Below are 56841 nucleotides of genomic sequence, written 5' to 3' on the forward strand. Positions count from 1 at the left end.
CCCGAGATCGTCTGGCGTTCGCGGCTTAGCGTGGCGGAAGGCGACTAGCGCATCGACGCGAAGCTTCGCTCCGACTATGCTGAGGATCTGCGCGCCCGTAAATCTTGTCACGCGCGCTTGCGCTCACGAGCAGCATCCGCGAGGAAGCGAGATGCTCAGGTGCTTGATCTCCCCACTCCTCGCAGTTGTGCTTACGTTGGCGAGTATCTCGATCCATCCGGTCTCCGACGAGGAGGCGCTGTATGGCCATGAAGGTGCGCTCGAGCGCTACTATCTACCGCGAGAAGTCGCAGGGTGGCCGGCCCCTTTCCTCGCCGATGATCCCGGAACGTCAGTTCCGCACAAGATCGGGATGGAGGACGTGCTGCGGCCAGGATCGCTCGTGGCGACCTGGTGCTTCTGGTTCGTCGTCGTGATCGGCTTGCGGAAGCTTCTGAAGCTACTGACGTCCGGCCGGCGGGAAGTCCGGCCTGCCTCGGAATGAAATCGTGCCACACTGCTCCTAGCAACGTTAGAACCTAGCTCCAAAGGCGGCTCCGGTAAGCATCGAAGCATCGAGCGCCGCATCGAAGCCGGATCAACGCACCTTCTGCCATGGCCCAAGCCCGACGCGGGTCCGCTTCCACGGCAGGCATAATCGCCTCACGGTTCCAATCCTCGCTGTGCCTGATGTCGAGCACTGCGTGCAGCGTAAAGTATCTGGCTTCCTTCGGCGTAAGCCCCACGCGCTTGAGCCCTTCGGCGACCATCGCAGAGCGACCCGGCGCAGTCAGTTCAATGATTCCAAGGGCCCCGACTGAATGCCAGGCGTAACGCCGATTGGTTGCCATGGCAGTCATAGCATTGGCAAGGCAGAGGCTTTCCCAAACTGTGTTTTCGATGGCGGGAGTGACACATAGCGTCTCGACAAGGCCATCGAGCATAGGACCATGCATGCCTTTTTGCGTGCCGTGGCCCATTTCGTCCCAATAGTTCCTCGCAAGTTCAAGCTTCGGCCGGGTTGGAAGCTTCACCTGCGTAAGAGCCACGAGATCTTCAAAACCGGCTTCCCCTGCCGCCTCCTGCTCGAAGAACCATCGCAGCTCGTCGCGCGTAGCCTCAGCAGCTAGCCACGGAAATAGAGGATCTCCCTGGCCCGGGCCCATCTCCCTCAGGCCTTCGAACCAGGCGATGAATTCACGTGCTTCGGTCGGAACCGTGGCTGCCTCCTCAGCCACTTCGGCCCGAAGCTCTTCGAGGAACTCGCCCTCCAGCCGGCGCATCCGAACCTCGTCCTCGAACCTGGGTCGCCACGCCTTGCAGACGAAACTCGGCTCCAGCCTTTCTCGGTTCCAATGTGCGAGCTCGCGCTGGAAGGCGTCCGCCAAGAAATGTGACGATTGACTCGCGCGAATGCAGTTTGAAGCTGCGGTCATGGCGCTGACTCCCCTTTTCGCCGCAAACTCGCGCGTCATTGGGAAGTTCCTTGGTCGGAACGGTAGCGTCCATGAGCGTGGCACTGGTACAACGGAGGGAAAGTGCGCGATTCAAACAGTCGCCTATCAGCGGCGCTACGTGCCCCAACGAGACGGTTGAATTCGTCCTGCAAATGTCTGTTACTGGTTGTATGAAACATGGAGCACATCCAGCCGATATCCAGCCGACGATCCTGCGGTTGTCCAAACTCATGGCCTTGGGGGAGGGGGATATAGAGACCCTCCGCATCGCGAGCGGAATGGCTTTCGCGCTGCCAGCTGGCCGGGCGCTGAGCAAGCTTGACCAGGAAGCCTCCAACCCAGCGGCCGTTCTGGGCGGCTGGCTTGCTCGTGTTCGTCAGGGCCGGGATGGAAAGAGGCAAATCCTAGACATCTATCTTCCGGGCGACATCATCACTCCAAACCCGAAGATCAAACCTTACGTGGCTGGTGCGATCGTTGCAGTGCATGATGTCCATCTTTGCCAACTTCCGGCCTCGTTGAGCGATACGCTGAGCACGGCCCTGCTGCTTAGCCGGCAGCTGGATGAGGAACGGCTTCTGAGGCAGATCTATCGCGTCGGGCGAATGACCGCATCGGAGCGCATTTACGACTGGATGATCGAAACCGGAGACCGACTGCGCGTTGCAGGCCTGGCGGGCGAAAATGAGTTCATGCTTCCATTGAGGCAGGATCTCGTCGCTGACATTTTGGCGCTGACCGCGGTACACCTCAATCGAACGCTGAAGGACCTACGTCTTTCCGGTAAGCTGACGTGGCGCCTGGGGAAGGTTCGCATTTCGCCTGACCAAACTGTACGATCAAGACACAGCCCATTCGACATTACTCATTCACCTGAAGCCCACCGCTCAGACTATGGCTGAACGGCGGCGTCATGAACGCTCGCGCTGATCCGCTTACGGCTTTTCGTCTGTCGAAAGAAGGCCCTCCGGAGCATCGGATCCGCGCATGATGGCGGAGCAGAACGACTCTTGAAGAAGAAGGTAGTCGTATACCGCTTCCTGCAGGCTCCTGACGGAGAGCCGGTAAGCAGGCCAAAACGTTTGAAGCGCCACCTCCTTCCAAGCATCTAGGTGCCGTTCCACACTCGCTATCAGTTGAGCAGTACGCGCACGATGAAGCGTTGTCTCTTCCGGCCACTGTGACGCAAGGGCGGGCAGGGAGCAGAAGGCGAGTGCGCTCCTAAGAGCGTGGAGCACCTCCGTCTCCGCAACGCCAAGGGCTTGATGACGTTCATCAAGGGAGTTTGGCTCCGACGTTTCGACAACGTTCTCGAGCGCATTCAGCGCCTGCCACGCGAGCGGATACACGGCATCTTTGAACGCTCCGGCGGGCATCAGCGTCGGTCCTTCCAAGCGGGATCGCGCTACGAGAACTCGATTATGACGCCAGTGTTGCGGCGCAGCGGTAATGCGCCTCGAAATCAGGTTGGAGCGGGGGAGGGGGGGCTGGTGTTTGGGCGGCGGCGGCAGCGCAGATGAAGAGGTGTTCGGACTGGGTCTGCGGCGCTGCGCCGGGGCATCGCGCGCGCTTCCGCAAACTGCCAAGACCCGATGAACAGACGCCGTGATATGGCGGGTCAGAGTGCCTCCCTGGCGGACAGTATATCGCTCAGAGGGCCGCCGGCGCGAAACAACCCTCAATGGCTGGCGAGAGCCAGGAAAAACTGGCCCTCGCCCCCTCGCGATCGGCTCACAAATTCAATACAGCGCTTCGCCCGCAGCCGCCTGTCCGGCGCCTGCGGAACCGCGCGTCACTCTGCTTCAGCGGCTTCCGCATCAGCCTTCGTCTTGTGGCTGACGCCTTCTTCCTCCGCAGGGGGAGAGTATACCGTGAACAGCTTCAAGGGTTCTTCACCCTTGTTGATGATGTTGTGCTTGGCACCCTTGGGGATGACGATCATGTGATTGGCGGACACCTTGGTGCGGCTGCCGTCGACGACCGCCTGCCCCTCGCCAGATACGAAGAAGGTGGTCTGGTCGGCGTCATGCGTCTCCTCGCCAATGTCGTCACCGGGTTCGATGCTCATGAGCACGATCTGGCAGTTTTCGTCGTAGTAGACCTCCTTCTGGAAGTTCTTGTTCTTGTTCGCAGCCTCGATGATATCCTTGTTGAAGATCGCCATGACAATTTTCTCCGGGAACAGGTGATGCTCACAAACGAGCGGCGCTCGCGAGGAGGGCGGGAGGGCAACGCTGCCGCCGAGCTAATGATCCGCGATCGTTATTCCAGTCAGCGCATTGCACGTGCTTCTGTGGAGATCGGTCGATCACCGCGAAGGGTCGCTCCACGCTGCACCGTCATCGTGCAGCCGCGTTGCCGCCTATCCGGTTCTGCTCGCCTGCAATTGCACAAGCTGCGTCAGCTGATCGGCCCGATAAGGTTTTGGGAGGTAGATGCCGTGATCAGGGAGATCCTCGGAGCCTAGCCAATGGCGACCAGACGTGACTATCACCTTGATGTGTGGATAGCGAACGGCCACGATATCCGCGAGTTGAAGACCGTCGATCTCTCCTGGCATGTTGATGTCAGTGAAGAGGACCGCTACCCTGTGCGCTGCTAGCTGCTCCAGAGCCTGCATCGCGTCTGCTGCCTCCAGCACTGCGAAACCGCTCTCTTCGAGCGCGTCCGCAGCTATCATCCTGACGAACATCTCGTCCTCGACGACTAGAACCGTCGACGTGCAGTCTTCGCTCATAAGCCTCTCCTGAGGCTCCAGCGGACAGGGAGAAAGTAAGTTCCCTTCATCCCGCCGTTTTCGCGAGTCGTAGAAGATCGGTTACTTGAGTGGCGGAGCCTTTTCTGCTTGAGTGCGTCTTGGGCCATGTGCGGCGCAGTTAGCATGCCCCGCGTTTACGCACTCGTGACACTTGCGTTTCAATTTGCGATGTCGGGAGCGTGTCGTACGCGGCGGTGCTTAGAGCATAATCGCAATCAAACTGAACGAGGTTCGTGGGTTTGGTTTGTGACGACACGGTTTACATCAGGTTGCTATGACAATCTCGGTTCGGGAGATCGCTCATGCACTATCGGTGCTATTCGCTAGATCGACATGCGAGGATCCTTGCCGGCGTCGACCTGGAGGCTGCAGACGATACGGACGCTATCGGGCAAGCCAGCGAGATGCCGGCGGAGCGGTGGGAGCTGTGGTGCGGCGCGCGGAGAGTGGCTCAGGCTTTCGGCGAAGCTGATGTTCCACTCGGTGCGAACGCGGCGTACACATTGCGGCAATCTGAAGGCTCGCAGGAAACCGTTGGTCCCGCATCTGCACCGTTGTTACAGAACTTGTGAAGGCTTACGCGACGGCAGCGCATCCAACTGATTACTAAAGGAGCCAGCTCGGCAATTCAGCTAGCTGCTCGATAAGGGGCTTGCCATAGAGATATCCCTGTTGATACCTGACGCCTAGATCGAGAAGCGCGTTCGCTTCATCGTGCGTTTCCACGCCCTCGGCGATCAGGACTGTTTGAAGCTCATCGCACATTCGTGCGACCGCTCGAACGATGGCCTGGCGTCGCCGATCGGCCGCTATGCCTCGAATGAGCTCCATATCGAGTTTCACTTCGTCCGGTTCGAAGTTCGCGAACATGTCCAACCCGGAGTGGCCTGCGCCAAAGTCGTCAATCGCGACTTTGAAGCCGATGTTCTTGTAGGTTTCGATGATCTCCATCACGTGCTTGGTGGACGTCATCATCTCGGTTTCGGTGAACTCGAATATGATTCGATCGATCGGCAGCAACGCGCTGGCGGCAGCCGCAAGTGTCAGCTGGATGCAGGCCCAGGGCGAGTAGACGGCGTTGGGAAGAAAGTTAATCGAGAGCATAGCATCCGATTCGACCAGCCCAGCGGACATCGCGGAACCGATGGCTTTGACGCGGCACGCTTGGTCGAATGCGTAGCGGTTCTCGTCGGTCACAGAAGACAGGATTGAAGCAGCGCCTGCTCCATCAGTGCCTCGGACCAGAGCCTCGTAGGCGAACACGATGCCAGCATGAACATCGACTATGGGCTGAAACGCCATCGCGAAAGGAACTTCGAAACCAGTTCCGTTACGGCATCCACTGCAAATCCGTTTCATTTCCATGATTTACCATCTTAGGGCGCTTAACCTAAACAACGGTAAATTCCTGAGCTCGCACGAAAACCGAAGTTAATGCCTCCTGGCAGGCGTGATGGCGTGGTCAAGTTGATCAGCCGCCTGAGACGCATCCCGCGAGCTGCAGCCGTCCGAGCGTCGCGACCTGCTTCCGGCGAAGTCACCCCAGGTTGTTCTTAGATCCGCGCTCCTGAAGAACCTCCTCGGCTGCATCCCCTGTCCGGCGAAGTGCCTCAAGTTCCTCGGTCGTCTTGCTTTCGATGCCGGCCACCTCGTTGCGGGCTCCCTTGATCGCGTAGACCAGCTCGTCGATCTTGAGGTGGAGCGCCTGCTCGCTGCGACGCTGCCCATTGAGGACCATCTGGGTGAGCGATATCGAAGCGACGGACAAGATGAGCGTGAGGCTGTTCTCTCCCGCTTCGCCGGCCTCGACGAACCAGCCCGCGCAGAACAAGGCCACGAGGATGATGGCTATGGGAGCGCCGGCCAGATCGGCAGTTCTGCCCGCCAAGCGGCTTCCCGCCTCGTTCATCTTCTTCCACATCGCTATCAACCCTGCACAGTTGGGGGCGGGAGTTCTGCCGCCCTTCAAAAGGTCGTCGAACGGACTGGCAGCGGCGCGTACGAGAGGCTTCCGGGCCATTCTCGCTGCGTGCGGCAGCCAACCCCTCGCAGACGCTGGACTAGCGGCCGTTTAGCAATCCCGCAACGGAACGCGCTGAATGGCCGCGATCGCGTGTATGCACCTTCCACGCGGCTGCGGCTTTGGATAATGGCGGCACGGCGCCGCTACCCCCTATGCGAGCGCGAGGCGAACACTGATGAGCAACCCCGAAGGTGCATTCGGCGAACTGATGATGATTACCTCGCTCAGCGAAATGGCCACACTGATCGAAGAACGGGACTGGTCGGGTACCGCGCTGGGCGCGCGCGCGCAGTGGCCTGCCGCACTTCGCACGCTGGTAGACCTCATGCTCGGATCGAATCAGCCCATGTTCATCTGCTGGGGCGAAGATCGAACTCTGCTGTACAACGATCAGTATGCCGCGCTCCTGGAGAAGAAACACCCTGCAGCGCTCGGTAAGGACATCCTGTACGTCTGGGATGAAATTGCAGACGAACTGCGGCCGATCGTTGATCGTGCGTACGGCGGCGAGTCGGTCCACATGAGCGACATCTCCTTCCTGATCAACAGGACCGGCGATCTCGAGGAGGCGCATTTCAGCTTTTCCTACACTCCGATCCGCCTGGACGCTGACGTGGCAGGCTTCTTCTGCGCCTGCACGGAGACAACGAGGCAGGTTCTGGCCGAACGGGAGCTAGCTTCGGAGGCGGATCGTCAGCACAAGCTGTTCGCGCAGGCGCCCGGCTTCATCACCATCCTGAACGGCGCCGATCATCGCTTCGAGTTCGTCAATGCGGCCTATGAGAGGCTGTTTGGGCCCCGCGAATTCATAGGGCGTCCGGTGCGCGACGTATTTCCCGAGCTGGAAGGGCAGGATTTCTTCAGGTGGCTCGACCAGGTCTACCGCACTGGTGAGCAGCTAGTCGCTGAAAACCTGCCCATCACTCTGCAGGGCCGGGAGGGCACCTCGCAGCAGTTGTACCTGACCTTCATCTACCAGCCGGTGACGGATCCGCAGGGAAGAACGACGGGCATATTCTGCGAGGGTTTCGACGTCACTGAAGCCTATCGTGCGAAAGAAGCCGCGCAGCGCAGCGAAGAGAGGCTTAGAGAAAGCGAGGAGCGCCTTCGACTCGCCACCGAGCTGACGGAAGTCGGTCTATGGGATGCCGATCTCCAGCGTCAGACCCGGTCATGGTCGCCCCAGATGAGAGCCATGTTCGGCGTCTCTGTGGACGCCCCTGTGGCGATGGACGACTTTCTGGAAGGGCTCCATCCCGAGGATCGACCATTCGTCGAGCAGGCATATATGGATGCCGTCGACCCCGAGAAGCGTGCCTTCTATGATGTCGAATATCGCACCATCGGGCGCGACGACGGCCTGATAAGATGGGTCGCCGCGAAGGGGCGGGGCATCTTCGACGACAGTGGCGTGTGCGTTCGCGTCCTTGGTACCGCGCTCGACATCACTCGTCGCAGGCAGGCTGAAGCGGCGCAGCGCGCGCAAAGCGAAGAGTTCGCTGCCGTGTTCGACGCAGTGCCGGCCGGCATCTGGATCGCGCGTGATCCGAGCTGCCGTGACATCGTGGGCAATCAAGTCGCGCATGCGCTCACCCGCATGCCGGTCGGCTCCAACATGTCCAAGAGTGCTCCTGCGGACGAAGCTCCTACGCACTTCAGGGTGTTGGGTGCCGATGGGGCTGAGCTGACGCCGGAAGAGATGCCCGTTCAGAAAGCTGCACGAGGCGATCTCGTCCGCAATTTCGAAGAGCAGATCGTCTTCGATGACGGCACGGTCACCCATCTGCTTGGCAATGCCACGCCGCTTCATGACGAGCGTGGCAACGTTCGGGGCGCCGTCGCGGCATTCGTGGACATCAGCGATCGTAAGGCTGTCGAGACGTCTCTCCGGGAGAGTGAGGAGCGCTTTCGTCAGCTTGCCGAAACGCTTGACCAGGTGTTTTACGTGACGGAGCTGAAGGAGCGTCGTCTCTCCTATCTGAGTCCTGCGTACGAAAAAGTTTGGGGGCGGCCCGTAGCAGAACTAGTCGGGGACCTGTCCTCATTTTTCAACACGATCCATCCGGACGATCGTGAACAGGTCGCTTCCGTTCTCCCCTCCCAGATGGCCGGCCTGTCGGCCGAACTCGAGTATCGCATCATCAGGGGTGACGGCGCGGTCCGGTGGATCAGGGATCGCTTCTTTCCCATTCGCTCGCCCGATGGCGAGCTCGTGCGCGCGGTGGGTCTTGCCGAAGACATCACGGAGAGCAGGCAGCTCCAGGATCAGCTACTGTCGCTCAACGAGACGCTGGAACAGCGTGTTCTGGAACGCACGAAGGAGCTTCAGCATGCGGAGGAGGCGCTTCGGCAGAGCCAGAAGCTGGAGGCGATGGGCCAGCTGACTGGAGGCGTCGCTCACGACTTCAACAATCTTCTCACGCCCATCATCGGCAGCCTCGACATGCTTCAACGCCGAGGATTTGGCGACGAACGCGCACGCCGACAGATCGACGGCGCTCTTCAATCTGCAGAGAGGGCAAAGACGCTCGTTCAGCGGCTGCTTGCGTTTGCGCGGCGACAGCCCCTGCAAGCCACTGCCGTCGACATGGAGGCGCTCGTCGGCGGCATTTCCGAGCTGATTTCGAGTACTCTCGGCCCACAGATTGAGCTGGTCACCGACATAGAACGCGATCTCCCCTGCGCGCGTGCCGATGCTAACCAGGTCGAGATGGCGATACTGAACCTCGCTGTGAACGCTCGCGACGCGATGCCAAGTGGCGGCAAGCTCACGATCAGCTGCAACAGCGTGGTCGTGAGCGGCGCGCATCCGGCGAAACTTGGGCCCGGCAGATATCTTCGGCTGGCCGTTACCGACACGGGCGCAGGCATGGACGAAGCTACCATAAAGCGCGCCATCGAGCCGTTCTTCAGCACCAAGGGCGTGGGGAAAGGCACAGGCCTTGGCCTGTCCATGGTACATGGTCTCGCCTCCCAGCTGGGCGGCGCACTCACCATCACCAGTCGGCTGCAACACGGAACCAGCGTCGAACTTTGGCTCCCTTCCGCGGCCGGTGGCAGCCAAAGCGACGGTATCGAAGCAGCGAAGCTAAAGCCCCACGGCGTGGGCACCGTTCTACTGGTGGATGACGATCAGCTCGTCAGATCAAGCACCGCCGATATGCTCACCGACATGGGATACGAGGTCGAGGAAGCGATCTCGGCGGAACACGCGGTGCAACTGCTGAAGGGCGGGATCGTCTTCGACCTCCTGATTACGGATCACTTGATGCCGGGCATGACCGGAACGGACCTCGTCAGCGAAGTGCGGGGTCGTCGACCCGATGTGCCCGTTCTCGTTATCAGCGGCTATGCCGAGGATAAGGGCATCGATCCGGATCTTCCGCGCCTCATCAAGCCCTTCCGTCAACATGAACTCGAGGCGATGCTGACCAGCCTTACTGCCGCATAGGCGCATGTAGATCAGCTCAGCCTGAGAAGGACCCGATTGCCGATCGGCAGCATGAGGCCGACGGTGGGTCGTAAATGCTCCTCCGCTAGGCGAGCGCGGGAGTGGGTAGCTTGCGCGGCTGCGGCACAATGCAGGGAACGGGCGATATCAAATTGGCGGCCCGCACCACACGAGTGGCTCGCTCAGCGTCCTCCGCCCCCGGCCCTCAGCCGCCGCCGTTGCCGGAGCCGGTTTGTGCCGGATGTTGAGCCAGATTAAGGAGGGATGCGGCGACTGTGCTATCGCTCGCAGCGAGGGGGACGCAAGTGACGCGCTTGATGTGTTTCGGTATCGCTGCGTTTCTGCAGGCACTCGCCAGCGTCGCGGGGGTAGTGTCAGGGGAAATTCCTGTCTTCCAGAGCCATCGAACGCTGAGCCGCGACCGGCCCGCTGCTGTTTTTGGGTACTGGTTGCTGCCTTGATCGGCTTTACCGTGAGCATCACCTGGGTAGCAGTAAATGCGTTTAGTAGCGCCGTGATGGATCGCGTCGGCGGGTTTGGTTGACGGGCACGAAATATTTGCAGCGTTGTCTTTGAAGCGTCGTTAGGCCTTTTGGTCGTTGCCTCCTTCGACATCAGCGTCGGACGGGACATGTCGCAGAATTGTTGTACCGAGGGGCGAGCAAGTGGTTGAAGAGCGTAACGAGCTGCCGCTTGATCACGGCCAGGCCTATTGGCGGGCACCTGCGGTCATATCGCACATTGCGGCTTCTACTGACGCCTTGGCGGTCGCCAGTGATTTCGCTGCATTAGCTGAATATCTGCCAACCTTGTGCTGGATCGCACGAGGCGATGGCTACATCGTGTGGTACAACCGCCGATGGCACGACTATTGTGGAACCACGGCGGAGCAGATGGAGGGCTGGGGCTGGACCAGCGTCCACGACCCGGACCGTCTCCCCGAGGTCATGCAGCGGTGGGAGGCGGCCATTGCAACTGGTGCACCATTCGAGATGGTTTTTCCGCTCAGAGGCGCTGACGGGCTGTTCCGCCCATTCCTCACGCGCATCGTGCCTGTTCGCAACGAGAAATCGGAAATCGTTCGTTGGCTGGGGGTGAACACCGAAATTGGTGCACAGATCCAGGCTGAGGCAGCTCTGGCTGCCAGCGAAGCAAAGTATGAAGTGCTCACGGATGCCATGCCGCAGATGGTGTGGTCCACGCTACCCGATGGCTACCACGACTATTACAATGCGCAGTGGTATCGGTTCACCGGGATGCCGGCGGGTTCCACCGATGGCGACGCTTGGAACGGCGTATTTCATCCCGAGGACCAGCCTAGGGCATGGGACAGATGGCGCTCCAGTCTTGCAAGCGGAGAGCCGTACGAGATCGAGTATCGGCTGCGGCACCACAGTGGCGAATACCGCTGGGTACTTGGCCGAGCACTGCCGGTTCGTAGCGGCGACGGCAAGATCATCCGCTGGATCGGCACCTGCACGGACATCCACGACGCCAAGCTGACTGCGGAGCGGAATGAGCTGCTGAGTCGAGAGCTCAGCCACCGGATCAAGAATATCTTCGCCGTCATATCGGGGCTGGTGAACCTGACAGGGCGCCGAGCAGGCGAGTTGCGTCCGCTGATGAACGAGCTTCTAGGGCGTATCGCCGCCCTAGGGCGCGCCCACGAATTCGCTCGTCCGCATAGCCCGGAATCGAAGCCGGATCTCGGACAGAGCTCGCTGCTTGGGTTGCTGGCCGAGCTGCTCAAGCCATATGACGCCGATGGTCGCATCCGGATTCACGGTGTGGATACAGTTATCGACGACAAGGGCGCGACGCCCATTGCGCTCGTCGTTCATGAGCTGGCAACCAATGCCGCTAAATACGGCGCACTCTCTACGCCCTCTGGAAGCCTGGACGTGGCGGTCGACCGAACGGTCGACGCAATTTCCATCACCTGGCAAGAAGCTGGTGGCCCTCCTGTAGAAGGGGAGCCGCGCAGGCAGGGGTTCGGCACCCAACTATCCGAACTAAGCGTTCAGCGGCAGCTCGGAGGAGTGATCACGAAGGATTGGCGCGCGGAAGGCCTCTGCGTCGTCATTCTAGTGAAGGCAACGCAGCTCCATCGGGGCGGTTAACCCTGATCCACGCTTCGAAGGTCTTCCACTGTCTGCGCAAGTTGCGCCTCGGTCCAGGGCTTGCTGACCACCCCAAGAAGGCCTTCGAAAGGATCGCCGGCCTGAGCCGGATTTGCCGTGAGGATGAGAACCTTCGTACGATACCGGTTCGCCAGATCGCGCGCGATCTGGGGCCCGGTGAGACCGTCCCGCAGGTTCAGATCCACAAGCGCCAGATCGGGCTGTCCGTTGGCGAGCTCCATTGCCGTGGGTGTATCAGGTGCTATGCCCAAAACCTCGCACCCCAAGTCCTCAATCGCTGCCTCTAGGTGCAGAGCTGCGAAAATCTCGTCTTCGACAATTAAGACTTTCATGACCGTTCCTGAAGTCGATTGCAGCGAGCAACGCGCAGCTCTCCACCAATATCCGTGGCGGTGGCAGATTTCCAAGCCTTGGTCGATTGAGCCTGCTGGCGAAACCTGGCTGATGACCGCAACGCGCTACTCCACAGCATTCGTGCTATCAGCATGTTTACTCGTGCAAAGTTCGCCACATTCGCCCCTATGAGGCACTAGGCAGTAGGTACGTATTTCGAATAATCGTCACCTAGTGGCTTGCGAACGCATCTGGAACAGCATCAATGGGCGTTCGTTTGGCAGTCTTGGTAGTGAATAGTGCCTCTAGCCAGTCGTTCCTGGGTGGTCTGCCTCCGCTGATGGATTTCGGCTTTGCGCGTTGCGCCAATGCGGGAGACCGTATGCGGCAGAATGACCCAATGTGACGTGCTCCCCTTTTCTCCTCCACTCATAAGTAGAGTCCGGGGCTGCCTGAGGGTCCCCCGGTTTCTCATCCAGCTTGGGCGTGAGTATCCGGTGTTCATTCGGCGGCCATCTTGGCCGCGACGGCAGCATATTCGACCGGCGTCAGCCAGCCAAGCGATGTGTGAGGGCGGCTCTCGTTATAGTCCCGGCGCCAGGCCTCGATCTTGGCCCGGGCATCGGCCAGCGACAGAAACCAGTGCGCGTTCAGGCACTCGTCGCGCAAGCGACCGTTAAACGATTCCACGAAGGCGTTGTCGGTGGGTTTGCCCGGCCGGCTGAAGTCCAGCGTGACGCCGTTCTCGTACGCCCAGCGGTCGAGTGCCTTCGAAATGAACTCCGGCCCGTTGTCCACCCGAATGGTCCGTGGGGCGCCGCGGATCGAGGAGATCCGCGCCATCGTCGCAACCACCTGCTCGCCCTTGATGCCCTGGTCCACATCGACCGCCAGCGCTTCGCGCGTGAACGCGTCGACCACCGTCAACGCCCGCAAGCGCCGGCCGTCGAACAGGGCGTCGGACACGAAGTCCATCGACCACATCTCGTTGGCAGCCGATGCCGCGGGTTGCCGCACCCGGTTGGCGGCGCTGACGTTCCGCCGGGGCTTCTTGAGCCGAAGGCTCAGTCCATCCTCCCGATAGAGCCGATACACACGCTTGTGGTTCACGACCCATCCTTCCCTGCGGAGCAGGATGTAGATGCGGAAATAGCCGTAACGCGTTCGCGCCGCCGCCAGATCGCGGATGCGCATCACCAGCGGCGTCTGGTCCGGCCGGTGCGAGATGTACCGCACCGACGAACGTTCGATGCCCAATGCCGAACAACTGCGCCGCTCGCTGACACCGTGGGACGCCTGGACGTGCGCGACAATCTCGCGCCGCCGTCCAGGCGTCAGAGCTTTTTTGCCAGCACATCCTGCAGGATATGCTTGTCGAGACTCAGGTCAGCGACCAGCTGTTTCAGCTTCCGGTTCTCCTCCTCGAGCTGCTTCACCCGCCGTAGCTCGCCCACGCCCAGCCCGCCGTACACCTTCTTCCAGCGGTAGAAGGTCTGCTCCGATATCCCCATCCGGCGGATCACCTCGGCAACCGGCGTGCCCGTCTCCGCCTGCTTCAGCGCAAACGCAATCTGCTCTTCCGTGTACCGCGATTTCTTCATGTCCCAGCTCCTTGCCAAAAGGCTTCAAAGGGCCGGAAAACTCTCGCTCAAAACGGGCCAAAAAACAGGGGGGACGTCAAATGGTGCGACTAGGTTTGGTCATGATCGTCATGCTGGCGCTTCTGGTCATCGTGATCATTTTCAGATCATTTCTGCATCACCATGGATGAAGCTTTACCTTTTCCAAGCCGCTTCTCCTTCCGGCAGGCAACATGCACGTGCGAAGCTATACCTCTTCCTCCTAGAAGCACCTTCGCAATCTCCTTCCACGATCGACATTCTGGTTGGCGCCGCGACGGGATCAAGTGCTCTGGGCGACGTAGCGGCGTCGATGTTGAACTTTGAAGTGAGCGACGGCGCTCATCCGTACGATTTTATCGGCGGGAACGGTAGAAGCCGCATATGCACTACCGGTCCCGTCCAGCTCCCGTTGCTGACCCCGAGACGCCGAACTCGCGTTCTCCTTCTGAGCTTAGGTCGGCCCCGGGCAGGGCGCGGCTTGCCAGGGCAAGGCGACACTATTCAGTCTCACAGCGGAAGCAGGTGACACCTCGCTCGACTGCTCAGAGTGCTCTTTCCTTCAGACGAGTGCGCAACGTTCTCCGCTCACGCTCTATCTGCTCGCGCATCATGCCTCGGATCACTCCGGATGCCTCGCGGTATCCACCCCAGTTCTGCTGGATGGTCCAGGAGCTCCATGCTGCAACGTGCTTGCTGGAAGCGGCGCGCTTGGCACTGAACGCCTCGAGCATCTGAGACAACTCTCCACGCAGAGAGGCGTCGGCCTGCCCTAGGAGCTTGGGAACGACCGATTCTCGAACGAACCTTGATCGCTCCGTGCTTGCTCGACTCAGCTTCACTCGGATGGCGGCCAGCTCCGCAAGATTCGGCAAATCGCGGCTGCAGTGCGCTTCGACCTCCGCGATGCCGGCCTCGATTGCGGCATGGTGTTGATCTAGCTCGTGGAGCAATGTCGTGACAGCAGTGGCCATTCTTCGAACCTGCCTAACCTTCAGGCGCGGCATAGCAGAACATGCCTACCTGTTCGTTAAGCGGTTCTGCAGCGCGAAGGCTCGTCTTCACACGCGCGTCGGGCCCGTCGTGGGAGCTGCAGCCGGCACGCTGCCATCTCGTAGCATGCGAGAAGCCTGAGCTTCATACCTGCGCTATCGCCGTGGCTGGTGGCGCGGCAGCTTGGCGGTTCAGTAGACAGCTTCATGCCTCATGAACCACGAGCGGGTCGAAGAATGCATCTGCCTTTGACTGCTTCGATATCAGGCGGCGAGCGCGTACCGCCTGCAGTGCTCAAGATATCCCATCTCGTGATGCCCGGCGAGGGACACGACACTCTCCCAAAGCCAGGATGGCGCATCCAGGTCGCCGCGACGTGCGGCGCCTAGGGTTTCGAGCCACGCCGCTCGCGCCTCCGTGTTGAGCTGCCGTGCATGTGCTCTACCGACGACGAACGCCAGATAGCGCGCCGATTTAACCGCCTCGGATCGATTGAACTGATCGAGTTCGACTTTCAGATCCTGCGGTGCAAGTTCTCTCGCGAAGAGTGAGCGCCCATTCATGCGAACGGCTGCCATCCGCATTCCCAGATGGGGAGACAACGCGCGAGCCGCCGCTACGACGCGATCGGCAGCGTCGAGCGGCATCTGGGCGCCTGGTGCTGCAGGCGCGACCGGTGCGACTGCCTCCTTCAAGTCGACGAGCGCGTAGTCCATTCTTCCCTTTTGGTCGGGCAGAGCTACGATCGCTGCGTATCGCAGCAGCCCCAGCGAGCTGCACCCCTTCATCCAGTAGGCGGCATCCACCAGGTGGACGTCTAGAGCCCGATCGTCGTCTTCGAGCGCGAGCACGGTCGCAAGCACCCCCGGCTCGTGGAGTGCAGCTTCAAGGTCTACGCGCTCTTTCCTGGCGATAGGCCAAAATCGCTTGCCCAAGGGGATCTGAGGCTCGACCGCTTCCAACCTCTCCTTCGCAAGATGCCGCCACCGGCGACCCAGCGCCCGTCGCTTGACGCTCTGTACGACATCCGGCTCGACACCTGGGTCGCCGCTGGTAGGATCATGGGTCGCGGCGGCATAGCCTTCCACCATCTCCTCCATCATCCGCGCGGTTACGACACCGGGTAGGTCTGCTCCTCTTGCGGCGGTTGCGAGCGACAGGCCAAGGCGAATGAGATCGTGCGCAGGGTTGCCGATGACAGCTTGGTCCATGTCTCGGATCTGAACCTCTACCCGGCCGTCTCCGTTGGCGATCGGACCCAGGTTCCCGACATGGCAGTCGCCGCAGATCCAGATGGAAGGTCCATGCGGCACCCTCCCGGAGGCGGGGGAGGCTCCTAGCCAGTCATAGAACTTGGCTGTGTTTCCTCGCACATACGCATGTGCAGACCGCGCCGTCTTCAGGTTGCGGCTGGCGGTCAGAACGGCGTTGCGGTTGGATGGGGAAGGGAATGAGGGGACTTCTTTTTTCGGCATGGCGGTCACAACACGCGAGGTCGGGAAAGGTAACGAAGTGTTGCTGTTGCACCCAAGATGCGAACCGTTGTCAATCTGGCCCGTGGCTCTGCCTTTACCCTCTCCCTCACGCGTCCTCCGAACCTCGGCCCGGCGGCGGTGGCGATCAGCTTGGGGGGCTAATCGAGTACCCCGCAGGCGTGCAGATCCTGATGGAGAAGTTCGACGGAGGTCTACGTAGCGACGGCCGAAGATCTGTGTGCCATTCGATCGATCAGGAGGTGGTGCCCATGACAGGACTCGGGAAGGCCCGGAACTGCAGCGTTGCGTTGCTCGACCTCGACGATCAGGCGCGTCGTGCGACGCACCTCTTCCTGGCGAGCGCTGGGTGCAATGTACACTCGTTCCGCTCACCAGAGGCGGTCCTGCGAAGTCGCCAGAAGAGTAGTGCTGATGTTTTGCTGGCCGCAGTATCGGCGCCGTGGTCCGAGGAGCTGTTCGACCTGCTGCCGGCGCTGAAGCATTCCGGATGGGAGGGAACTGGCATCTTGATGGTCAGGGACGACAATGCTGAGATGCTGCCTTGTTTCCTTGAAGGGGGATACTCGGCGGTGATTTCGCCACTCAAGGGGTGGTACCGACCGCTGTCGATCGAAGTCAGCCTCGAAGATCTACTATGCGTCCGACCGGCCAATCTCATCGACTAGCGACGGTGATGGGCTGAGCCGATACCGCCGCGCTCGAAGCAGGCCGCATCGTGCTTCATCACAAACCGCAGAGTCTCCGTAAAGAGTTCACATCAAAGACCGCGCGCCGGTTTGGTCTAGCGCGCGGTCCTCAAGTTGCTGATCAGCAGGCCAGGTCTGCTTGCTTCCAGATTTTAGGAAGCCTTCTTCCAGATGGGTTCAAGCGCCACATGAGGCGGGCATTCCGCGACGGCACCGGTCGGGAGGCCGGCGAGCTCGTTGGCGAAGCCGTGGTTCACGTCACGGTGGTGCGCTTCGTCTGCACGAACCACCAGCACGACATCACGAAGCGTCGCGTCGTCAGGCAGGTTCCAGTACCGCTTTGCGATCTCCGGCGCCGCCACGTTTTCACTCCTGCCCTCGTCGATTTCGGCGAGGTAGTGGGTGTAGCTGATCACCGCCTCCTCCTCGAAGTACCCGACCACCCGGTGCGCCGTCTTCGAGCTGACGAGATAGAGAGCGAAGAAGAAGAGATAGAAGACCCACTGAACGCCGATGATCACGGCTCGCTCAAACCAGGTGGGCTTGGAGATCTCGATGAACGTCATCAGGTGCATGCGCTCATTCTCGGCCTCGTCCATCAGCGTCCGGATCCAGCCCTTGTCGTCGCAGATGCGTCGCAGGCAGGCGAGATGGGTGATAGTCGCGCCGACCATACCGGGCACGGCCGCCACGGTCTCGAGCACCACTGCGCGATGTCCGTAACGCTCGGCGAAGAAGGTGTCCGCCGTCCAACGCAGCAGCTTGGTGAACCCGAACGCGATACGGTCGGAGAACCCCTTCGGCTGGTGATGAACGCTCAGGTCGATGAAAGGCGATTTCATGATGCTTCTCCGCTATGCAGGATCTCTGTGTGTTGCCTCCTTCTATGCCGGGTAGAGATGGTGGAAAATTTGGATGTTGTCCCTACTGCGTATACCCTAAGGAACCTTCCGGAGGCAGCACCACTGCCTTGCAGCTGAAGGTACCCTGTGATCAGCCGGCGTCCGCTTCTCCAGCATCACTACCTTCCGAGCTTGTCCATGCCGGCCGCCCTGGCGCTGGCGGCAGCAGCGATCGGGCTCGGCGCGGGCGTTCGCATCTGGTTTGCTGTCGAGCTTGGGCAGCGCGCAACCTTCATCTTCTTCGTTCCTGCTGTGGTTCTGGCGAGCGCTTTCTCCGGCATCAGCGCTGGCCTCATGGCGAGCGTCGCTGGTGCAGGCGTGGGCCTTCTATGCGACAGCATGGCCGGGCCTATCGGTGCCGGTAGTGAAATTGCAGCTCTCGCCTTCATCATCATCGGCGGCGCAGTCGCTCTGGGTGGCGAATGGTTTCAACGTGCTCGCGCCGAAGCCGACCAGGTGACGGAGGGGCTGGCTCGCAGGGAAGCACATCTTCGATCTCTGCTCGACACGGTGCCGGACGCAATCGTGGTAATCGACGAGGAGGGGCTGATCCGAGACTTCAGCCCGGCCGCTGAAATCATGTTCGGCTGGGACGCGGAGGATGTGCGTGGCCAGAACGTCAGCCGTTTGATGCCCTCCCCGTATAGGGCGGCACACGACAGCTATCTGAAGCGCTACTACGAGACCGGTGAACGCCGGATCATCGGCAAGGGAAGGGTAGTAGTGGGGCAGCGCAGGGATGGCTCGACGTTCCCAGTGGAGCTGGCCGTCGGCGAGATGCACGTAGCAGGTCAGCGGCACTTCACCGGTTTCATTCGGGACCTTACCGAACGCCAGAAGACTGAAGCGCGCGTGCAGGAGCTACAGGGGGAGCTGATACGTGTGTCGAGGCTCACCGCGCTTGGAGAACTGGCTTCTGCTCTAGCGCACGAGCTGAACCAGCCGCTGTCGGCTATAGCGAACTATCTGCAAGGCAGCCGGCGCCTTCTTGCACGAGAGGAACCTCCGCTCGATCGTGTAGCCGATGCCCTTGACAGGACCTCCGCTCAGGCGCTGCGCGCCGGCGACATCATCAGACGCCTTCGGGAGTTCGTCTCTCGTGGAGAGACCGAGCGAACCGTGGAGAGCCTGCCCAAGCTCGTCGAGGAAGCCAGCGCTCTTGCTCTACTTGGCGCCAAGGAACACGAGATCAGCGTGCGCTACGACTTCGCAGACGATCTCCGCCCAGTCGTTGCGGACAGGGTGCAGATCCAGCAGGTTGTGCTCAACCTCGTGAGGAATGCCGTCGACTCCATGGTTGCAGGGCCCGGGAGTTCTCGGGATCTCATCATCAAGCTCAAGCTTGCCGATGGCGATCTCGCCGAGGTTTGCGTCGAAGATACAGGCCCCGGTATCGACCCGGAGGTGGCAGAGCAGCTCTTCAAACCCTTTGTCACTACAAAGCGCTCAGGCATGGGCGTAGGCCTCTCCATTTCGCGAACGATCGTCGAGGCGCACGGCGGCCGGATATGGGCAGCGCCTCGGGACGGCGGCGGAGCGCGCTTCTGCTTCACGGTGCCTATGGTTGACGAACAGGAGTTGAAGGGTGGCCAGTGATCCCATCGTCTATGTGATCGACGACGATGACGGTGCGCGCGATGCGCTTGAATTCCTGCTCGACACCGCGTCCATCCGCGTACGTTCCTTCGCTTCCGCCGACAGGTTTCTGGCCGCCGCGCCACCGCTGCACGGGGCATGCATCGTGACGGACGTTCGCATGCCCGGGATGAACGGCATCGAACTTGTCGAAGAGCTGAAGAAGCGCGGAGCGAACGTGCCCGTCATCGTCGTGACCGGTCATGCCGACGTCCCCTTGGCGATCCAAGCCCTCCACGCAGGTGTCGCGGACTTCATCGAGAAGCCCTTCCACGACGAGTTGATGCTCGACGCCATTCGCAAGGCGATTGCGGATCGCGACGTCGTCGAGCAGGTTGAAGCGGAGCGCGCTGAGGTGCGTAGCAGGATCGAAGCTCTCAGCGGGCGGGAGCGCGAAGTCATGGATGGTCTGGTAGCGGGCAAGGCAAACAAGGCCATCGCCTTCGACCTCGGCATCAGTGCGCGGACCGTTGAAGTATATCGGGCGAACGTCATGATGAAGTTGAAGGCCAAGACCCTGTCCGACCTCGTGCGGATGGTCACGAACGCTCATAACGCCCGATGAATCGCGCGGCGGCCCGCGTATTGCCGCTCTCCACAACTGGCTCGGCCCGTCACCCAATCGCGACTGTTCTCGCGATCGTTCACCTTGAGGAAAATCGAGCCTTCGCCGCGTCGGTAGTGGGCGTGAAGAGGCTAACCAGAGTCCCTTCCGGATCGCGGAACTGAGCCGAGCGGTTTCCCCAAGGCAGAAGCTTCACCTCGCGCACCAGCATTGCGCTCCCCTTCATCCGCTCGACCGCTGCGTCGACGTCATCGACCATGAACTCCAAGATCGCCGTCCGGTTCGCGCTGGGCTCGGCGCTGCCACTTGCGAAGAGCTCGACGGTTTCAGCGGATCCTATCGCCAACGTCGCGGCGGGCGTCACGATTTCGGCGAACTGAGGGGCCAGCCATTCGGCGGAATGGCCCGTCAGGCGCTCATAGAAGGCAACCATCGTGTGCATGTCCGCGGCGATGAGGCGAGTGGAGGCGAACTTCATTCGTGCAATCCCAGGAGAAGAGGTCACTTGTGTGCGTGGCGCTTGTGACACATCCCTGCTGACACCGTTCTGTCAGCAGGAGTCATGGACGTGCGACGTGCCGATCGCCTCTTTCAGATCCTTCAGATCCTTCGAAGGGCGCAAACCCCGGTAACCGGAGCCGCACTTGCCGCCGAACTCGAGGTCAGCGTTCGCACCGTCTACCGAGACGTGGCGGATCTGGTGGCGCAGCGAGTGCCCATCACCGGCGAGGCAGGTTTCGGCTATTTGCTTTCAGCAGAATACGACATGCCACCGCTCATGCTGACGCATGTGGAACTGGAGGCGATTGCGCTCGGCGCCCAGTGGGTTGCGGAGCGCGGCGATCCTCTTCTCTCCCCCGCGGCCATCGACGTCCTCGCCAAGATTGCCGCAGCTGCGCCCGCCAATTTGAAGACGGTCATAGCTGAACCAAGCACCGCGGCCGAGCCGCGCCTTGGTGAGATCGTTGAGGTCATCGACCTGGGGCAGCTACGGGACGCGATACGACACCGAACCAAGTTGCGCCTTACCTATCACGCCGAGGGAGGCGAGCGGACGGAACGCACAGTTTGGCCGATCGTCCTGGGCTACTCCGACGCAAGGCGCGTTCTCATCTCATGGTGCGAGCGTCGAGGGAGCTTCCGACACTTTCGCACTGACCGGATCGCAGCGGTGGAGCGAGTCGACCAACGCGTGCCGGAAGCACGCAACGCATTGATGCGCAAATGGAGAGCATGGCGAGCAGCCGAACTAGCGAAAGCCAGATGATCGTCGCTGCGGCCTCTTACTTGCCGGCGCATCCACCCATGCGCCATGACCGCGGGGGCACGCCGGGGCAACTGTCCACGCAGGCTGGCTCTACGCTGCAAGCCGCTCGGCGACGACTGCTCGATTGCGCCCTTGGCGCTTCGCCCGATAGAGAGCCTCGTCCGCGAGCTCGATGAGATCGGCTCCCCGGGTGATCGCCGGAGTATAGCCCGCGATACCGAACGACATGCTGACGCTCGGCAGTTCTACGCTTCCGGTCCGGACCTTAAGGTTCGTGATCGCCGCTCGCAGGCCCTCCACGCGGGCTGCGATCGCCTCCGCGGAGGCTCCTGGGGCTATGATGGTGAACTCCTCGCCGCCATATCGGCAGACGACATCCCCGTCGCGAAAATGCTTCTGCATCTCAGCTGCCACGGATCGGAGCACGGCGTCGCCGGCGTCATGTCCATGCTCGTCGTTGAAGCGCTTGAAGTGATCGACGTCGCACATGATCAGCGCCATCGGCGCTCCGCCCCGGGCCGCTCGCGCGAGCTCCATCGTCAGCGTCTCGTCAAGGTAGCGGCGGTTGAAGAGCGACGTGAGCGGATCGCGGATCGTCTGCTCGCGCAGGTCACGTTGAAGCATGTGGTTCACCAGGGCTGAGCCGACCTCTCGGCTAAGCATGGTCATCCGGAAGCGCTCAGCCGCGGGCAGAATGTCGGCGAGGTGGATCATCCCGATCACTTCGCCCCCGGCCAGCAATGGCTCACAGTGCGACTTCGAGCCTATCGGAACGTGGCTGCACGTCAGGTCCGTGCCCTGCGATTCAACAACGTGGGTGCGGACCAGACGAAGGCCCCAGCAGGCGTGGGGTTCGAACCACTCCGGCAAATCGTCTGCGTCACCCCATTTCGCGATCCGAACCAGCTGATTTCGGCTGTTGCTGTGCGCATAGACGCCGCCCGTCGACCCCGTCAGTACCTGGGGTACGAAGCACTCGATCACCTTGGCAAACTCCGCATCGGAGCGAGACGCCAGCAATCGAAGCGACATCGCATCCAATCGATCTACCACGGCGCTTCGGGTCTCGAGAGCCGATGATCTCTCCTCGAGCGCCAAGTTCGCCAGGTGCAGGTGATCCTCGCTCACTCGCTGCTGCTCCATCGCAGCACCTAGTCGCTCGGCCATCTGATTGTACCCATTGGCGATCGAGGAGAATTCAGCAGCCCCGATCTTGTGGTCGTGCATGCGGGCGGACAGGTCGCCCCTCCCGAATGCGTTCATCGTGTTCAACATCTCGGCCGTCGGCCGCCGTATGGCGCGGACCATGTAGATCTTGGATCCGACGATCAGCAGGATGATGAGGGGAACGCCGAACGCAACCGAACGACGATTATACCGGAATAGCGACTCCGCGCGCGAGGTACGGGCATCCAGGAGTGCGCGCTCGGCCTGCAGCATCTCGTTCTTGCTGTTCTCGACCTGGGCCATCAGCGCTTCTGCCTGTCGGCTGCGCTCCTGCATATCGGCCTTGCTCAACTGGGCGTATTTGCCTGCGCTCAGCTGCGAGAGCCCAAATTGCATGAAGCCGACCCGTTTGCGGACCGCATCGCGAAGCTTCTGAGCTCGGTCATTTTGACGCGAGTTGTCCGCGGTGATGCGGACCAGCTCGTCCAAGTCCCTTGACGCGTCACGAAGAAGAGCAGGGGTGTCCGAGGAGAACGAGGGATCATCGCTGATGATGGAGGCGCGGAGTTCGGACTCCGCGCGGCGGACGAGGTCGACGGGCCGGGAGGTGAGTTCAAGAACGCGCTGCGTATGCTGCACCCAGCGATACCCGCTCTCCATCTCGGATGAGGACAGCATGAGCAAGGATGCCAGTGCGGCCAGCGCCAGGGTCATGACCACCCCTACGGCATAGATCTTCCCCGACAAGGATTTAAGCATTGTCGTTCCCCCGGCAGGCAAGTCGAACGATCGAGCTCGCATCCGACGTCCCGAATGGTCCTACTTGAACCTTGAGCCGGTCCTCGAGCGCTCGAACGACCCCGGACGCCAGCTCGCGCAGCTGATCGATTCGCTCCGACGGCACTTCGGGAAGGGGGGCGTCGTTCAAGACGCACAGCGCGCCGACTGCGGCACCCGATACCATCAGGCGTATGCCGACGTACGAACGAATCTCTGAGGCGCCGAGAACGAGAGGATTACCGGCAAACCGCTCGTCCACGCGGGCATCCTTGACGATCATCGGCGTATCGGCATGTATGGTGTGCCCACAGAACGCCACCGCTCGCGACGTGAAGTCGACATCCAGACCGTGTCGGGCCGGCAGCCACTGGCGAGCGTCGTCAAGCAGCGTCATAGCGGCATAGCGCACCCGGAAGAGGTCCGCTGCGGCATCCACAGCCGTTTGGAGCGGGCCCAAGGGCAGGCTCCGCTCGAGCAGCCTCTGGACGACCTGCTGGCGGTACGCCTCATCCTCGGGATAAGGGGCCGGACTATAGAAATTTGATCTCACCTGCGGACACTTAGCGCCAGCAGCTTGCAGGTTTGCCGCCAGCAGCATCGGGATTTCTACGGATGTGCCAGGTGAAGTGCCCCAGTTTGCTCTCGGCTAGCTGAGCAACTGGCGCACTAGATTGCCTGAAGCAAACGATACTGGCGTCTCAACGCGTCGTTCACGTTCCGCAGGTTGCCCGGTGGCGGTAGCAATCACGCCGCCGCGCTGAGCTCCGCACGGAGGCTCATCTTCGCCCGGAGACTGTCGCGATGCGCATCCCTGCGCTCTGCTCCTTGCCAATCATGATCGACGAGTCAGTGCGTCGAGGCATCAGCTCTTCTGGCGGCTGACGATCTTCTCGCTCTCACATAACGCACAGGTGCCGCGGCGTCGCTCGATGCCGCACGTTCCGCTGAGCTGCCGAACGGCCTGCTCGACAACCACATCAGGGGCGAGTCCTAGGCGCTCGACGATGCATTGGTCACATATGGCTTCCGGTTGCAAACGGGAGATCAGGGCACGTATGTTGTCGAGCGCATGCACGCGTGCACCATAAAAGATTTCAGCCTGCGCGGAAGAGCCCCCGCGCTCCTCATAGCGAAGGAAGTCCGGTAGCAATGTCACCCCTGAGGGTGCGAGGCATGGTTGCCACCCCGGAATTGTCAGGGGAACTTCCGGGGCGGCGGAGCCTGTATAGGATCGGATGCTTAACGACTCCCTCTCGGTCGGTCATATGATCGACGAGTGCAGCCGCACCTCCCAAACCTCTGATCATGCACTCGAGTTGCGCGATGCGCCACTGACGGCGGTACCGTTCGCCCGCAATTCCCTGAGTTTCCGACCCCCGAGAGAGGTGAGGCGAGAGATTGGTCAACGGCTCAGGTGCTCGCGAACGTCCTCAGCTCGATCACCCACGGCATGTAGTGCCTCCGCGAGCTTTTCCTTGGAGACGCCAAAGGACGCCATCCAGTCCTGGACCTCGTAATCCTCGTGGAGGGAGATCCGATTACGATCCTGGGCGCCTGCCTTCAGTCGATCGCCTGCGATTTTCCTCTTGATCCGACGATCGCTCAAACCATCTCTCGGATCAATGCAGTGATGTGGCATGGCAGCCATCTTAGGCTGCCTGTTCGCTCACCGGCCAAAGCCCACTCGGCGACGATTCCAGATCGAACTCCTCCTCGATTGCCCAGGCCGCATCCGAGAGCCTTTCGCCCAGCATCCAGTGTTCGTCGCGCTCCAGACCCGGGGGCAGCTTCTCGGCGATCGCCTTCTCCCGCTCCTCTGCTTCGTGAAGGACGCGAGCACGCACTTCTGCCAGCTCTCGTGGATCCAACATCGATACTCTCCTCGGCGACAACGTTGCGTCCGCTGAGCAGGAAACGGCTATTTCAGGCAGAGAGTTGCCGGCAATGTACCCGGTCCCAATCGCAGAATCGCCTTCAGTCTGCCGGCTACAACCTCAGCCAAGGGTTAAGGCACATCATCGAGGTTAAATTGTAAGAATGTCGGCTAGGCGTTCTTCTGCGGCACAGAGATGCGCGCCATCGAGCTCTTCGGGCAGTGGTCCGTCACAATCCTCGAGTTGAAGAAGATCGAATCAGGGATCGGCTAGCGGTCGGCTCGCGCTGCAGCTGCTACTTCGCCACTGAATCGAAGTGGCGGCTGAGGACGGAGTTCCTTGCGGCCATGCGTTCCCACATCTGCGCGCTCTCACTATGCTTTCGCCGCACGTTCTCGAGCTGCGTTGCATCCGCAGCTTCGCGGTGCTCGCGGGCTCGCTCCAGACAGTAGGTCGGGCTCTCACTCGTTCCGCTATCCTTTTTCGAGAGCGTAGAACGTGATGATCCGCGGATCGTTGCAGCTCAAGTTCTTAACCTCGATTTATTAAGGCCCGGCGAAAGCCGAGTATCCTTCCATGATGGCGCGACCTGCGGCGGTCGTCGTGACCATCATGCTCGCGGAAACTGGTCACAGGCATATGGATGCCCATGATCGCAGAGCCTTGCATGTTCCAAGAGGTGTTCATAATGTGCGCCTATGAGGGATGATCTACTCGACTTCACGATCCGGGCTTCTGCATTCCTAAAGATTCTTGCTGGGCGGACGCGCAGTATGTTGATCTGGGAGCTTCTAGACGGCGAGAAGTCAGTCACGGCACTGGCCGACGCGGTTGGTGCCAGCGCAACAGCTGTTTCCCAGCAGCTCGCGATCCTGAAAGGGGAGGGTCTCGTATCATCGCGACGGAGCGGTCAGAAGGTATTCTACTCGCTCACGAGCGAGGAGGCGAGGCGCTTCGTATCATCCATTCTGGAGATACTTCGGCATAATGCGAGCACCGCGGACATCGAGTTGGCGCAGCCCCAGGCAGCCTAGGCCTTTCCAGTTGATTTCCCTTGTGCCAGCCGAGAAGTAGCCGCGCGCTCTTCATCTACTTGCCGCGTACAATAAGTTGGCTGGGAGCGCCCGGTGGTGGAGGGGCTTCATTGACGCTATTTCTGCCCGTCAGGGTCCGTCTTGCATGAACCGGGCGATAGTGAGCGAACACTCTATCATCAACGTGGAAGCTGCTGATGAGTAAACTCGATCTCAAGAAGGAACGAAAGGCGTTGTTCAGTGCGACGTTGAACACATTCGAGCTCATTGAAGCGCCAGCGGTTCGCTACCTAATGGCGGACGGGCACGGCGATCCGAACTCGGTCGCAGCCTACAGAGAGGCAGTGGAGAGTCTCTATGCAACGGCCTACGCCATCAAGTTCATGTGCAAGCAGGAGCGGCGGGACTTCGTCGTTGCGCCGCTTGAAGGGCTCTGGTCAGCCCCGGATCCGGAGACCTTCACTCGTCGGCAGAAGGACGATTGGGACTGGACGATGATGATCATGGTCCCAGACTTCGTCGATGAGGATCATCTCGCGCAAGGGAAAGCCAAGAGTGCACGTAAACTGCAACACCTGGCAGAAACACTGAGACTGCAGACGTTGGCGGAGGGGCTCTGCCTGCAGGCGCTCCATGTCGGGTCCTATGACGAAGAAGGGCCGCTCCTGGCGAAATTGCACGACGACATCATGCCAGAGCGCGGCTACACCTTCAACGGACGGCATCACGAAGTCTATCTGGGGGATCCAAGAAAGACTTTGCCTGCAAAGCTGAAAACGATCATCCGTCAGCCCGTCCGAGAGGGGCCTTAAGCGGCCGAACCCGGCCTGTCCGGCCGCCGCGGAATGCCTGCGCATGACCGCTATCTGGCTTCCACATCGTCGACTCCTATCCCCAGCTCAGAGTCGAAGCGTCTGGGGGGGGGTCAGCGGCGGCTGGCGCAGCGGCGTCGTTCTCCTAGGCTTGAATTGAGACCGCTGATCTTAGTGAACAGCATCAATCGAAGGTGCCCCGAAACTTCGCTTCCGCGTCGGCGCGGGTATTGAACTCGATCATGACGCCGCCAGGTGCGCGGAGAAAAAATCTGGATCCTCGCTCATGGTGGAACACATCCGTCTCCGCCACGAACCCGTCACGCTCCAGTCGATGATGCATAGCCTGAACGTCTGCCGTAAGCGTGTTCAGCAGGCCGCCTTGCGGCATCGTCGATAGGCGGGATGCTTGCCGCCTTTGACGAGGGCGGTGCTGGTGCAGGAAGTTTCGGGTTCTACGGCCAGTCCTACGAGCACTCGTATGACTGGCCGCATGGAAATAGTCGGCCGCGTGTCGGGTCGGCGGCGATGGTCGGACGCGGAGAAGCTGGAAATCCTGGCGGAGGCATTCCGGCCTGGGGCCAGGGTCTGCGATGTGATCGCCCGGCGCGAGGTGTCGAGCAGCCTGATCTATACGTGGCGCAAGCAGTTGCGGGTCGGCAAGCTGGCCGGGACTGCAGCGTCGCTGCCGGTGTTCGCCGAGGTTCGGCTCGCGGAGCCGATCGTGCCGGCGTCACCGCCGGTGCCGTGTTCGTCGGGGCGCATCGATATCGCGTTGCCCGGCGGCGTGCGGATCAGCGTCGACGGCGGGGTGGATGCGGATGCGCTGGCACGGGTGTTGTCGGTGCTGCGGTGAGCCCGGCGCCGTTGCCGACGCGGGTTTATCTGGCGTGCGGCGTGACCGACATGCGCAAGGGCTTCGACGGTCTGGCGGTGCTGGTGCAGCAGGTGCTGGCGGAAAACCCGCATTCCGGCGCGCTGTTCGCGTTTCGGGGCAAGCGCGGGCATCTGGTCAAGCTGCTGTGGTTCGACGGGCAAGGCCTTTGCCTGTTTTCCAAGCGGCTCGACCGGGGCCGTTTCGTCTGGCCGGTGACGGCGAGCGGCACGGTGGTGCTGACGCCGGCGCAATTGTCGATGCTGCTGGAGGGCATCGACTGGCGCCGGCCCGAGAGGACCTGCACGCCGACGCTGGCGGGCTGAAACCGGCTGTTTTGCGTCGGTTTTGCTCGCCTGAAGCGCTGCGATCTGCTAGCAAATCCGGGTGTCGGAAGCGCCCGTTTCCCCTATTGATGCCACCGCGCGGATCGCCGCGCTGGAGGCGTCGCTCGCCCGGGCCAATGCCGCGCTCGCCGCCCGCGATCTGCTCATCGACAGCTTGCGCGGGCAGATCGCCCGGCTGCGGCGGATGAAGTTCGGCGCCTCCTCCGAGAAGCTGGGCCGCGAGATCGAGCAGCTCGAACTGGCGCTGGAAGAGCTGGAAGCCGAGCGCGACGCGGCGCCGGTAGAGGCGCGCCCGTCGGAGGCGACGGCGCGGCCGGCACCGGTCCGCAGCCTCCCGGCGCATCTGCCGCGCGAGGACGTTGTCCACGAACCGGCCTCGGGCACCTGCACCTGCCCGGATTGCGGCGGCGCGTTGCGCCGGCTGGGCGTGGATGCCCATGAGATTCTCGACGTGGTGCCGGTGCGCTGGCGGGTGGTGCGCAACGTCCGCCCAAAATATAGCTGCCGGGTCTGCGAGAAGATCGTCCAGGCGCCCGCGCCGGCCAGCGCCGTCGCGCGCGGCAAGGCCAGCTTCGCGACGCTCGCGCATGTCGTGGTTTCCAAGTTCGATCATCACCTGCCGCTGTACCGCCAGGCCGAGATGATGGCGGCGCAAGGGCTCGATATCGACCGCTCGACGCTGGCCGGCTGGGCCGGACAGGCCGCAGCCTTGCTCGATCCGGTCGTCGCTCGCATCCGTGACGAAGTTCTACACGCCGACAAGATCCATGCCGACGACACCCCGGTGCCGGTGCTCGATCCCGGCCGCGGCAAGACCGCAACCGGGCGGCTATGGGTGTACGCGGCCGACGACCAGGCCTCGGGCAGCGCGGCGCCGCGCGCGACCTGGTATCGCTTCACGCCGGACCGCACCGCGGCGCACCCGCTGGCGCATCTCGCCGGCTTTCGCGGCTTCCTCCAGGCCGATGCCTATGCCGGCTATGACGGGCTCTACCGGGGCGGTGTGACCGAGGTGGCCTGCTGGGCGCATTTCAGGCGCAAGATCTTCGACCTGCATGAGCGCACCGCCACGCCGCTGACCACCGACATTCTGGAGCGGATCGGCGCGCTCTACGCCGTCGAGGCCGAGGTGCGCGGCCAGCCGCCGGATATTCGGCAGCGGGCACGGCAGGAGCGCAGCAAGCCGCTGGTCGGCGCCTTGCGCGACGTGCTCGATGTCGCACTGCGTCGTCTGTCGCCCAAATCCGACATGGCGAAGGCCATCGCCTATGGCACCAAGCGCTGGCCGGCACTGTCGCGCTTCCTGGGCGATGGCCGGCTGGAGATCGACAACAACATCGCGGAACGCGCGCTGCGCGGCATCGCCATCGGCCGCCGCAACTGGCTGTTCGCCGGCTCCCGCGTGGGCGGTGAACGTGCCGCCGCCATCTACACCGTCATCCAGACCTGCAAGGCCAACGGTGTCGACCCGCAGGCCTATATCGCCGACGTCATCGCGAAGATCGCCGATAACTGGCCTGCTAGCCGCTGGGACGAACTCCTGCCGCGGAACTGGGCACCGCCAGCAGATCAACCAACTGCGCAAGCCGCATAATCTGCGGCCTGCTGACTACGCTTACCGTCTGCCACGTCTTCGAGCTCTAGACCGATATGGAATGAGATGGGCCAAATGGCGCGGTTCGGATCGTCTGCTACGTTGTGCGAGAACGGCCGGCCCGGCTTTGCCGCCCCAACCGTCCGAATGGTTGGGGCATCAGCCCGCGCGGATTCGATGACGACATCAAGGCCTGGCCGCTTCAAGATGGCGAAGCGGGCTTCGCGCATCGAGATCGAGAAACCGAGATATCGCTCGAAGAATTTCGAGGTGGCGCTCACGTCGTCGCTGGGGAAGCTCATGTGATTGAGCTCTCCCGATGGTACGAGTGGCACCGTAGGCTCTGGCATAGCAAGTTCCTTCATCCAGCAGGTCGAGCTATGATGCGAGCGTGATCCAACTCCTGCAATTCGCATTCACGGAGTTGAGTTCGTGATGGCCCCCATGCTGGTAACATGTTGCAACCAGCCAGAAACCTGCCTTAGCCCCGCGGTCGAGCCCCCCGTGCTCAATCGGGGCAGTCGCATTAGGGGCAACTGCCATCAAAAAGTGCAGTGCGCTACACCGTCGAGACGCCTCTTCACGGCAAACAGGTTCGGGGCCGCAGAAGGTCGCCCGCAACCACGCCGTTCCCATCCCCCGCAGCTACAATGATGCGAATCTTATGGAAAGAGCGGCTGTCCCGCTGACCGGGCGCGAGATGAAGGGTACGGATCGATCTGCCCTACGCGCTCAGCTAAGATCTTGCCCTCCACTTCGTCCACCAAGGCAATGTTTCCGCCAACATGCCAGGGCAGCGAAGCAGCTCTTCCAATGTCCACTCTAGATGCGCGATGACCTGTTCGAGCACGGGCGCGTCTCCGGAGTCGTCCATGTCGGCGCGGAGCTGTGACAACGCAGCGATATCGGAGGCGAGCTGTTCCAGTTCGGCAAGCATGTGAGCCGAGTACTTGGATTGCAGACCTTCCCCGCTCACTGGGCCTTCAGCTCCACTGCTGCCTTGTCCTTTCACAAGCCATTCTCGCCCTAGAGGTTGAGATGACGTGTCACCGAGCATCGGTTCAAGTCCGAACGAAGTAGCTCGCCATATGGCCACGGACCATCCTCAAATTTTCTTCCACCATCCGATCGTCTACTCGGGCAAGTGTCGGTTCATACAGCGGATCCCGCAAGCGACCGGCTGCAAGTTCGATATTCAGGAACCGCAACGCCGTTGGCGTGTATTCCAATGTCATACATCGTCTTCGGAGGTCGAATGCTGCGTCGGCAGACACGTACCATTTCGCTCAATCAGGTACTTTCACGCTTTGTAAACGACGACGTGTCGGTCCGGCATCGCTTCAGCGCCAGCGGCGTCGTTCGCACCGGCCTGCGCGCGCTCACCGAGCGCCTGGCAGGCCGCCGAGCCGTGTGCGATGAAGCAGCTTGCGGATGATCGATGGGGGACTGGCGCAACAGATCGTCGAAAGCTCGACCGACTTTGCCATCATCAGCTTCGATCGAGACGGGATCATCACGAGCTGGAACCCAGGGGCCAGCTCGATCCTCGGCTGGTCGTCGCAGGAAGCGACCGGGCAGCATGGTCGCATCATCTTCACGGAGGAGGACCAGGCCGCTGGCTCTCCGGAACATGAGATGGAGCGGGCATGGAAGGATGGCCGAGCGATCGACGAGCGTTTTCACCTGAGGAACGATGGCAGCCGGTTCTGGGGATCCGGACTGATGATGCCGCTCAGCGACGGCGCGGGCTTCGTGAAGATCGTCCGCGATCGGACTAGGGAGCGCGAGACCGAGCATCGCCTGGCGGCATTGACCGATGCGCTGCCTGGGTTCGTGTTCGAGGCCGACGCCGATGGTCACTATGTTCAGACGAACGCGCGCTTCAAGACCTACACCGGGCGCGAAGATGCAGGCCTTCTCGGAGACAAGTGGCTGGAGACGATCCATCCTAAACACCGCGACCGAGCGCGAGAGGCCTGGGGCGAAGCAGTTCGCACGGGCAAGACCTTCGAACAGACCTTCATGGTCGCTCGCTCTGATGGCGAATACCGCTGCTTCGCCTGTCGCGGCATTCCTCAGGCCGATGAACAGGGCCGGGTGCTCCGCTGGATTGGAACGTGCATCGATGTGGAAAACGATGCGCAGGCAAAGGCGCTCCTCGAGGACCTCAATCTCTCGCTCGAACACGCCGTCACCGACCAGGTCGCAGCCCTGGAGGAGTCACAGCGGACCTTGGTTGCAGAGGTCGCCGAGCGCGAGCGCATCGAGGAGGCGCTGCGTCAGAGCCAGAAGATGGAGGCGATTGGTCAGCTCACCGGCGGCGTCGCACACGACTTCAACAATCTTCTGACCGTAATCCTTGGCAGCATCAATCTGCTCGAGCGGCCTGACCTCACCGAGGAGAAACGCGAACGATACATCAGTTCGATCAAGGAAACGGCGGAGCGGGCTGCCAAGCTCACGAACCAGCTCCTAGCGTTCGCGCGCCGGCAGCCACTTCAGGCCCAGCATTTCGACGTCGTCGAACGCATCCAGCGGGGAATGGACGTGCTCCGAACGGTGTCGGGGTCTCGCGTCGAGATCAGCCTGCAGATCAACTGCGAGCCCTGCATCGTTGACGCCGATCCGAACCAATTCGAGACTGCTATCCTCAATATGGCCGTCAACGCGCGTGATGCGATGGACGGTGAAGGGCGGCTGACGATCCTCGTGGAGGAGCGCGACGGCATCCCGGCAACCCGCGGTCACGCCGCGGCCGAGGGGCAGTTCGTTTCCATCGCAGTCAGCGACACCGGCACTGGGATCAGCGAGGAGAATCTTGCGAAGGTCTTCGAGCCCTTCTTCACCACCAAGGATGTGGGCAAGGGAACCGGCCTCGGGCTCAGCCAGGTGTTTGGATTCGCGAAGCAGTCAGGCGGCGAGATCGTCATCGACGGCGGTGCTGGCAACGGCGCCACGTTCACGCTATATCTGCCGCGCGCTGACGATCGCGAGAATCGTGGGGATCCCGACATCGCGCCTCCGACTGCGGATGCTCCGCACTCCGGTGGAGGGTGCGTGCTGCTGGTGGAGGACAATCAGCATGTCGGCGAGTTCGCGGCGCACCTTATCGGGGATCTCGGCTACGGCAATATGTGGGTGCCGAGCGGGCATGAAGCTCTGGCACTGATTGAGGCCAACCCGGACAACTTCGACATCGTGTTCACTGACGTGGTCATGCCGGGCATGTCCGGCATCGAACTCGCGGAAACGCTGCGCAGTCGCTTCCCGAACCTGCCGGTGGTGCTGACGAGTGGATACAGTCATGTGCTAGCTGCCGAAGGCTCCCACGGTTTCGAACTGCTACAAAAGCCCTATACCGCGGACGGCCTAGCCCGGGTGCTGCGAAGCGCGACTGGAAGATAACTGGATAGCATGACCGACATGAACGATCCGGAAGCGCGTCGGCTTGCCGCGCTGGCCCGCTACGGCGCGATGGACACGCCGCGAGAACCGGCATTCGACGAGGTGGCGGCACTCGCGGCCAAGCTATGCGACGCACCGATCGCCGTGGTGAACCTCATCGGCGATGGTCGACAGTTCTTCAAGGCAGAGGTCGGTCTCGGTGTCCGCGAGACGCCACTGGAAGGCTCCTTCTGCGCAAAGGCGATCCTCGCGGAAGACTTCCTGCTCGTCCCAGACGCCACGCAGGATCCTCGCTTCGACTGCAATCCTCTCGTCGTGGGCGAGCCGCATCTGCGCTTCTACGCCGGCGCCCTGCTGAAGACGGAGGACGGGCTACCAATCGGCACGCTCTGCGTGCTCGATCATCGCCCCAGGGAGCTCACCGATCTGCAGCAGGAAGCACTACGCGTCTTGGCTCGGCAGGTGATGGCGCAGCTCGAGCTCCGGCGTGCGTTGAACGAGAAGAGCAGGGAGCTAGGGGTGGCAGAGGCGGCCGAGAAGCGGCTCCGTCAGACCCAGGCGGAGCTGGCGGATAGCGAGGCGCGCTTTCGCAACATGGCCGACAACACGCCGGTGATGATGTGGGTCACCGATCCAGATGGATCCTGCACCTACCTCAATCGGGTGTGGTACGACTTCACCGGCCAGAGCGAGGAAGAGGCGCTCGGCTACGGTTGGCTCGATGCCACGCATCCGGATGACAGGGCATCGGCAGAACAGGCGTTCGTCGAGGCCAACGCTGCGCGACGGCCATATCGCGGGGAGTTTCGGCTCCGCCGATCTAACGGAACGTATCGTTGGGCGATCGACGCGGCGACGCCGCGCTTCGGCAACAACGGCGAATATCTTGGATATGTCGGCTCTGTCATTGACATCGACGAGCGCCGAGAGGCTGAAGACGCGCTCCGCAGCGCCAAGAACCTGCTGGAAGCCGTCATGCAGGCCGTCCCGGGCGTGGTGTACGCCAAGGACCGCCATGGCAGGATGCTTGCCGCGAACCGCGGCACCGTAGAGCTGGTCGGCAAGCCGCTCTCCGCGATCCTGGGTCGTACCGATCGCGAGTTCCTCGACGATCCGGAGCAGGGCGAAGCGGTGATGGCGAACGACTCCCGAGTGATGGCCGAGAATCGGACCGAAGCCATAGAGGAGGAGGTGACCTACCCTGATGGACGCTGCGCCACCTGGCTGTCCACCAAGGCCCCCTTCCGTGACGCAGACGGCGTGGTGGTCGGACTCGTAGGCTCGTCCATAGACATAACCGAGCGCAAACGTTCCGAAGAGCGCCTTCGACATAGTGAGGCGCAGTTCCGGCTCATGGCCGACGCGGTGCCGCAGATCGTCTGGATCACCGACGCCCAAGGCAGGATGGAGTTCTTCAACAAGCAGTGGGCGGATTACGTTGGCGTGCCCAACGTTCCGCCGACCGCCGCCGACGTTTCGGCAAGCTATGTTCACCCCGACGACGACGCGCGCACCATGGCAGCGTTTGATCAGGCGCGGCGTTCGGGGGAGGTCGTCCAGGTCGAACACCGTATCCGGCGGGCCGATGGGGTATATCGCTGGTTCCTCGTTCGCGCGGAGCCGTACCGGGACGAGGGGACGGGCGAGATCCTTCGGTGGTTCGGCGCGTCGATGGACATTCAGGACCGGAAGACGGCCGAGGAGGCGCTGGTGGAGCTGAACGACACGCTGGAACGGCGCGTCGAGGCTGCGATGGCGGACCGCGATCGCACGTGGAACAACGCTCGCGACCTTCTGCTCGTAGTCGGAACCGATGGCTTCTTCCGCGCCGTCAATCCGGCTTGGACGCAGATCCTTGGCTGGCGTCCGGAGGAACTCGTCGGGCGATCGTACCTCGACCTCATTCACCCCGAAGATCACCCCTCGAGCCAAGGAGCGCTGGCCACGGCCTCGACACGGGAGTTGCCGGTCTATGAGAACCGCTACCGTCACAAGGACGGCAGCTTCCGCTGGATTTCGTGGGTTGCCGCACCCGAAGCGGACCTGATCTACGCGTCCGGACGGGACGTAACGGCCGACAAGGAGCGCCAAGCCCAGCTTGAGGCCGCGCAGGAACAGCTTCGGCAGGCGCAGAAGATGGAGGCGGTCGGCCAGCTCACCGGTGGTATCGCGCACGACTTCAACAATCTGCTCACCGGCGTGATCGGCTCGCTGGACATGATGCAGCGTCAGTTTGCTAAGGGCGACCTGAGCAAGATGGAGCGATACACGACGACGGCGATCACGTCTGCCAACCGTGCAGCTGCGCTCACCCATCGCCTGCTCGCATTCTCCCGCCGCCAGCCGCTCGACCCCAAGCCCGTCAATGCGAACCGCCTTGTAACGGGAATGGAAGAGCTGCTGCGTAGGACCATCGGCGAAGCAGTGCGACTCGAGATCGTGACTGCTGGAGGCCTGTGGCAGACGCTTTGCGACCCGCACCAGCTGGAGAGTGCGGTCCTCAATCTGGCAATCAACGCGCGCGATGCGATGCCCACCGGGGGCACCTTGACCATCGAGACGTGCAACGCGCATCTCGACGACGCCTACGCGGCTCGGCAACGTGAGGTGAAGCCTGGGCAGTATGTGTGCATCTGCGTGACGGACACCGGCGTTGGCATGTCGGCTGACACGATCAGCAAGGCCTTCGAGCCCTTCTTCACCACCAAGCCGATTGGGCAGGGTACCGGCTTGGGGCTCTCGATGATCTATGGCTTCGCGCGGCAGTCAGAAGGCTATGCAAAGATCTACTCGGAGGTGGAGAAGGGGACCACGTTCAAGCTCTACCTGCCGCGGCATTACGGCGACGGCGAGGAGGAGGATGTCCATGGCGTAGAGCTGGGCGACGAGCTGCGCGCGGAGCGCGGCGAGGTCGTTCTGGTCGTGGAAGACGAGACCGCCGTCCGATCGCTGGTCGTCGATGTTCTGGAGGAGCTGGGGTACCGTGCAATAGAGGCCGTTGACGGTCCGTCCGGTCTGAAGGTGCTGCAGTCCAGACGGCGCATCGACCTGCTCGTCACCGACATCGGCCTGCCCGGCCTGAACGGGCGCCAGCTCGCCGACGCGGCGCGCGAGCGGCGTCCAGAGCTCAAGATCCTGTTCATGACCGGCTATGCCGAGAACGCCACCATCGCCAACGGCTTTCTCGATCCCGGCATGTCGATGATGACGAAGCCGTTTGCGATCGATGCGCTTGCAACGCGCATCCGCAGCATCATCGAGGCGAACTGAGCAGCATGGTCGAGGCAGCGCACGCGCGGCAAGTATGGCGCTGCTGCAAGTCGTAGTACAGCTACCTGGGAACGGGTGCATTCCGTCGCTGTTTCCGCTGAACCCAGGCGACGCATGGCGGCTGCCGCGCGACGCGTATTTGGACGATCCGCCTGCATGACCGACCTCCTCAAGCTGCCGCACCGTCTCGATGCCGAAACGCATACTTGTCGCGCGATCATCGAGACGCCGCGAGGACATCGCTCGAAGTTCGACTACGATGCGGAGAGCGGTCTCTTCGAGCTTGCCGGCGTTCTGCCGGCCGGCATGGCCTTTCCCCTGGCGTTCGGGTTCATACCCGCGACGAAGGCGGAGGACGGGGATCCCGTCGACATTCTCGTGCTCGCCGACGAAGATCTGCCTGTCGGCTGCATGGTGACGGTTCGCCTGCTGGGCGTGATCGAAGCCGAACAGACCGAAGAGGGAAAGACGTGCCGCAATGACCGGCTGATCGGCAAGGTCGCGAAATCCCACACGTATCGCGATGTCGCAAGCCTGCAGGTCCTGGGCTCGGCGTTCACCGACGACCTCGCCCTGTTCTTCCAGACGTACAACCAGCTTCGCGGACGCGAGTTCAAGGTATTGGCGGTCGGAGACGCGCATAGAGCGGTCGAACTGATCCGCGAAGCTCAGCGCTGATGGATCGGCGCAGACGAGAGAGGCGATGGGAGTAGTTCGCGCGCTGATTACGCCTCCGACTCATCACTGCAGGCCTTGATGTCTGAAAATTGGCGATAAACATATTGAAAACACGGCCGTATGCGTCGTCATCGTCTCGCGTGACGAGCTCTTGTATCACGGTGTTGAAACCATTGATCGAGATGAAAGGTTATTCTGATCGCCTGATGTACGACTGGCGGCTAGTAATCCTCAAACAGCACATTCCGGCTTATCTCGGCGTGAGGCACTCGGAGACCGCGCTGGATGCAGCAGTCGGCGATCTATCGATGTTCGATCTGGATCCGCGGGAGGCCTGCCGCTGGTTATGGAGTGGCGATCGCTCTCGCTCTGGTAGGCCTTCTCGTTCGCCTCGCGCTTGGCCCCACCTTTCTCGGTTTTCCCTTCATCACGTTCACGCCCGCGGTACTCGCCGCAGGCTATGTGGCCGGCGCTCGGGCGGGCTTAGCCTGCGCCGCTACGTCTGCAGCCTTAGCTTGGTTCTTCCTTGTGGTTCCGTTCGAGAAATCGGGGGTGACCTCGCCTCATGGCCTCATCGCCATTGGGGTATTCCTCACCAACGCCGTTCTGATCGTGCTCGTCGTCAGTGGAATGAACAGGGCATATGCTCGAGCGGTGTTCATCGAGGAGGAGCGAGCGCGATCGAACGTTCAGCTCGAGCAGCGTGTCGCGGAGCGTACGCGCCAGCTGTCCGAAGCCAATCAGGCTCGGCTGGCCGAAGTGGATGCGCGGCGCGAGGCCGAGGCGCGCGCCGCACAGGCTGACCGGCTAGACGCGGTCGGGCGCCTAACGGGGGGCGTCGCGCACGACTTCAACAACATGCTCGCGGTCATCATCGGGAATCTGGAACTGACGGAGGCAAAGCTCAATCGCGGCGACGTGGATGTGATACGTCACATAGATGGAGCGATGGACGGAGCGCGTCGGAGCGCGACGCTGACTCGCCGACTGCTTGCATTCGCGCGCCTTCAGCCCCTTGACCCAGTGGTCACGCAGATCAACGAACTGATAAAGGGCATCGAGGAACTGCTCATCCGAACCCTTGGCGAGCGCGTCTCGATCGAGTGTAAGCTTGATCCTGATTTGTGGCACGCCTACGTGGATCCGGGGCAACTCGAAGGCGCTCTCGTAAACCTGGCGGTAAATGCGCGAGACGCGATGCCGGATGGCGGATGCCTCCAGATCCGAACCTGCAACGTGAGGGGTTTGCAGGCGAACGACAGCCCGCCAAATCTCGTCGGCCACGATCATGTCGTCATCGAGGTAACTGACACCGGCACCGGCATGTCCGAGGAGGTGCAGGCGCGGGCATTCGAACCCTTCTTCACGACTAAGGAACCGGGTAGAGGTACAGGTCTCGGGCTCAGCCAGCTCTACGGGTTCATGAGGCAGTCTGGCGGCGGCGCGAAAATCCGCTCGAGCCTTGGGAGCGGAACGACCATTTCCCTATTCCTCCCTCGCTGCGAAGCTCCACCCGCGACTCTACAGGCAATACCAGAGGAGAAGGCGGAGACGGCTCCGCGCGCTGAAGGCGGCGAGACAATTCTCGTCGTCGAGGACGAGGACAGGGTGCGCAAGGCGGCTTCCGAGACACTTCAGGAACTTGGCTATCGGATTCTTGAGGCGAGCGACGGAACGCAGGCGCTCGAGCTGCTCTCCAGAGGCATATTGGTTGATCTCGTGTTGAGCGATATCGTCATGCCCGGAATGAGCGGCAGCGAGCTTGCTGACATCGTGCGAAGGCAGCGCCCGGAGATGCTCTTCCTGTTCATGAGCGGCTACTCAGCGGATCAGTTCGGTGAGCGAAACCAAGGAGGCGGCGATCGCATCGACCTGCTCACGAAACCGTTCACGAGAGACAGGCTCGCACGACATGTCCGGAAGCTACTGGATAGCTCCACATGAAAATCGCGATGCTATGCGACGCTCGTCCTGCACCCAGGTGGGGAAGCCTCGGTGCTCCATATGGAGGTCAGCGCCTTGAAGAACGTTTGCGCATGCTTTCGGTGCTGAACCAACCTGATCTGAGTTGGTTCAGAGCACATGCAGCTGGCATATCCTATTTTTGAAGAGCGGCTGGTCATGCGGCTTGCCGCGTTGGCAGAACTGTCTCTCTCGGACCGCGTCAAGGTGCGGGAAGCGGCGCAATCATCCTTTGTCATTTCTGAAGAGAAGCAACTGAAGCTGAGCGGCCCATCCGGTCGAAGCCGACTTCTGGTACTGGATGGGTGGCTTGCGCGGTCGACGTCTCATCGGGATGGTCGGCGGCAGATCATCGGCTTCTACGTGCCGGGCGATGTGATCACTCCCGGTACTGCGCTGAACTTTGCGATCACGACGGATCTCACTTCCGTGGGGCAGGCCACGCTGTGCCCGGCTCCCGAAGGGCAGTCCCTCGCCAGTGCGTATGTAGCGGCAGCAGCGGTCGAACAGGCGTATCTGCATCGGCAGGTGGTGCGCCTTGGGCGCATGAACGCGTTTGAGCGGGTGGAGGACTGGATGTGGGAAATGCGTGATCGGCTCTTGCTCTCAGGAATGGCGCAGCCTGAAGCGTTTCAGCTTCCGATCACGCAGGACATCCTCGCAGACGTTCTCGGCCTCACGCCGGTGCATGTGAATCGAACCTTGAAGCTTCTAAGGGAAGTGGGGGTGCTTACCTGGCGATCGGGATATGTCCGCTTCGCTCATGAAGGAGCCCCTTCGCAAATGGCTTGCGAGGAGCTTGGCCGCCGGACCAGTCGCACGAGGAACGGCACACCATTTGCGGGGCAGGCATGACCTGAGTGAGAACATCTCTCGAGCACTGTTCGGGAGCATGTTCCATGCGTTAGCTCTCGGAAAATCGAGAGGTCCGTGGGTGACTGTAGATCCCGATCGCCGACATGCGGCGGTCGAAAGTTGGCCGCTGGCAGTGGCCGGCAACACTCGGCAGGTGTCTCCCGCTCGCATCGAGGAAGCCAGCATATAGTCTTTGTACCTAGTTGCGGAGCCGTTCACGCCACGGCAGAAAGTGCGACCGGAAGCACGTCCCTTGAGGATGGCCGGGTCGCACTGGCGCCGCAGCTTGCCGTTTTGGCTGCGCGCGACGGCATGAAGAGCCCGTACGTCCCGCGTGCGGGCTCTTCTAGCTTCTGGCCTGCGTAGGGACCGGTGACGGCCGGTGGCAGGCCGACCTGCCGCTCGGGATGACTAGTCGAGATTGGGCTTGCGCCCATGGCCAAGTCACTGGTCCATCTCATGTGCGGGTGTTCACAGGCAAGCGACGACCGCCGACGTACCACCTACCTGCGCGTCGGCAGCGCTCCGTGGCGACAGACGGTCCGATGCTCAATCGAACGTCGCCACGTTGAGCACGTCTCGCACCCAGACAGGCATGTTCCAGCGGTTGCGACCGGCTCCATCGTGCGCGATCAGATACGGGACCGTGCTTCCTGCGTAGATCGCGATTACTGTGTCTGCGGACCAGCGGAGCGGGTCCCGCCCGGCACGTTCTCTGCCGACCGCGGAAGTAGCTGTGGCCTTGCCCTTCATCCTCTCGCCAACCGTCGCCGTCCAGACTTCCCCATCATGCCTGAACGTGATCGAGTAGATGCGCTCTTCCGCCGGCAGGGGAGTGCCGCCGACAAAAGCTGCCATGCCGTAATATGCCTCCTCCTGGTGAGCAGCATCGACCAGGGGAATGAAAAAGCTGGGCATCGAACCTTCCTGGAATCGTGCCTGTCGGATCCGTACCGCTCCCTGATCAGCATATGGATCACAGGGGTCTAGTCTAAACCATCGGTCTTCCGTGTCGGTCACAGGCCTATGCTGCATCGCATAAGCAGCGAACGATATAACTTTCTAGCGAAAACAGGGGGGACATCAAAAGCTTTCGTAGCCCGACCCGTGTGGCCACCTCCGGTAGGAGATGGTTCGTGGAAAATTACAAATCACCGATTTCGTCGCTTCGATGCGGCTCGGTCGCGACATTATCAGCGGCGGTCCTCGCCATGCTGCCGGCGCAGGTACTTGCCGGTAGCCATCCGCCCGACGACCGCCCAGCAACGCCACCGGCCGCATGTCAGCATACTCGATAACCACGGCGATCGCCGGTGCATCGTCGAGATTCCGGCAGAAGTTCTTTTCGCTCGCAGCGAGGTAGATGCTGTCTGGGTCGAGCGTAGCCGCCGCGATCTGCGTCTCCGCAACAGCGACCGACGCCCCCGGAGAGCCACGTATACCTTACGACCTCGGCGAGACTCTTTCCTATTTTCTCGAGCCGACCTTGCACCCTCCAGGTGGAAGCACTGCCACTCGCGCTGCCAACCGGAACAACTTGGCCGCGAACATCAATAGCTCATGGAGACGTTATGCTCATGCTCATCGACCTTGCCGCACGGGAACTCACCGCTTCGCCCATGCTGCAGAGCGCCGGTCCCTTTGTCTACCGTGAAGTGGCGCCAGGAACACCATATATAGTTGTGCACGTCACAAAACAGAACACCGACCAGAACGCCGTGCGCGCGGTCGCCGGGGACAAAGGGCAGCAGACAGGCCAAGCTGCTCGCAGGAGCGATCACGTCGTCCAGCACGTTGTGCTCATGCCAGACCATGACCGAAGGATCACGGCTAACGATGTCGAAGTCAGGGTAGCTCACCCTTATGGAGCGCGCGATGGCGGGCGTGCTGCCAGAATTGCGGATTTTGGCCGGCCAGGGCATGTCGGGGTCCCACATGATCTCGAGATAGGCTCTGCTCGTCCGTCTAGCCTGAGCGATCATCGCAAAGCTGGCGTTGGTCGCCCTCCCGGCGTCAGAAGCGGCAAAGAGGGCGACGATGATGCCAATCACGCTCACCAGCCCCAGGACGGTGACCAGCATGCCACTCAGCCGAGCCCACCAAGCAGCATCGGCCGAAATGGCATTGTATTCGACCGCGATCAGATTGGCGGCTCGCGCTTCGCGCAGCTGGAGGCGAGCAAGGCACAAGGTCGCGCTCTTCTCCTCAGCCTCGCCCTGGCCGTCGCCGCCGCGGTGTGCATCCTTACGGGCCGCCGCGTTCTGACCATAGCGGGTTTCACAGCGTTGATCTTCGCTGTTCTGTACGTCGGCGTAATAGGGATGAGCATTGTACGTGATCGCCCCCACTTTTAGGCTATTCGGATTCTCGTGTGGAAAGCTCCACCCTTAGAAATCCTGGTACGGTCGCTGGAGGCTAGGCCGCCAGCGGGTCCGCGTTCACGGGACCACGCTCGCCGCGACCGGCCACGTTGCGGTCCCCGAGGCGCCTAGCCGCCTCGTGCACGGCGAAGCCGCGCTGCAATATGTTGATCGCCGCATTATGATCCCGCTGGAGGTCAAGGCCGCAACCACATCGGTAGCGGTCCCTACCCAGCTGCGCGGCGTCCACGACGCCGCACGCGGAACACGTCCGGGACGTGTTCCTGGGATCGATCGCGACCACCTCGACACCGGCTCTCTCAGCCTTGTAGCGCAGCATCGCGATCAGACGGCCCGGAGCGGCATCCGCCAAGCTCCGGTTGAGGCCACGCTTCTGCATGACCTGCACGCCCGGTTCGGCCAGCGAGCCGCTAGCCGATCGGGTCATGTTCTTGAGGTTGAGCGCCTCGACGAAGATCGTCGAGGCGGAACGCGCGATGGCGTTCGCCACGTCGTGCATGCAGGTGGTGCGGATGTTGCGCACGTGCCGCTGTTCCCGCTGCAGCCGGGCTCGGACCTTCCGCCGACGCCGGGATCCCTGCTGGCACCGCGCCAGCGCGCGGGCCGCGCGGCGCAGCGCCTTCTCCCGCTGTCTGCGAGGTCGGTGGTTTTCAAAGAACACGCCATCCGAGGTCGCCGCCAGCCAGTTCACGCCGACGTCCACGCCGATTGCGGTGCTGGCCCTGGAATGACCCGGAGCCGTTTCCGTCTTGATTGTCAACGCTACGCGCCAGACGTTGCCTTCGCGCGTGAATACCGCAGACTTGAGGACCGCATCGTCCGGGAGTGGGCGATGCATCCGCATCCGCAGTCCACCCACGATGCCGCCGCTGAACAGCAGCCGACCGTTCCGAACGCGGAGACCATCCTTCTGGTGGAAGCCGAAACTCCGCCAGCGCGCTTCGCTCCTAAAGCGCGGGAAGCCTGCCTTGCCGGCCTTGGCCTTTACACGCTTGAAGAACGCCCGCATCGCGTCGTCAAGCCGCTTGAGCGTCCACTTTGAGACATCGTAAGGAACACCGCTGTAGGTCGGGTCGAAGCCGCGAATCTCGGTGAGCGCCCTGGTCTGGTCGTTTAGGCCGATGGACACCTTCGCCCGCCGCCAGGCGTCACGGCGCTCCTGCAGCGCCGCGTTGTACAGGAACCGCTGGTCCTTCAGGATCTTCGCCAGCGCCGCGTGCTGCGCACGCGTGGGCTGGAGACGATAGACGTGGGTCAGGATCTGCTGCGGCATTGTGACATAGACCTAGTGGACACGGTATGTTCTTTTAGAGGGGAGGTCGACAGGAAGCCGACTCCGTTCATGACCACGAAGAGCAGGATGACTGACAGCGTTCCTCCAAGGGCATAATCACGACCGCTAAGACTTCTAAAAGCCTCGGCCATCCGCTCCGTAAGATAACTTCCCGTGGAATCGACGTCTTCTTGGATCATGCAGTCGCTGTACCGAGAAGATGCTGCCGAAAGGTTGAGGACGTTCCAGCGAGAGCGCTGACAAGCAACCTGCGAGCTTGCCGTGTCCGGTGGGAAACCCCAAGGACTGTGCTCGCCAGCCGGCGCATCCTACCCGCACGCGTTCCGTAGGACAGGCGCTGATGCCGCACGTAGCGGGGGGTAAACGCCAAAACTGCCTTCGAAAGGAATATGCTTGAGTGGACGCGCGCCAGTCCGGCCGACGGCGCGATCAGCATCGACGTCAGGGCCACCTCAAGACGGCGACGGGCGGCATGGCCGAACTCGAGACGACGCGGTCCATCACCCTGCCGGCCTGGTGAGGATCCATCGCGGACACCGCTACGTGCAATCGCTTCAGGAACTAGGAACCTAACGCTTGGAACGCTTTTCCCGCTTGATCCAGGCTGCTAGCTCAGCGAGGGCGCTGGCCAGGCCAGCCTTGCTGATGGCAACATCCCATGGACGAGCCCTCAGGCTGGCATCGTAGTTGTGGAGGAAGAAGCGCGACTTCGTTGCGCCCAGGCCCTTCTCCGCTGCCATCTTCAACTCTCGACGACATTCGGCAGCAAGGAGGTTGGCTGCAGCTTCCATTTTGCGCCTTCTCGCTTCATCCGCCAGGTTATGAAGGGCTGCATCCAAACCAGCCTGCGAGTTACGAGCGAGAACGATTGGAGCATCCGCATCCGGAGGCGTGTAGAGCCAATCCCGAGCCGCCTCTTCTAAGGCATCGAACGCCGCGATGCTCAGCGTGCGCTCCCGAGCATCTGCTTCACCCTGCGCCCGGCTTCGTTCCCGGTTCCTTGCCCGGCGAAGCGCGCCCTCCACCGGTAGGCCGAGCAGTGTCCTCGCGGGAGCGCCATCCTGCATCATCCGTTCGATTGCCTGAAGCGCGTCTCGCAGCTCCTGCCACCGGGCTTGTGGCGCTTTCAGAAATGCATGAAGCGAGCGCCCCAGATCCGGTATGTTCCGCGTCTCCCACTGGCTGCGATCGAAGGCACCCTGCTCATCGGGAGGTATCAGGCTCAGGATAGTATCCAGAGCCTGATCGACCGTCTTCCTGCGACGCTTGCGGACGAGCCACTGCTCCTGCTGCTTCGCGAGGCTTTCCGCGCGGTCGTCGGCGACCTCGAAGCCGCCGCCACCATCCCGTTGCAGGATGTATTGGTCGCATAGGTACTGCAGGTAGTCTTCGATGGCGTCCCGCGGCAGCTTCCCTACCAGTCCTTTGCTGCGAAGCGCGCGTGCCACGTGCTCCGGCACCTCCATCTCGAACGGCTCGCCGATGCAGTCGGAGATCGATCGTACTGCTGCATCGAGGTCGAAGTTGGGAAGATGGAATTCGTCGCCAATCTCGACCTGGACTCGGCGGATGAGCAACGCAGCCTGCCATCTGGTGCTTGGGACGGTGAAACCGTCCGTAAAAGCGCTAGGCAGAAGGAGCGGCGCGAGCTGGGCGTCAGCCCGTACGCCCTGCAGCTCGTCGAAGCCTGCACCTGTCGTACTGTGACGCGCACGTTGCAGAGCCACTTCAAACTTGCGTGTCTCTGCATCAAGTGCACGCCTCGCGCGCGCCTCCTCTGCTCGAGATGTGGCGGCGAGCCGTTCGGCGGCCCTGCGCCTCATTGCTTCTTCCGCGACGGCGTGTCTGGCGATCTGAGCCTGGAGACGCTCCTTCGCCTCTTCGACCTTGGGGTTGAAGAGCCACTCGCGAGGGGCGCCGTCGATCAGGGCGCGCTCGATCTCCCGCCGATCGCTGCTCTTCCGCCAGGCCGACATGTCGATCTGTAGAGCCGCGATTCCTCGTTCCTGCAGCTTCTCGATCTTCTCGGGCCCGCAGGCATGCGTGACCAGGACCTCGACGAGCAGCTTGCGGCCATCGGGCGCGGTCAGCACCACGTCGGGCACGATGTCGCCCATGAACTTCTCAAGCTCTGCGTGGGTGAAGGTAAACACACGCTCGTCGTAGGTCTGCAGTCGCCGCCTGCCTACCATTGCTGCCACGGATGGCAGAAGCAGGCGCAGCTCTCTTCCAAGCACTTCTTTGGCCCAGCTGTGCGCGTTGGTCTCAGGGTTGTACCCGCACCCCCCGCCCTTGGCATGATGTCCAAAGTGCGGAATGTTGAAGTCGCCCCTGCGTGCGATCAACGTGCCTCCGCAAGCAGGGCAGGAACACTGACAGGCGAGACCTCGGGGAACGCTCGACACATGCACGAGCGATCCATCTGGACGTATGCCGTAGACGAGTTCGGCGCCGAATGCTGCGAAGGCGCTATGATCGACCAGTCCGAAAGGATTCGAGCCGGGACCATCCTCTTCAACCATGGCGTGTATCTACCCGACGTGCTGGATGACCGCAGACCAAGATCGCGATCGCCCCTTCGACAAGAAGGGCGAGCATGCCGAAGGCGTGCGGGAGGTCAAGGGCGCAACAAAGCTGCTTCAGTCCGGACAGGCCGGCCGTTGCCTGCAGGAGCAGTTCGGCTGCGCGGAACGACCGTCCTCCTCCTCTCGTTCCAGGGCGAACTTCTGACAGGTTGAGGCATGAACAGCATCATTGGCTTCATAGCTCCGGCCGCGACGATGATCGCGGCCATGATGACCGCTGCGAACGTCAGCGTGCGCGTGACAGGCTGGGGGTTCGTGATCTTCACGATAGGATCGGTCTGCTGGTCGATCCTGGGCGTCTCCAGCGGACAGACAGGACTTCTCGTCTCCAACGTATTCCTCACCGCCGTCAACGCCATCGGGATCTACCGGTGGCTGGGGCGGCAGGCCAAGTTCGTCGACGGAAGCATGCGGGCTACACGAGTGTCCAAGCAGAAGGCCGGGCCTACCCTCGTAGCCGCCGGCTCGCTCCTGAACGCCTCGGTTCACGACGTGTCGGGACAGGCGATCGGCACCGTTGTCGACGCCATGCTCAGCAGCGAGGACAACAGTCTGGTGTATCTGGTCGTGTCTTGTGGCGGCCTAGGCGGACTTGGAGAAACGCTCCATGCTCTGGATCCCAGGAACTTCACCGTCGAACCGGGAAGAGTGCAGACGAATCTAACCGGGGACGCATTCGACCGTATGCCGGAGGTGCCGGCGGACCGGTGGCCCTCGCGTCTCCCAAGAGTCGCTTAGTGCAGAGCTTGCGACCCGTGGATATCTGCGCCGCAGAGGCTTCTGGCGAAGCCATCGGTCCAATCACCGGAAAGGGGACGGGCCTGATGGATGGTCAGTCTTGGAATCCTGGTTCGCCGCAAGGACCTGATTTCCATTCGCAGGAGGAACGGGGGGCACAGCCTCTTGTTTGTGCAAGCGATCCAAAGCGGAGACTTGAACATGTCGATCGTCGATTCTGTAATCGCAGCCGTCACCCCGCCCGAGACTGAGGATGCACGTCTCAGGGCTACGCAGGAAGCGAAGGCCGTGGCACGTTCAGGTGACTGGCTATCTCAGATCCTTGAGCATCACCGCGGCATCGAAGCGCAGTTCGAGCGGCTGAGAGCGGCCGCTCCGGCAGATCGTCCTCGTGAGCAGAAGCAGCTGGGGCTTCTTCTGACGGCCCATGCGGTTGCTGAGGAAGCTGCAGTATATCCGGCTCTGGCCGCGGATCACCAGGTCGGGCATGCGGAACTGGCCTACCAGGAGCAATCGGCCGCCAAGATGGAAATGGGCCTGCTCGAGCGCCTTGATCCAGCGAGCGACGACTATCACGACAAGCTCGAGCATATCCGCGGCGCTGTCCTGCACCACGTGTATTCGGAAGAAGGCACCTGGTACATCAAGCTGGCCAGATCCGCACCGGCTGCCGACCAGCAACGCATCACGGAACGGTATGCGGAGGAATATGCCCGCTACATGGGCGCCGACGCGCAGCTCTTCTCCCGCTGAAGCGCGGAGAGCGGCAGCACTTCCGGGAATCCTTCTAGACGTGCCTTGCAGTTGCAGGCACGTCTAATTCGGAGGCGGGGACCTTCGTCGTTGCCACGCTAGCTTCGGAAATGAAGAATGCACCAAGTCCCCCGAGGCCAATTTTTCCGACCCTGTGTACTGACGGCCGCTATATAGTTGACGATGATCGCCTGGCCGCTAACAAAGGCTGGCGGAGGTCAGCTTTTGGCTTCCGAAATCCTAAAAGGGAAGGGTAGCCCGTTGCTGGAAGAGAATGCATCAAGCCCCGTTGAACTTGCGACTGAGCTCACGGTAGCTTGGCTGATCAATCAGAACAACCGCATCAATGCGGACGAGGTTCCTGAATTCCTGCGCACGATGCACCGCACGATAACCGAGCTCTCGTCGGGCTCGCAACATGCTGAGCCGGAACAGGAGGGGAGCGTACCTACTACCGAGTTCACGCCAGCGGTCTCGGTTCGCAAGTCTCTCTCGTCAAAAGATCACATCATCTCCATGATCGACGGCAAGCCATACCGGACGCTGCGCCGGCATCTCTCGACGCACGGCCTGACCCCCGAGGAATATCGCGAGCGTTACAACCTCAGGGCGGACTACCCGATGGTAGCGCCCAGCTATTCCGAAGCTCGTCGGGCGATGGCTCACAAGATCGGTCTTGGTGCTAAGGGCCGGAAGAGCAAATCGTCCGCTCCTGCTACCGTCAAGCCCAGTGCTCGTAAGGCTCGCAACACCGAGGCCTCGGAGAGCTGACGCTCCCGCGCACCGGGCGGGGGCGTCCGGTGCGCGATTGCCCACGCGCTTTGACTCAGTGCAGGCGCCTTGCAGACGCCTCAAGCGTCTCCACCGCGGCCTCCTTGATGTGGAGCCATGCGTCCACGCGCTCGACGTCTCCCAGCGCTTGCTGATTGTTGATCTGCGCGTCGATGACGATCGTTACCTCGTCACCGTACTGCTCGATCAGTTCATGAGCGATGAGATACGTCTTGATTTGATCTTCTCGGGTCAACGCATACTCCCTTCGCATGAAGTCAGAGAAGGCCGAGGGTGCTGTGGGACACGAACGTCGCCGAACAATGTTCGTCCGAGCCTAAAAATTAGATATTCGCTGAGATCGTTCGGCCGTGTCAGGCCGCAATCGGCAAAGATGCGGCTTCTGCCTGACGCGAATAGCGCCGCTGAATAACTGTCAACGATGTGAGAACGCTGCTCAACGCAGCCTCACTGATATCGCCGTCACGCCGTTTGCCTTTAAGGACGCCATCTTCCAGGAGCCTCTCCAATGCGGAGCGAGCCCGCGACACGCGACTCTTCACGGTGCCCAACATTACGCCGGTAACTTCAGCCGCCTCTTCATACGACATGCCCGCAGCCGCGACCAATATGAGCGCTTCGCGCTGATCTGGGGGAATCTGCTGAAGCGCTCGCATCACGTCACGAAGCTCTACGGTGCTGTCCTGTTCAGCAGGCGCAGCCAGCACGCGATCCGCAACGAGATCGTTCCACTCACCCACGAATCGCCTGCGGCGAACCAGCGTGAAATAATAGTTTCGCAGGATCGTGAATGTCCAGGCTTTGAAGTTTGTACCGGCCTGGAACCGCTGGCGTGCTATCCACGCCTTAAGCATTGTCTCCTGGACAAGGTCGTCGGCGACATCTCGGTCCCCACTTAGACCTCGCGCGAACGCCCGGAGGTCAGGAATGACGGCCTGCAGCTGTTCCCTGAACTGCGTGTCGGTGAGCGTCGTGACGCTCGCCTCGCCTGCAACGGCTTCTTGCATGGTTCCCCAATCCATCAGTGTGATCTGTCGACGGAAACGTTTCGTATGGGCAACCGTTCCTCGCGAGTGCTCTGGGCCTTGGTACTCTTCGGCGGCCAATCGCTCACCCGTTCTCGACAGCGCGCCGCCGACGCAGACAATAGGGACGAACGTGCGCGCCGCTGAGCGTGCGGGGTCAGCAAGCCCCTGCGATGGCGATGAGCCAGGTTGCGCCACGCAAACTCACTAGCACACACGGACTGTTCCCTTTATGTTCTCAAGCCGACTCGGAGCTTGTGGTCGCGGCCAAAACACTTTAGAATGAGTCAAGGGTAAGCGGAGGCAGACCGTGATTTTCGAGCATTGGTCGCGGCGCCTTGGTTTGGCCGCGACTCCACTTTTTGGCCCGCATGCGGCACGCGAGCATGTGGCGATGCTTGACGGGGTCGCCGGCAGCTTCGTTCTCTCGGATGCCGTCGCATCCTCCGTTGACGATGTACGCAACTCAGACGTTGGGCGCAGCTGGTCGTGGTCCGCGATGATGCGGCATCATGTTCTAGTCGATGCGGATAATGTGACGGTTACATCCTCCAGTGGGAGCTCGCCGGATCGCATCCGCCGCCGGGCTGTCGAGGACGATCTTGAGGGTTTCCTTGCCTTCCTGGAGCGCAAGGGCTCACCGTCCGCGGACGTGGTCGATCATGTCATCGGCAGCTTCCAGGGGCTGCGCGCCCGGGTGACAGGATCTGACACAGCTCAGCTCAACGCTTTCCTTGCGTTAATTGCTCTTCGACTGGCAAATCCAACCGTGCCAGCGGACGACATGCCAGACCTGGTTGGACAGCTGTCGGAGAATGCTCAGGCCTTCGGACTTGACCCCAATGGCATCGAGGAAGCGACCGTCTCTGTCGATCTTGCGAGGAAGTTCTTCGCAACGCTGCTGCAGGACAGCCGTAGCGGGCGAGAGCTGCGCATCGACCTTACGGTGCGACACGCTGGAGCGGAGCTGTTCCAGGCGGCGCACCTTGCCCCGCCCGTACAGCCGGCGCAAGGTGAGCTCTGGGGGATGTCTGCTACTGGCGTGCGCGTCCGCCCCCACAGCCTTAAGGAAATCGCCTATACGCCCGTCGGACTTGCGCGGATTCTGGCCGAACAGTCACTGCAAGGGTGTAAGATCGGCGCGGACGGGTACCTGACCATCATGGATCCTACCTGCGGCTCCGGGTCGTTCCTCGTTGAAGCGATCGCGGCTCTTCAGCGCACCGGATGGAAGAGCAAGGTCCGCGTGGTTGGGTACGACATCTCGCCAACAGCGATTGCGACAGCGCGTTTTGCGATCGCCTGCGCAAGGCGCGACGGGATTGATTTCGAGGTAGACGCCGTACTGGAACAGAGGGATTTTCTCGACAACGAGCAGGAGGTCGCGCCTGCTCAGGTGATCCTGATGAATCCGCCCTTTCGATCCTGGCCTGACATGAGCAAGGCCGAACAAGGCGCAGTCCGCGCGAGTCTTGGTGCCGACTACCGGGGGCGCCCCGACAAGAGCATGGCGTTCATCCAGCGCGCCGTGCGGTCGGCCGAAAATGGCGCGATCATATCGGCGCTTCTTCCTGGAGGCGTGCTCGCCAGCGAAAGCGGCCGCGCATGGCGGGAGAGCCTCGCGAAACTGGCGACGCCGAGGATGATCGGCACCTTCGGCGATCACAGTCTGTTCCGCTTCGCGACCGTAAACGCCTGCGCTCTGTCACTAGTGAAGGGCGCCGACGCGAACTTGGCGCACGACAGCGACGTGCAGATGATGTGGGCGTCTGAGATTCAGGGCGCGGCATCAACTGCGCTGCGCACGCTCAGGCGGGAGAGAATGACAGGCGAGCTCGTGAGCGCAGCGCCTGCGTCGCGTGGCGAACTGTCGTGGAATCTCTATGCAACTCCGCTTCAGGATATGCTTCTCAAGCCTAACTGGCTACCAGCTCCCGGGCTTCTCAAAGCAGAGGAGCGCGAGGCGCTTGGGGCACTGCGGACGCGCGTGAATGATCTTTTCACGGTGCACACCGGCGTTCGCGCAGGTGAACGCAAGGCTTTCATCCTCACATCGGCTGAACTGGATGATCTGCCTGCAGCGGAGCGTCACGCGTTCCGCCCGATCGCCGAGAAGCGGTCGATTGCTGGCGGCGCGGTGAACCCGACCGAGTATCTGTTCTCGGTTGGCGAGGACATCATGACCGAGGCTGAGCTGAAAAGGGCAGCCCCGTGCTACTACGAGCGCCATCTGCTCCCCGCCAAGTCCGCTTTAGGAAGCCGCGCTCGCGCCGGCGAGCGTTGGTGGAGGCAATCAGAACCTCGAAACAAATGGCGTACGAGCGCCGAACCTCGGATCGTGAGCCGGCAGTGGATAAAAAACGATGGCTTCGCTGTCGACAGGGATGGGGCCTTTGCGGTCGTCCAGGGGTTCGCATGGTTTCCGACAACTGTCTTGAAGCGCGCGATCAAAGCTGCACCTGACGCCGGCGAGCTGGTGGAAGTGCTAGGTCTATATACCGTGCTCATGAGCTCGGACGTCTTCTTTAGGGTGGCTAGAGAGTACTCAACAAACGCCGGAGGGGGGCAGATCACGTTGCAGCAGAAGCACGTCAATCACGTGCCGCTTCCACTAATACCTGACGTCATCGTTCAGAAGCCGCATTTGCTGGATGAAATTCTGGGCTGGCGCGGGCAGTTCCCGGAGCTCGATCGACGAAACGCGTTCGCAGCCGCGTGCTACGGCTTCACCATCGAAGCATGATGTTGCGCACGCTCACCGCTACGCCAAAAGACCTGGAAGCGATGCGGGATCGACTGAGATCAGAGATACACAGCGCGCTGGAGCTCTCCCGACAAGACTATGTGACGTTCGAGTGCGTCAGCGTTCCAAATGGCCGTGAGCAGACCTATCAATTCGTGTGCGACCGGCACGGAGAACTCGCGCTCGACGACCGAGGCGCTGAGCTGCCCGTACTCGAGATCGTCTCAGGCCGGGGTTGGCGGGCCCTGCTCGGCCTTTCAGTCACCTGGGCGCGCCAAACTGAGAGCCGAAGCCGATTCCTCGGATGCCAACTGATCCTGTTCCTCGAGCGGCTGCCACGCTCACAATCATCTCCTGCCAAGCAGGTCATGCGGCTGGAGTGGGAGGCGCTGGACCTGAATTCGAACTACGACAACGACATCGCACACCCGCATTGGCAGATGGATCTCGCAAACTTCGCCGAGGTACGAACAGACAAGTTCATCCACTCAGAGCCTCGGGTACGGGACAGCATCATCCCTGCGACCGACGTGCCCGACCTGTCATGGTCATCGAAGCTCCACTTGGCAGCAACCGCCAGATGGATGACGGCCCCTTGGGGCAAGGAGCGGCCACTCCCGCACGTATCCGGCCCGCAGAACATGGATGAACTGCTATCCTGGATGGCTTCTTCGTGCCGCTACGTTCGCTTCCAGCTTGAGGAGGCTTTTGGAGAGTGATGGGACGTTTCGACGTGTTGCGCTCCTCGCATCCGCACCATCCCAGCCTGCAGGTTTCCGCCAGATCTCCTTCACGCCACGTCGGCGGTTTACCTGCTCAGCCTTAGCGGCCCGGGAAAACCATCAGGCAACCTGTGAAGTGGCTGAGTCAGGCAGTGAACGCCGCCACCGCACGCGGCGAACTGGGAGATATCCACGACGTCGACGAGGAAGCCCGATGCTCGCAGGATCGTAGCGACGATCTCGGAACTGGCTATCACGCGACGCGCGCCCAGTGATAGGACGTTGCAGCCCAGTCTACCTGCCTCCGTGGCTGGCGCCGGCAAGATGGTGATCCCGCACGCGCGTACCGCACTCACGAAGGTTGGATCAAGGAGGTCGATGCAGCCGATGGCTTCCTGTTGCCCTACCATGCAGAAGATCGTGTCGAGGTGAAGATGGTCGGAGTGGAAAGGGCAGATGATCACCTGCCACCCTGCCTGCCTGAATGGTAAGGCAAACTCCTCAACACCTGCCGCTGAACTGCGCTCACCGGACATGCCGACGAACAGAAGCCCTTGCCGCGCGACACAGACGTCTCCGCCCTCGAGCGTACCCCGCACGATCTGCCTGAATGGAATGCGAGCTGTGTTTAGCGCCGCTATATGAGCATCCACCTCGCCGCGGCGGTGAGGCATCGCCGGGTTGAGGACCACATGGCCGAATGGCGTCGATACGCCAATGTCCCTGGTAAAGCACATGTCTGCCACGTCGGGCGAGGGCTCAAGCACGTGACAGCGTACGTCGTGCCGTCGAAGGAGCCGTATAAGCGCCGCGTGTTGCCCAAGCGCCGTCGACCTGCATGCCGTGAACCCGCCCTCCAGGCTCGAGCGCGTAACCGCGCAGCACGGGACGGGTGCAAGATAGTGGGGTGGACACAGGATCACGTCGGTCAGGCGATCGGTCTCGGCTTGAACGAAGCTACGGACCGCGTTGGGCGGCCGCAAACCGATGCTCGGCCCGTCAAGATGATCGAAGTTGGCCTTCATCACTCCTCCTCGATGTTCGCGAACTATGCCGAGTGGCTTTCGCTGATCTTGCGCTCGAGGTGCCCGCGCTCGTGATCATGCACAAGCTGGCTAAGGGAGGGCTCGTCGAGATCGGCCAAGACATCAGACAGTTTGTCGTGCGGCGCCGCTGAGGGAGCGAAGGACGCTCCGTAGATCTTTCGAAGCGAGCTTACCAAGGTGTTGCCATGCTTGCGGCTGATTTCCCCATTCTTATCACGGTGACGACCGTGGAGGCCCGGCTGTTCCATATATCTTCGTCCTAGCTGCACTGCTTGAGCAGCTGAAACGCGAGACCACGTTTGCGGCTCCCTTCGGCAACGAGCGCTGACACCTTAGTGGCGCTCGATCGACCTGATCCCGCAAACTTCAGTTCGGTCGCCCACCATCCCGTTGGCCTCGCGCCAGAACCGGCACTCAAGTGCTTCAGATGACGCTGCTAGCGAGGGGATCCTGCCGAGAAAGACGGCGGCGGGGCGGCATAGCGGTTGGCGAGGCGTCGGCAGTATTCGACGCGGCAGAACATGCGTCCTACGGCGCTAAGATCCTTGTAGAGGTTCCACCTAGGGCAGCTTCTCCCGCGTCAGTTGACCCTTCGCGCCCGTGGGAATCAGCACCCTGCCGCTCGTTGGGGTTCCGATACCACTAGGGTAATAGGGGGCGGCAGGCGCCCGTTTTCGATCAACCTAAGCCGTTCACAGGGTCTGGCGCGTGACATAGAGGCCCGACGCATCCTTCCAACGGTAGCCTGCCTGCAGCACATCGGCGATGCCGCTGATCACTCGGCGGTCCTCGCGCCGCGGCACGCATAGCCGCTGCTCACGATCTTTGCCCATACGGGCTGATATGAGCGTAGCCCGAACCTACATCATGGAATGTGCAAGCGCTGTCGCGGGCCGAAGAGAGGCATACGGTGGAAGGTGCAAGGAGAAGCAAACTTGAGATATGCAACGACGCGATATGAAGCCGGCGAGGGCGATCGCCAGCTTAATCTCTTCTCCTTCGACGGCACCTACAGATGCCTCTCTTTTGCATCTGATGAAGGCGTCGCTGCGGCTCTGATGCCCGGTAGAGCCGAGGCCGACTGTATCGCAATCGAATCCGGGATCCTTCCCGTCGGCGCAACGTTCGCGACCGCTGCCCGTGCCGCTGAGGCAGCGAGCATCCTTGCGCCGACGCAAAGTGACGCGAATCGTAAGGCCCATCCGCTAGAAGAGGTCCGATTGAAGTTTTCGCAGAGCTTGCTGATTGCGAGGAGCGCGCAAATTGACGAGGCTCGAAGCGCGCAGGCGCGACAGCGCCACGCAGACGACGCGCGTCGCTACGAGTCGCTTGTCGCTGCGATAACGCAGGCAGCTTCTCAGGGAGGTCTCCATTGACCCAAGCCCGTGGGGCTCCGCCTCAGCTCAGCCGCAATGTCGCTGCGCTGCCATTGTGACGACACCTCGATGAGAGGAAAACGCCTTCGCATCCTGCACCAGCCATGCCAGGCGTGATAAGTGGGTGATCCCTGGGGCGTGCCCGCCGGTCAAGAGCCTGGTCTGCTCAGCTCGAGAGGAGACGAACCGCTGAACGATCCGGAGGGTTCGACATGTGGGTCTCAATGGCCCTTGTGGCACCCGCAGTAGGGGTTGTGAGCCGGATCGGTCGTGATGCGATAATCCGCGTCGCAGCCGTAAGGGTGCGTTGTGGCTTAAGCTTTCTACGACGAATCGCGTGGGTTGCTCACGCCTATACAAGATGAGGAGTGGAAGGGCGGTGGCCACCCTACACAAAACTCCGCAAAGTTGATTATCAAACCGCACACGACGCGCGTTCTACGCTCTCGTTAGGGCGTCTAACGTGCGTAAACGTGCGCTAGGGGCACGTAAGCGTGCAGATCGCCTCTGCTAATGTGTGCGATTACTGTGCGGAAAGGTGGATGGTGCCCGGGGACGGAGTCGAACCGCCGACACTGCGATTTTCAGTCGCATGCTCTACCAACTGAGCTACCCGGGCACACCGGCGGAGCCGCCGGGGAGCGCGCCTGTTAGTCGGGGAATTCGTGGCTGTCCAGCCCCGAATGCACATTTGTTTCGGCAGGCTCGCCGGGGACGCGATAGCCTTCGCCCAGCCATTGCAGCAGGTCGCGATCCTTGCAGCCGCGGCTGCAGAAGGGCTTGAAGTCGGCGGTGCTGGGCGTGCCGCAGATCGGGCAGGCGTCGCGGGGCATGCGGGTCACTCCTTGGGGGTCACGAACTGGACCGCGCCGCCCATGCGCCGGGCGAGCGTCTCGGTCCAGTCGGGCTCGCGCGCCAGGCGGCGGGCGATTCGGGTATCGACCATATGGGTGGCCGGCACCGGCGGGGGAAGGCGTTCCAAGCGACGCAGCTCGGCGCGGGTCGCCGCACCCACCGGATCGGCGTGGAGCAGCTCGGGCAGCGAGGGGCGGGTGCGGCGGCGGACGATCTGGAGGAAGCCGAAGCCGTTCACCGCGGTGCGCTCGAACGGCTGGGGCAGCGCGGCGTCGATCGCCTCGGCAACGGCGTTGCGCGCCGCCTTGCTGCTCAGCGTCGGGAAGTCGATGCCGATCGAGCCGCCGATGCCAAATCGCTCGATCGCGCGGGCGACGGCGTGGGCGGCGGCGATCGACAGGGGTTCGAGCGGGCCCGATCCGTCGACGTCGAACAGCGTCATCGCGGGCGTGGGGGACATGCGCAGCGCGCCGCCTGGGAAGGCAATCTCGCCGGTATAGGCTTCGTCGAGCAGTTCGGACCAGCCGGCCTCTTCCAGTGCGTCGGCCTCGTGCGGGCGTGGGGTGCGCACGGG

General features: G+C 61.8%; 54 protein-coding genes and 1 tRNA gene (1 of these 55 only partly in view). 25 read left to right on the plus strand and 30 right to left on the minus strand.

The features are described from left to right. Positions 1-196: 196 nt before the first annotated feature. A complete protein-coding gene (locus SPI01S_RS14610; RefSeq protein ID WP_157084716.1) occupies positions 197-484 on the plus strand; it encodes a hypothetical protein in 288 nt (95 codons plus the stop codon). Between the two features lie 34 nt (positions 485-518). On the opposite strand, the gene SPI01S_RS14615 is transcribed toward SPI01S_RS14610, so the two are convergent. Beyond that, complete coding sequence (locus tag SPI01S_RS14615; protein WP_066724233.1) at positions 519-1415, minus strand: iron-containing redox enzyme family protein; 897 nt, start codon at positions 1413-1415, stop codon at positions 519-521. A 71-nt stretch (positions 1416-1486) separates the two neighbouring features. Between SPI01S_RS14615 and SPI01S_RS14620 the strand changes: the two genes are divergently transcribed. Then, a complete protein-coding gene (locus SPI01S_RS14620) occupies positions 1487-2338 on the plus strand; it encodes a Crp/Fnr family transcriptional regulator (protein WP_157084717.1) in 852 nt (283 codons plus the stop codon). Positions 2339-2371: 33 nt separating this feature from the next. On the opposite strand, the gene SPI01S_RS14625 is transcribed toward SPI01S_RS14620, so the two are convergent. From SPI01S_RS14625 to SPI01S_RS14645, 5 genes are all read right to left on the minus strand, one after another. Beyond that, the gene (locus SPI01S_RS14625) at positions 2372-2812 is read right to left on the minus strand and encodes a hypothetical protein (protein WP_066723966.1); all 441 of its coding nucleotides are present in this window, start codon (positions 2810-2812) and stop codon (positions 2372-2374) included. Positions 2813-3228: 416 nt separating this feature from the next. Next, complete coding sequence (locus SPI01S_RS14630) at positions 3229-3600, minus strand: cupin domain-containing protein (RefSeq protein WP_066723969.1); 372 nt, start codon at positions 3598-3600, stop codon at positions 3229-3231. A gap of 198 nt (positions 3601-3798) precedes the next feature. Continuing rightward, entirely contained in the window at positions 3799-4173 is a 375-nt protein-coding gene (locus SPI01S_RS14635) for a response regulator (protein ID WP_066723972.1), read from the minus strand. Between the two features lie 627 nt (positions 4174-4800). Then, a complete protein-coding gene (locus tag SPI01S_RS14640; RefSeq protein WP_306305027.1) occupies positions 4801-5559 on the minus strand; it encodes an EAL domain-containing protein in 759 nt (252 codons plus the stop codon). 172 nt (positions 5560-5731) lie between these two features. Beyond that, positions 5732-6115 carry a low affinity iron permease family protein gene (locus tag SPI01S_RS14645; RefSeq protein ID WP_169804523.1) on the minus strand — a complete coding sequence of 128 codons (384 nt, stop codon included), beginning with the start codon at positions 6113-6115 and terminating at the stop codon, positions 5732-5734. Between the two features lie 277 nt (positions 6116-6392). Here SPI01S_RS14645 and SPI01S_RS14650 point away from each other — a divergent pair, with 277 nt between their 5' ends. After that, complete coding sequence (locus SPI01S_RS14650; protein ID WP_084253489.1) at positions 6393-9668, plus strand: PAS domain-containing hybrid sensor histidine kinase/response regulator family protein; 3276 nt, start codon at positions 6393-6395, stop codon at positions 9666-9668. A 665-nt stretch (positions 9669-10333) separates the two neighbouring features. Next, on the plus strand, positions 10334-11788 hold the full coding sequence (locus SPI01S_RS14655; protein ID WP_169804524.1) for a sensor histidine kinase: 1455 nt from the start codon (positions 10334-10336) through the stop codon (positions 11786-11788). Here the strand turns inward: SPI01S_RS14655 and SPI01S_RS14660 are convergent. From SPI01S_RS14660 to SPI01S_RS14680, 4 genes are all read right to left on the minus strand, one after another. Next, a complete protein-coding gene (locus SPI01S_RS14660) occupies positions 11785-12141 on the minus strand; it encodes a response regulator (protein WP_084253490.1) in 357 nt (118 codons plus the stop codon). The genes SPI01S_RS14655 and SPI01S_RS14660 overlap by 4 nt on opposite strands. Positions 12142-12643: 502 nt before the next feature. Beyond that, positions 12644-13743 (minus strand): IS3 family transposase gene (locus SPI01S_RS14665; protein WP_157084719.1). Its coding sequence is split into 2 segments (ribosomal slippage): positions 12644-13491 and positions 13491-13743, totalling 1101 coding nucleotides; the frame shifts between segments, so codons are not numbered across the junction. A 563-nt stretch (positions 13744-14306) separates the two neighbouring features. Further along, positions 14307-14735 carry a hypothetical protein gene (locus tag SPI01S_RS14675; RefSeq protein ID WP_066723993.1) on the minus strand — a complete coding sequence of 143 codons (429 nt, stop codon included), beginning with the start codon at positions 14733-14735 and terminating at the stop codon, positions 14307-14309. 282 nt (positions 14736-15017) lie between these two features. Then, positions 15018-16229, minus strand: a complete 1212-nt coding sequence (locus tag SPI01S_RS14680) for a DUF2252 family protein (RefSeq protein ID WP_066723995.1) — start codon at positions 16227-16229, stop codon at positions 15018-15020. 191 nt (positions 16230-16420) lie between these two features. Here SPI01S_RS14680 and SPI01S_RS14685 point away from each other — a divergent pair, with 191 nt between their 5' ends. Further along, positions 16421-16915 carry a hypothetical protein gene (locus SPI01S_RS14685; protein WP_157084720.1) on the plus strand — a complete coding sequence of 165 codons (495 nt, stop codon included), beginning with the start codon at positions 16421-16423 and terminating at the stop codon, positions 16913-16915. A 173-nt stretch (positions 16916-17088) separates the two neighbouring features. On the opposite strand, the gene SPI01S_RS14690 is transcribed toward SPI01S_RS14685, so the two are convergent. Then, entirely contained in the window at positions 17089-17778 is a 690-nt protein-coding gene (locus SPI01S_RS14690) for an alternative oxidase (RefSeq protein WP_066724001.1), read from the minus strand. A 198-nt stretch (positions 17779-17976) separates the two neighbouring features. Between SPI01S_RS14690 and SPI01S_RS14695 the strand changes: the two genes are divergently transcribed. Next, positions 17977-19434, plus strand: coding sequence for a two-component system sensor histidine kinase NtrB (locus SPI01S_RS14695; RefSeq protein ID WP_066724004.1), 1458 nt, complete (start codon positions 17977-17979; stop codon positions 19432-19434). Then, entirely contained in the window at positions 19424-20038 is a 615-nt protein-coding gene (gene fixJ, locus SPI01S_RS14700; RefSeq protein ID WP_066724007.1) for a response regulator FixJ, read from the plus strand. The genes SPI01S_RS14695 and fixJ overlap by 11 nt, the downstream gene beginning before the upstream one ends. A gap of 79 nt (positions 20039-20117) precedes the next feature. Here fixJ and SPI01S_RS14705 read toward each other — a convergent pair whose 3' ends face one another. Continuing rightward, positions 20118-20516 carry a VOC family protein gene (locus SPI01S_RS14705; protein ID WP_066724009.1) on the minus strand — a complete coding sequence of 133 codons (399 nt, stop codon included), beginning with the start codon at positions 20514-20516 and terminating at the stop codon, positions 20118-20120. Between the two features lie 84 nt (positions 20517-20600). Here SPI01S_RS14705 and SPI01S_RS14710 point away from each other — a divergent pair, with 84 nt between their 5' ends. After that, a complete protein-coding gene (locus SPI01S_RS14710; RefSeq protein ID WP_066724011.1) occupies positions 20601-21305 on the plus strand; it encodes a helix-turn-helix transcriptional regulator in 705 nt (234 codons plus the stop codon). Between the two features lie 90 nt (positions 21306-21395). Here SPI01S_RS14710 and SPI01S_RS14715 read toward each other — a convergent pair whose 3' ends face one another. The 5 genes from SPI01S_RS14715 to SPI01S_RS14735 all read right to left on the minus strand — a co-directional run bounded on the left by SPI01S_RS14715 (position 21396) and on the right by SPI01S_RS14735 (position 25123). After that, complete coding sequence (locus SPI01S_RS14715) at positions 21396-23186, minus strand: diguanylate cyclase (RefSeq protein WP_169804525.1); 1791 nt, start codon at positions 23184-23186, stop codon at positions 21396-21398. 37 nt (positions 23187-23223) lie between these two features. Further along, positions 23224-23850 (minus strand): GAF domain-containing protein, encoded by a 627-nt coding sequence (locus SPI01S_RS14720; RefSeq protein ID WP_066724021.1) that lies wholly within the window; start codon positions 23848-23850, stop codon positions 23224-23226. Between the two features lie 264 nt (positions 23851-24114). Continuing rightward, entirely contained in the window at positions 24115-24402 is a 288-nt protein-coding gene (locus SPI01S_RS14725) for a hypothetical protein (protein WP_245653613.1), read from the minus strand. A 252-nt stretch (positions 24403-24654) separates the two neighbouring features. After that, on the minus strand, positions 24655-24900 hold the full coding sequence (locus SPI01S_RS14730; RefSeq protein ID WP_066724024.1) for a DUF3606 domain-containing protein: 246 nt from the start codon (positions 24898-24900) through the stop codon (positions 24655-24657). Position 24901: 1 nt separating this feature from the next. Further along, positions 24902-25123 (minus strand): hypothetical protein, encoded by a 222-nt coding sequence (locus tag SPI01S_RS14735; RefSeq protein ID WP_066724026.1) that lies wholly within the window; start codon positions 25121-25123, stop codon positions 24902-24904. 701 nt (positions 25124-25824) lie between these two features. On the opposite strand from SPI01S_RS14735, the gene SPI01S_RS14740 reads away from it, so the two are divergent. From SPI01S_RS14740 to tnpC, 5 genes are all read left to right on the plus strand, one after another. Further along, on the plus strand, positions 25825-26160 hold the full coding sequence (locus SPI01S_RS14740) for an ArsR/SmtB family transcription factor (protein ID WP_066724029.1): 336 nt from the start codon (positions 25825-25827) through the stop codon (positions 26158-26160). 197 nt (positions 26161-26357) lie between these two features. Continuing rightward, entirely contained in the window at positions 26358-26972 is a 615-nt protein-coding gene (locus SPI01S_RS14745) for a GyrI-like domain-containing protein (protein ID WP_066724032.1), read from the plus strand. 481 nt (positions 26973-27453) lie between these two features. Then, positions 27454-27828 carry an IS66-like element accessory protein TnpA gene (gene tnpA / locus SPI01S_RS14755; protein WP_066724040.1) on the plus strand — a complete coding sequence of 125 codons (375 nt, stop codon included), beginning with the start codon at positions 27454-27456 and terminating at the stop codon, positions 27826-27828. Next, positions 27825-28172, plus strand: a complete 348-nt coding sequence (gene tnpB / locus SPI01S_RS14760; RefSeq protein WP_066724043.1) for an IS66 family insertion sequence element accessory protein TnpB — start codon at positions 27825-27827, stop codon at positions 28170-28172. Before tnpA ends, tnpB begins: the two co-directional genes overlap by 4 nt. Before the next feature lie 61 nt (positions 28173-28233). Beyond that, a complete protein-coding gene (gene tnpC / locus SPI01S_RS14765) occupies positions 28234-29787 on the plus strand; it encodes an IS66 family transposase (protein ID WP_066724046.1) in 1554 nt (517 codons plus the stop codon). Here tnpC and SPI01S_RS22360 read toward each other — a convergent pair. Beyond that, positions 29763-30089, minus strand: a complete 327-nt coding sequence (locus SPI01S_RS22360) for a VOC family protein (RefSeq protein ID WP_157084722.1) — start codon at positions 30087-30089, stop codon at positions 29763-29765. The genes tnpC and SPI01S_RS22360 overlap by 25 nt on opposite strands. A 953-nt stretch (positions 30090-31042) precedes the next feature. Between SPI01S_RS22360 and SPI01S_RS22365 the strand changes: the two genes are divergently transcribed. From SPI01S_RS22365 to SPI01S_RS14795, 6 genes are all read left to right on the plus strand, one after another. After that, entirely contained in the window at positions 31043-31222 is a 180-nt protein-coding gene (locus SPI01S_RS22365) for a hypothetical protein (RefSeq protein WP_157084723.1), read from the plus strand. Then, positions 31219-33192 (plus strand): hybrid sensor histidine kinase/response regulator, encoded by a 1974-nt coding sequence (locus SPI01S_RS14775; RefSeq protein ID WP_084253493.1) that lies wholly within the window; start codon positions 31219-31221, stop codon positions 33190-33192. Before SPI01S_RS22365 ends, SPI01S_RS14775 begins: the two co-directional genes overlap by 4 nt. Positions 33193-33201: 9 nt before the next feature. After that, the gene (locus tag SPI01S_RS14780; protein ID WP_084253494.1) at positions 33202-36462 is read left to right on the plus strand and encodes a PAS domain S-box protein; all 3261 of its coding nucleotides are present in this window, start codon (positions 33202-33204) and stop codon (positions 36460-36462) included. A 156-nt stretch (positions 36463-36618) separates the two neighbouring features. Continuing rightward, positions 36619-37140 (plus strand): inorganic diphosphatase, encoded by a 522-nt coding sequence (locus tag SPI01S_RS14785; RefSeq protein WP_066724056.1) that lies wholly within the window; start codon positions 36619-36621, stop codon positions 37138-37140. 285 nt (positions 37141-37425) lie between these two features. Beyond that, the gene (locus SPI01S_RS14790) at positions 37426-39084 is read left to right on the plus strand and encodes a response regulator (protein ID WP_084253496.1); all 1659 of its coding nucleotides are present in this window, start codon (positions 37426-37428) and stop codon (positions 39082-39084) included. A 138-nt stretch (positions 39085-39222) separates the two neighbouring features. Next, positions 39223-39957 (plus strand): helix-turn-helix domain-containing protein, encoded by a 735-nt coding sequence (locus SPI01S_RS14795; protein ID WP_157084724.1) that lies wholly within the window; start codon positions 39223-39225, stop codon positions 39955-39957. Positions 39958-40506: 549 nt separating this feature from the next. Here SPI01S_RS14795 and SPI01S_RS14800 read toward each other — a convergent pair. The 3 genes from SPI01S_RS14800 to SPI01S_RS14810 form a co-directional block, all read right to left on the minus strand. Then, positions 40507-40875: a hypothetical protein gene (locus SPI01S_RS14800; protein ID WP_066724062.1), complete on the minus strand. Its 369-nt coding sequence runs from the start codon at positions 40873-40875 to the stop codon at positions 40507-40509. A gap of 632 nt (positions 40876-41507) precedes the next feature. Next, on the minus strand, positions 41508-42305 hold the full coding sequence (locus SPI01S_RS14805) for a hypothetical protein (RefSeq protein ID WP_066724065.1): 798 nt from the start codon (positions 42303-42305) through the stop codon (positions 41508-41510). Positions 42306-42372: 67 nt separating this feature from the next. Next, positions 42373-43611: an RNA-guided endonuclease InsQ/TnpB family protein gene (locus SPI01S_RS14810; protein WP_066724067.1), complete on the minus strand. Its 1239-nt coding sequence runs from the start codon at positions 43609-43611 to the stop codon at positions 42373-42375. 418 nt (positions 43612-44029) lie between these two features. On the opposite strand from SPI01S_RS14810, the gene SPI01S_RS23255 reads away from it, so the two are divergent. Further along, positions 44030-44152, plus strand: coding sequence for a hypothetical protein (locus SPI01S_RS23255; protein ID WP_281179442.1), 123 nt, complete (start codon positions 44030-44032; stop codon positions 44150-44152). A gap of 49 nt (positions 44153-44201) precedes the next feature. On the opposite strand, the gene SPI01S_RS14815 is transcribed toward SPI01S_RS23255, so the two are convergent. Beyond that, on the minus strand, positions 44202-46154 hold the full coding sequence (locus tag SPI01S_RS14815) for a competence protein CoiA family protein (RefSeq protein WP_157084725.1): 1953 nt from the start codon (positions 46152-46154) through the stop codon (positions 44202-44204). A gap of 219 nt (positions 46155-46373) precedes the next feature. On the opposite strand from SPI01S_RS14815, the gene SPI01S_RS14825 reads away from it, so the two are divergent. The 3 genes from SPI01S_RS14825 (at position 46374) to SPI01S_RS14835 (ending at position 48479) form a co-directional block, all read left to right on the plus strand. After that, positions 46374-46955, plus strand: coding sequence for a PRC-barrel domain-containing protein (locus SPI01S_RS14825; RefSeq protein ID WP_066724075.1), 582 nt, complete (start codon positions 46374-46376; stop codon positions 46953-46955). A gap of 201 nt (positions 46956-47156) precedes the next feature. Further along, positions 47157-47708 (plus strand): hemerythrin domain-containing protein, encoded by a 552-nt coding sequence (locus tag SPI01S_RS14830; RefSeq protein ID WP_066724246.1) that lies wholly within the window; start codon positions 47157-47159, stop codon positions 47706-47708. A 261-nt stretch (positions 47709-47969) separates the two neighbouring features. Continuing rightward, complete coding sequence (locus SPI01S_RS14835; protein WP_066724076.1) at positions 47970-48479, plus strand: Ros/MucR family transcriptional regulator; 510 nt, start codon at positions 47970-47972, stop codon at positions 48477-48479. A 55-nt stretch (positions 48480-48534) separates the two neighbouring features. On the opposite strand, the gene SPI01S_RS14840 is transcribed toward SPI01S_RS14835, so the two are convergent. Both SPI01S_RS14840 and SPI01S_RS14845 read right to left on the minus strand, forming a co-directional pair. Beyond that, positions 48535-48735, minus strand: coding sequence for a hypothetical protein (locus SPI01S_RS14840; protein ID WP_157084726.1), 201 nt, complete (start codon positions 48733-48735; stop codon positions 48535-48537). Between the two features lie 118 nt (positions 48736-48853). Continuing rightward, a complete protein-coding gene (locus SPI01S_RS14845) occupies positions 48854-49507 on the minus strand; it encodes a sigma-70 family RNA polymerase sigma factor (RefSeq protein ID WP_066724249.1) in 654 nt (217 codons plus the stop codon). A gap of 328 nt (positions 49508-49835) precedes the next feature. On the opposite strand from SPI01S_RS14845, the gene SPI01S_RS14850 reads away from it, so the two are divergent. Continuing rightward, positions 49836-52268, plus strand: a complete 2433-nt coding sequence (locus SPI01S_RS14850; protein WP_157084727.1) for an N-6 DNA methylase — start codon at positions 49836-49838, stop codon at positions 52266-52268. Beyond that, positions 52268-52987: a hypothetical protein gene (locus tag SPI01S_RS14855; RefSeq protein WP_218017622.1), complete on the plus strand. Its 720-nt coding sequence runs from the start codon at positions 52268-52270 to the stop codon at positions 52985-52987. The genes SPI01S_RS14850 and SPI01S_RS14855 overlap by 1 nt, the downstream gene beginning before the upstream one ends. An 89-nt stretch (positions 52988-53076) precedes the next feature. Here SPI01S_RS14855 and SPI01S_RS14860 read toward each other — a convergent pair whose 3' ends face one another. From SPI01S_RS14860 to SPI01S_RS14880, 6 genes are all read right to left on the minus strand, one after another. After that, positions 53077-54015 (minus strand): dimethylarginine dimethylaminohydrolase family protein, encoded by a 939-nt coding sequence (locus tag SPI01S_RS14860; protein WP_066724087.1) that lies wholly within the window; start codon positions 54013-54015, stop codon positions 53077-53079. Positions 54016-54038: 23 nt separating this feature from the next. Beyond that, positions 54039-54284, minus strand: a complete 246-nt coding sequence (locus tag SPI01S_RS21920) for a hypothetical protein (RefSeq protein WP_084253497.1) — start codon at positions 54282-54284, stop codon at positions 54039-54041. A gap of 444 nt (positions 54285-54728) precedes the next feature. After that, on the minus strand, positions 54729-54869 hold the full coding sequence (locus SPI01S_RS22370; protein ID WP_157084728.1) for a hypothetical protein: 141 nt from the start codon (positions 54867-54869) through the stop codon (positions 54729-54731). 1086 nt (positions 54870-55955) lie between these two features. Beyond that, a tRNA-Phe gene (locus tag SPI01S_RS14870) sits at positions 55956-56031 on the minus strand. 31 nt (positions 56032-56062) lie between these two features. Beyond that, on the minus strand, positions 56063-56245 hold the full coding sequence (locus tag SPI01S_RS14875) for a DNA gyrase inhibitor YacG (protein WP_066724252.1): 183 nt from the start codon (positions 56243-56245) through the stop codon (positions 56063-56065). 5 nt (positions 56246-56250) lie between these two features. Then, on the minus strand, positions 56251-56841 hold the 3' portion of the coding sequence (locus SPI01S_RS14880; RefSeq protein ID WP_066724094.1) for an Rne/Rng family ribonuclease. 360 nt of this gene lie beyond the right edge of the window; 591 of the gene's 951 nt are visible here — the last part of the coding sequence; the start codon falls outside the window, past its right edge; its stop codon occupies positions 56251-56253.

It is taken from the genome of Sphingomonas pituitosa NBRC 102491, assembly GCF_001598435.1.
GTDB classification, from domain to species: Bacteria; Pseudomonadota; Alphaproteobacteria; order Sphingomonadales; family Sphingomonadaceae; genus Sphingomonas; species Sphingomonas pituitosa.

Bases quoted from the DNA above. Each gene is read 5' to 3' on its own strand.
- SPI01S_RS22360 (WP_157084722.1), bottom strand. From the start codon at position 30,089: ATGAGCTTCCCCAGCGACGACGTGAGCGCCACCTCGAAATTCTTCGAG.
- SPI01S_RS14790 (WP_084253496.1), top strand. From the start codon at position 37,426: ATGCAGCAGTCGGCGATCTATCGATGTTCGATCTGGATCCGCGGGAGG.
- SPI01S_RS14815 (WP_157084725.1), bottom strand. From the start codon at position 46,154: ATGGTTGAAGAGGATGGTCCCGGCTCGAATCCTTTCGGACTGGTCGAT.
- SPI01S_RS14775 (WP_084253493.1), top strand. From the start codon at position 31,219: ATGATCGATGGGGGACTGGCGCAACAGATCGTCGAAAGCTCGACCGAC.
- SPI01S_RS14800 (WP_066724062.1), bottom strand. From the start codon at position 40,875: ATGCCCAGCTTTTTCATTCCCCTGGTCGATGCTGCTCACCAGGAGGAG.
- SPI01S_RS14660 (WP_084253490.1), bottom strand. From the start codon at position 12,141: ATGAAAGTCTTAATTGTCGAAGACGAGATTTTCGCAGCTCTGCACCTA.
- SPI01S_RS14705 (WP_066724009.1), bottom strand. From the start codon at position 20,516: ATGAAGTTCGCCTCCACTCGCCTCATCGCCGCGGACATGCACACGATG.
- SPI01S_RS14690 (WP_066724001.1), bottom strand. From the start codon at position 17,778: ATGAAATCGCCTTTCATCGACCTGAGCGTTCATCACCAGCCGAAGGGG.
- SPI01S_RS14720 (WP_066724021.1), bottom strand. From the start codon at position 23,850: ATGCTGCTGGCGGCAAACCTGCAAGCTGCTGGCGCTAAGTGTCCGCAG.
- SPI01S_RS22370 (WP_157084728.1), bottom strand. From the start codon at position 54,869: ATGGGCAAAGATCGTGAGCAGCGGCTATGCGTGCCGCGGCGCGAGGAC.
- SPI01S_RS21920 (WP_084253497.1), bottom strand. From the start codon at position 54,284: ATGGAACAGCCGGGCCTCCACGGTCGTCACCGTGATAAGAATGGGGAA.
- SPI01S_RS14745 (WP_066724032.1), top strand. From the start codon at position 26,358: ATGAGTAAACTCGATCTCAAGAAGGAACGAAAGGCGTTGTTCAGTGCG.
- SPI01S_RS14695 (WP_066724004.1), top strand. From the start codon at position 17,977: ATGCCGGCCGCCCTGGCGCTGGCGGCAGCAGCGATCGGGCTCGGCGCG.
- SPI01S_RS14615 (WP_066724233.1), bottom strand. From the start codon at position 1,415: ATGACCGCAGCTTCAAACTGCATTCGCGCGAGTCAATCGTCACATTTC.
- SPI01S_RS14740 (WP_066724029.1), top strand. From the start codon at position 25,825: ATGAGGGATGATCTACTCGACTTCACGATCCGGGCTTCTGCATTCCTA.
- SPI01S_RS14810 (WP_066724067.1), bottom strand. From the start codon at position 43,611: ATGCCGCAGCAGATCCTGACCCACGTCTATCGTCTCCAGCCCACGCGT.
- SPI01S_RS14735 (WP_066724026.1), bottom strand. From the start codon at position 25,123: ATGTTGGATCCACGAGAGCTGGCAGAAGTGCGTGCTCGCGTCCTTCAC.
- SPI01S_RS14860 (WP_066724087.1), bottom strand. From the start codon at position 54,015: ATGAAGGCCAACTTCGATCATCTTGACGGGCCGAGCATCGGTTTGCGG.
- SPI01S_RS14825 (WP_066724075.1), top strand. From the start codon at position 46,374: ATGAACAGCATCATTGGCTTCATAGCTCCGGCCGCGACGATGATCGCG.
- SPI01S_RS14680 (WP_066723995.1), bottom strand. From the start codon at position 16,229: ATGCCGAAAAAAGAAGTCCCCTCATTCCCTTCCCCATCCAACCGCAAC.
- SPI01S_RS14620 (WP_157084717.1), top strand. From the start codon at position 1,487: ATGAGCGTGGCACTGGTACAACGGAGGGAAAGTGCGCGATTCAAACAG.
- SPI01S_RS14875 (WP_066724252.1), bottom strand. From the start codon at position 56,245: ATGCCCCGCGACGCCTGCCCGATCTGCGGCACGCCCAGCACCGCCGAC.
- SPI01S_RS14795 (WP_157084724.1), top strand. From the start codon at position 39,223: ATGCAGCTGGCATATCCTATTTTTGAAGAGCGGCTGGTCATGCGGCTT.
- SPI01S_RS22365 (WP_157084723.1), top strand. From the start codon at position 31,043: ATGCTGCGTCGGCAGACACGTACCATTTCGCTCAATCAGGTACTTTCA.
- tnpA (WP_066724040.1), top strand. From the start codon at position 27,454: ATGACTGGCCGCATGGAAATAGTCGGCCGCGTGTCGGGTCGGCGGCGA.
- SPI01S_RS14855 (WP_218017622.1), top strand. From the start codon at position 52,268: ATGTTGCGCACGCTCACCGCTACGCCAAAAGACCTGGAAGCGATGCGG.
- SPI01S_RS14650 (WP_084253489.1), top strand. From the start codon at position 6,393: ATGAGCAACCCCGAAGGTGCATTCGGCGAACTGATGATGATTACCTCG.
- SPI01S_RS14645 (WP_169804523.1), bottom strand. From the start codon at position 6,115: ATGTGGAAGAAGATGAACGAGGCGGGAAGCCGCTTGGCGGGCAGAACT.
- SPI01S_RS14675 (WP_066723993.1), bottom strand. From the start codon at position 14,735: ATGGCCACTGCTGTCACGACATTGCTCCACGAGCTAGATCAACACCAT.
- SPI01S_RS14640 (WP_306305027.1), bottom strand. From the start codon at position 5,559: ATGGAAATGAAACGGATTTGCAGTGGATGCCGTAACGGAACTGGTTTC.
- SPI01S_RS14845 (WP_066724249.1), bottom strand. From the start codon at position 49,507: ATGCAAGAAGCCGTTGCAGGCGAGGCGAGCGTCACGACGCTCACCGAC.
- SPI01S_RS14830 (WP_066724246.1), top strand. From the start codon at position 47,157: ATGTCGATCGTCGATTCTGTAATCGCAGCCGTCACCCCGCCCGAGACT.
- SPI01S_RS14730 (WP_066724024.1), bottom strand. From the start codon at position 24,900: ATGGCTGCCATGCCACATCACTGCATTGATCCGAGAGATGGTTTGAGC.
- SPI01S_RS14715 (WP_169804525.1), bottom strand. From the start codon at position 23,186: ATGACCCTGGCGCTGGCCGCACTGGCATCCTTGCTCATGCTGTCCTCA.
- SPI01S_RS14710 (WP_066724011.1), top strand. From the start codon at position 20,601: ATGGACGTGCGACGTGCCGATCGCCTCTTTCAGATCCTTCAGATCCTT.
- SPI01S_RS14630 (WP_066723969.1), bottom strand. From the start codon at position 3,600: ATGGCGATCTTCAACAAGGATATCATCGAGGCTGCGAACAAGAACAAG.
- SPI01S_RS14685 (WP_157084720.1), top strand. From the start codon at position 16,421: ATGGAGAAGTTCGACGGAGGTCTACGTAGCGACGGCCGAAGATCTGTG.
- SPI01S_RS14635 (WP_066723972.1), bottom strand. From the start codon at position 4,173: ATGAGCGAAGACTGCACGTCGACGGTTCTAGTCGTCGAGGACGAGATG.
- SPI01S_RS14625 (WP_066723966.1), bottom strand. From the start codon at position 2,812: ATGCCCGCCGGAGCGTTCAAAGATGCCGTGTATCCGCTCGCGTGGCAG.
- SPI01S_RS14780 (WP_084253494.1), top strand. From the start codon at position 33,202: ATGACCGACATGAACGATCCGGAAGCGCGTCGGCTTGCCGCGCTGGCC.
- SPI01S_RS14785 (WP_066724056.1), top strand. From the start codon at position 36,619: ATGACCGACCTCCTCAAGCTGCCGCACCGTCTCGATGCCGAAACGCAT.